Consider the following 55,772-nt stretch of genomic DNA (forward strand, 5'->3'; position numbering starts at 1 on the left):
GGACGTCAGCACCCTGCTCAGCGACCTCAACGGCGAGGGCCGGACCATCGTGGTGGTCACGCACGACCTGGCACTGGCCCGGTCCTGCACGGACCGAACGGTCCGGATCGCCGATGGCCGGATCACCGAGGACAGCCGGTCCCGGGCCGTCGCTCAGCAGACCGCCGACTCGCCGACCGATGCGTCGCGGACCGCTGATACCCCGGCTGCTGATTCCCGGACCGCTGATTCCCGGACCGATGATTCCCGGACCTCTGATTCCCGGGCCGTCCGATGAGTGCGCTCGGCAAGGTGGTGCGCTCCGGTGTGGGACGGCGGCGGGTGCAGACGCTGGTGATCGGGCTCGCCACGATGATGGCGGTGGCCGCCTCCGTCCTGGGCGGATCGCTGCTCGTGATCTCCGGCGCACCCTTCGACGACGCGTTCGCCAAGCAGAACGGGGCGCATCTGTCCATGCAGTTCGACGCGGGAAAGGTGAGTGCCGGAGACCTGTCGAAGTCCCGGAACGCCGATGGGGTGAGCAGCGCGGCCGGGCCGTTCCGCACGGCGACGGTCATCCCCCGGTCGGAGGGCGCCGGCCCCGGGTGGCCGATGACCGTGGTCGGGCGGGGCGATCCGGGCCATGACGTGGACGCGGTGACGCTCCTCGACGGGCGATGGCCCGCACGCCCCGGCGAGATCACGCTGTCCTCGGACTCCTCGCTCTTCCCGGCCATGGGCATGAAGCTCACGTTCCCCGGTCTGCCCGGCGGTCCGGTCCTGACGGTGGTCGGTGTGGCCCGCTCGGTCACGCGGACCGCTGACGCCTGGGTGGTTCCGTCGCAGATGACGCCGCTCACCGCGCCCGGCACCGGTGGATACCAGATGCTCTTCCGCTTCACCGGGGCGGCCACCACCGCGCAGGTCGCCGCGGGCGGCAGGTCCGTGACGCGGTCACTGCCGCGGGGCGCGTCCGTCGGCGAACAGTCATGGCTGACGGTCAGGAAATCCGCCGAGCGCGACACCGCCCTCTACGTTCCGTTCCTGATCGCGTTCGGTGGTCTGGGCCTGGTCATGTCGGTGCTCATCGTCGGCAACGTCGTCGCGTCGGCCGTGGGTACGGCAACGCGGCGCATCGGCGTCCTCAAGGCAGTCGGCTTCACCCCGCACCAGGTCGTGCGGGCCTACGCCGGCCAGGCGCTGATCCCGGCCGCTGCCGGCACGGCCCTCGGCCTCGTCGCCGGCCACCTGCTCGCCGTCCCCGTGCTGGCCGAGACCGAAGAGCTCTACGGCACCTCGTCGACGGCCATCGCACCCTGGGTCGATCTGGCGGTGGTCCCCGCGGTGCTCGGCCTGGTGGCCGCGACCGCATGGGCGAGTGCCTGGCGGGCGGGCAGGCTGCGTACGGTCGATGCGCTCGCCGTCGGGCGTACCGCATCGGCGGGCCGCGGCCGGTGGGCGGCACGTGTGGCCGGCCGGCTGCCGCTGGCGCCATCTGTCGCTCTGGGCCTGACCCGGCCCTTCGCGCGGCCCGCCCGCGCCCTGGCCATGGGCGCGGCGATCCTGTTCGGCACCGTCGCCGTCACATTCACCGTGGGGATGGGTGCTTCGCTCGGCCAGGTGATGGAGGCCAAGGCCCACGACGTCGCTGATGCCGTCGTGCCCCCGCCCCCGCCGGACTTCGGCCCCCGCGGTCCCGGGAGCGCCGGGCCGGAGAAGCAGCCCAAGGCGGATCCCACCGCGGTCGCCGCGGCCATCAAGTCCGCCGCCGGAACCGGGAACCACTACAGCGCCGCGACGGTACGGGCGACCGTGTCCGGCCTGTCCGGCACCATCGACGTGGTCGCCTTCACCGGCGACGCCTCCTGGGGCGGCTACACGATGGTCTCGGGCCGCTGGATCGACCGGCCCGGTGAGGCAGCGGTCCCGACCCCCTTCCTGGCCGCCACCGGCGCCCGCGTCGGGGACACTCTCACCCTTGACGGCCTGGACGAGCCGGTCACGGTCCGGATCGTCGGAGAGGTGCTCGATCCACGCAACGACGGCATGCAGGTCTTCACCGATGCCTCGTCCCTCACGGCCGCACATCCCGATCTGACGGAAACGAGCCATCACATCGCGGTCACGCCCGGTACCGATGTGGCCGCCTACGTCGAGGCGCTGAACAGGAATCTGGTACCGCTGGGGGCCACCGCCCGGGCCGGCGGGCTCGACGCGGGCGGTGACATGGTCCTCACGCTCAACGCGCTGTCCGCGATCCTCACGCTGATGCTCGTCGCCGTCGCCGCGCTCGGCGTGCTCAACGGCGTACTCCTCGACACCCGCGAGCGCGTCCGGGAACTGGGTGTCCACAAGGCGCTCGGCATGACGCCCCGGCAGACCGTCACCATGGTTCTCGCCTCGGTCGCCGTGACCGGCCTGCTCGCCGGGGCACTGGGCGTTCCGCTCGGCGTGGCCCTGCACGGCTGGATCCTCCCCGCCATGGGCGACAGCGTGGGACTCCGACTTCCCGATTCCGTCCTCGCCGTCTACCACGGGGCTCAGTTGCTCCCGCTCGCGCTCGGGGGCCTGCTCATCGCCGCCCTGGGCGCACTCCTGCCGGCCGGCTGGGCCGCCAGGTCCCGGACGGCCACGGCCCTGCGGACCGAGTAGGAGGCCGGGTCCCGAGGCCGTGCCCTCCGTCGCCGGCGAGTGCCGGGTGCGGAGGGCACGGCAGGGGGCGCCATACGGCATCGGGCGAGGAGGCGAACCGGTCTCCGCCGCATACCGCACGGAGAAGGCGCTCCATCGATGTGCTGAGCGCCAACCGGGCCGGCTACGCCTCCCCGCCCTCCCGGTCGGCCGCGCAGTTGGCGCGGTCGATCTCGGCCATGTGCTCCTCCGCCCAGGTCCGCAGCCCCGCAAGCACGGCCTCCAGGGTCAGTCCGAGCCCGGTGAGGCGGTAGAAGACCCGCGGCGGCACGGTCGGTTCGACCCGGCGCGACACCAGACCGTCGCGGGTCAGGCTTCGCAGCGTCACGGACAGCATCTTCTGCGAGACACCGGGCATCCGGCGTCTCAGCTCCGCGAAGCGCACTTCGTCCGGTGCGGCATCGGCCAGCGACTTGACGGCCATGGACGTCCATTTCGTGCCCAGACGGTCCAGCAACTGCCGTGTCGGGCACTGGGGATCGAAGAGATCGCCGTGTTCCCCACGACGGGCGGCCCGGGGCCCCGGAGAGGTCACCTCTGGCTCACCACCTTCCCTGCAAGTGCCCTCTGGGCAACGGTGGGACAGTTACCTATCGTTCTGTGGTCACCAATAGTAACCACCACAGAGGATCTGCCATGCCCGTCATCACCGCACACCACCTGCGCCGCGTCACGACGAACGGCGTCCGGCTCAACGTCGCGATCGCCGGGGACGGGCCCGCGGTCCTCCTGCTGCACGGCTTTCCGCACACCTGGCAACTGTGGAGCGGCGTCATGGAGCGACTGGCCGGGCGGTACCGGGTCATCGCCCCCGACCTGCGGGGCCTGGGTGCCAGCGAACGTGCCGTCGACGGATACGACGCGGGTACCCTCGCCGCCGACGCCGAAGGGCTGCTCGACACACTCGGCGAGACCTCGGCAGCCGTGGTCGGCATCGATGCGGGCGCCGCCCCCGCCGTGATGCTCGCGCTGCGCCGGCCCGGCCTCGTCCGGCGCCTGGTCGTGATGGAGGCACTGCTCGGCGGCCTGCCCGGAGCGGAGAACGCGCTCGCGGGCGGCGCCCCGTGGTGGTTCGGCTTCCACGACGTCCCCGGACTCGCCGAGACCGTCCTGGCGGGCAACGAAGCCCCGTACATCGAATGGTTCCTCGACACGGGCACGCTCGGGCGGGGCGTGCCCGACGAGATTCGGGCGGCCTTCGTCCACGCGTACACCGGGAGCGAGGCCCTGCGGTGCGCGTTCTCCTATTACCGAGCCCTGCCCACCAGCGCGCGGCAGTTCCGGGAGGCCGTCGCGACAGCCCGGCTGACCATGCCCACGATGGCCGTCGGCGCTCACCCCGTCGGCACCGCGCTCGAACACCAGCTCCGTCCCATCGCCGACGACCTGGTCGGGCACCGTCTCCGGGACTGCGGCCACATCGTCCCCCTCGACCGCCCTCACGACCTGCTCGCGCTCCTTGCCCCCTTCCTCTCCGCCGGTCTGCCCGAGTGACCGGAACGGAGCCGAAGGGCCGGGGTCTGCGGTGCGGGGGACCGTCCCGGCGGTGCGGTGTCCGGGGCAGCCGGCCGTGGTGGCCCGGCCGCCCCGGCCCTTCAGCGGTCGGCAGCGGTCAGTTCGCGGAAGCGGCCCAGCCGTTCGCCTCGATGCGCCGGCCGTCGGACGGCCGGCTCTCGTCGAAGACCGTACGTCCGCCGTCCTCGACCTTGATGGCGTCCACGTACACCCCGCGGCCGACGTACAGCTGATCCGTGGCGTACCGCCAGCGCAGCCGCAGCTCCGCGCCGCCCCACTGCGCGAGATCCGCCTCCAGCCGGTGCCAGACCCGGCCCGACCAGCCGGACACCGAGCCCGTCGGATGCGGCTCGGGCTGCTGCCGCCCCTCCGGCGACGCCGGACCGGTGGTGAACGGGACCGGCTGCCAGGTGGTCCCGTCGTCCGTGGAGGCTTCCAGGAAGAGGAAGTCGGAAGCGGGCTCGGTGTCCCACCACAGCGCGCAGCTCAGCCGGGCCTGCGACGCCTTCAGGGTGAGCGCCGGGAGAGCCAGGGTGGCCGACGAGGCGCTCGCCAGGCCGGAGAACCATGCCGTACGGCCCCGGGCGGGCCGGACCGCGACCGCCCGGGCCATCTGGTTGGCGGTGGCCACACGCGGCGCGCTGCCGGAGCGCCAGCTGCGTACCGGATGGACCGAGTTGCCCAGCACGATCAGGAACGAGTCCGTGCTCGGGTCGAGCACCAGGCTGGTGCCCGTGAAACCGGTGTGGCCCGCCGTGCGCGGGGTCGCCATCGCGCCCATGTACCAGTGCTGGTAGAGCTCGAAGCCGAGGCCGTGCGCGTCACCGGGGAACGCGGTGTTGAAGTCCGTGAACAGCAGGTCGACCGAGGCCGCGGAAAGGATCCTCGCGCGGCCGTAGACCCCGCCGTTGAGCAGGGTACGGGCGAGGATCGCCAGGTCCCAGGCGCAGGAGAACACTCCGGCGTGGCCCGCGACACCGTCCAGGCTGTACGCGTTCTCGTCGTGCACCTCGCCCCAGACCAGTCCGCGCTCCAGTCCCGACCAGGGCAGCCGGGCGTCCTCGGTCGCGGCGATCCTGGGCTTCCAGGAGGCGGGCGGGTTGTACCGAGTGCGGTGCATCCCGAGCGGAGCGGTGATCTGCTCGCGGAGCAGCACATCCTCGGTCAGTCCGGTGATCTTCTCCAGTACCAGCTGGAGCGAGATCAGGTTGAGGTCGGAGTAGAGGTACGCCGTGCCGGGCGGGTTCGCCGGTACCTCGTTCCAGATCAGCTGGAGCTTTCCTTCGCGGGTGGGTGCCTTGTAGAGCGGGATCCAGGCGCGGAAACCCGAGGTGTGCGTGAGCAGCTGACGGATGGTGACGTCCTGCTTGCCGCCGCCGGCGAAGTCGGGGAGGTAGGAGGCGACCGTCGCCTCCAGCTCCAGCCTGCCGCGTTCGATCTGCTGCACGGCCAGGATCGACGTGAACAGCTTCGACACCGACGCCAGGTCGAAGACGGTGTCCTCGGCCATGGCGATCTGCTGGTCGGCCGGGAACTCCACACCGGTGTCGGTCTTCTCGTCGTACGCCGCATAGCGCACCGCCTTGCCTATCGGCCGGTGCAGTGCCACCGTTCCGCCCCGCCCCGCGAGCAGGACGGCGCCTGCGTACCAGGGGTGCTTGGGGGAGTCGGCGAGGTATCTCTCCGCCTCGGTGACGAGTAGGTCGAGCGGTTCCTGGAGCAGTCCCGCACGGGCGGCGGACCCGCGCCGCAGCGTCGGCCTGCTCCGACCCGACGGCGTCCCTGCCGCAGTTCCTCTGCTCATGTCCGACGACCCCGCCCCCGACTCCGTGGCAGACGCCGCCGTCGCGAACGGGATGGGCGCCAGGGCGAGTGCGCCGCCCAGGGCCAGCATCCCACTGCCCAGCCTCCGTCGGCTGATGCCCTCGCCCGCCGTGTCCTCGGTCATCCGGAACCCCTTCCGCACGCTGTGAAAGTAATTTTCGAAATCTCTTCCGAGTCTGAAACTTCCTGCCGAAGCAGAGAGTACTGTCGCCGCCCGCCGTCCCGTAGGCCCCGGGATCACAAAGAATCTGACACTGCATCAGAAAATCTCTTCCCTCGTCTGTCGGACTGCGGCATCCTGCCGCCCATGGAGACGGAGCTGAGTCAAAAACTGGGGATCGAGCACGCCATCTTCGGCTTCACGCCGTTCCCGGCGGTGGCCGCGGCCATCACCCGGGCCGGTGGATTCGGCGTACTCGGCGCGGTCCGCTACACCGCCCCCGACGACCTCGCACGCGACCTCGACTGGATGCAGGACCACACCGACGGCAAGCCCTACGGTCTCGACGTCGTCATGCCCGCGAAGAAGGTGGAGGGCGTGAGCGAGGCCGATGTGGAGGCGATGATCCCGCCGGGCCACCGGCAGTTCGTCCAGGAGACCCTCGCCAAGCACGGTGTCCCCGAACTCGCCGAGGGTGAGGCATCGGGCTGGCGCATCACGGGCTGGATGGAGGAAGTCGCCCGCAACCAGCTGGATGTGGCGTTCGACTACCCCATCAGGCTTCTCGCCAACGCGCTGGGCTCACCGCCCGCCGACGTCGTCGCCCGCGCCCACGAGCAGGACGTCCTCGTCGCCGCGCTCGCCGGAAGCGCCCGGCACGCCCGCCACCACGCGGACGCGGGCATCGACATCGTCGTCGCGCAGGGATACGAGGCGGGCGGCCATACCGGCGAGATCGCCTCCATGGTCCTCGTCCCGGACGTGGTCGACGCCGTGGGACCGCTCCCGGTCCTCGCCGCGGGAGGCATCGGCAGCGGTGAACAGATCGCCGCGGGGCTCGCCCTGGGCGCCCAGGGCGTCTGGCTTGGCTCGCTCTGGCTCACCACGGAGGAGGCCGACATGCACTCCCGGGCCCTGACCGCCAAGCTCCTGGCCGCGGGCTCCGGCGACACCGTGCGCTCGCGCGCCCTCACCGGCAAACCCGCGCGCCAGCTCCGCACCGAATGGACCGACGCCTGGGACGACCCGTCCGGTCCCGGCACCCTGCCCATGCCGCTGCAGGGACTCCTGGTCGCCGAGGCCGTCTCCCGTATCCAGAAGTACGAGACGGGAGCCCTGCTCGGCACACCCGTCGGCCAGATCGTCGGCCGGATGAACACCGAACGCAGCGTGCAGGCCGTCTTCGACGACCTGACCAGCGGCTTCGAACGAGCCATCGACCGGATCAACCGCATCGCCGGACGGAGCGCCTCATGAACCAGCCGCCCAACGGCTTCTGGGCCCAGGCCGCCGCCGACCCCGACCGCACGGTCCTGATCGCGCCCGACGGCGGGACGTGGACGGCGGGGCGGCTGCACGCCGAGGCCAATCGCATGGTCCACGGACTGCGCGCCGCCGGACTCGAGGAGGGCGACGCCTTCGCGGTCGTCCTGCCCAACGGCGTCGAGTTCCTCACCGCGTACCTCGCCGCCTCGCAGGCCGGCTTCTACCTCGTCCCCGTCAACCACCATCTCGTCGGACCGGAGATCGCCTGGATCGTCTCCGACTCCGGCGCCAAGGTGCTCATCGCCCACGAACGCTTCGCCGAGGCCGCGACCGCCGCCGCCGACGAGGCGAAACTGCCCGCGAGCCACCGCTACGGCGTGGGTGCGGTCGACGGCTTCCGCCCGTATGCCGAACTGCTGGAGAACCGGCCGGTGTCGCCCCCGGAGGGCCGCACGCTGGGCTGGGTCATGAACTACACCTCCGGTACCACCGGCCGGCCGCGCGGCATCCGCCGCCCGCTGCCCGGCAAGCTTCCCGAGGAGAGTTACCTCGGCGGCTTCCTCGGCATCTTCGGCATCAAGCCGTTCGACGGCAACGTCCACCTGGTCTGCTCGCCGCTCTACCACACCGCCGTACTCCAGTTCGCGGGCGCCGCCCTGCACATCGGCCACCCGCTCGTCCTGATGGACAAGTGGTCGCCCGAGGAGATGCTGCGGGCGATGGACGCCCACCGCTGCACCCACACCCACATGGTCCCCACCCAGTTCCACCGCCTGCTCGCCCTCCCCGAGGAGGTCAGGCAGCGCTACGACGTCTCGGCGATGCGCCACGCCATCCACGGCGCCGCCCCCTGCCCCGACCACGTCAAACGGGCCATGATCGAATGGTGGGGCCGGTGCGTCGAGGAGTACTACGCGGCCAGCGAGGGAGGCGGCGCCTTCGCCACCGCCGACGACTGGCTGAAGAAGCCGGGCACCGTCGGCCGGGCCTGGCCGATCAGCGAACTCGCGGTCTTCGACGACGACGGGAACCGGCTCGGCCCGGGCGAGCTGGGCACCGTCTACATGAAGATGAGCACCGGCGGCTTCAGCTACCACAAGGACGAGGGCAAGACGAGGAAGAACCGCATCGGAGACTTCTTCACCGTCGGCGACCTCGGCGTCCTGGACGAGGACGGCTATCTCTTCCTCCGCGACCGGAAGATCGACATGATCATCTCCGGTGGGGTGAACATCTACCCCGCGGAGATCGAGAGCGCCCTGCTCAGCCACCCCGCGGTCGCCGACGCCGCCGTCTTCGGCATCCCGCACGCCGACTGGGGCGAGGAGGTCAGAGCCGTCGTCGAAGCCGCCGAGGGACACGAGGCGGGCGACGAGCTCGCCGCCGAGATCCTCGGCCACTGCGACGGGCTGCTCGCCGGCTACAAACGTCCCAAGACCCTCGGCTTCATCACGACGATGCCCCGCGACCCCAACGGCAAGCTGTACAAACGACGGCTGCGCGAGCCGTACTGGGAGGGGCACAGCTGACGGCCCGGTGCGCGACAGGGAGTGGCACGGGCGGCGGCAGGCCGCAGAGCCCGCTCCGGGCGAACCTCCCGCGGCGCGGGCACCGGCCCGCTTCGGCCGTGGTGGTGGGTGCGTCCCGGGCGTAGTTGGTCGCGCTGGCTGTCGGAGCCGTGGCGCGCCAACCCGCCGCGCGGGCACCGGCCCGTTTCGGCCGTGGCGGTGGCCAGCGCGACCGGGCGTACCGGGTCGCGTTGACCGTCGGAGTCCTGGCGCGCCGTCCTGCCGCGCGGGCACCGGCCCGTTTCGGCCGTGGTGGTGGGCGCGTCACCGGGCGTACCGGGTCGCGCCGGCCGTCGGAGCCCCGGCGCGCCACCCTGCCCCGAGGCGGTGTACGCCCGCCGGCTTCGCCCCCTGAGTTGCCCCGTCGCGCCACCCTGCCCCGCCTCGGCGTCGGCCTGCCGGTCTTCGCGCCCCTGGTCCTCCTCGCCATCAGCCCTGACCGCAGCGGCGGGCAGGCGCCACGGCGGCGGCGGGATCCAGGCCCTTGACCTCGCGGCCCCCGCCGCACAGGATCACGCCATGACCGGTGTACGCAGCAGCACAGTCGACGGCGTCGTGACCCGCAGCGCACGGCGCACCCCCGAGCGGACCGCCCTGCGGTACGCCGACCGGGCCTGGACCTACCGCGGGCTCGACGAGGCGGTCGGCACCGCGGCCGCCGTCCTCATGGACGGCCGCGGACTGCGCCCGGGGGACCGGGTCGCCTCGTACGCCCACAACTCCGACGCGTACCTGATCGCGTACCTCGCCTGCGCACGGGCCGGACTCGTCCATGTGCCGGTCAACCAGAACCTGACCGGTGAGGACCTCGCGTACATCCTGAGCCAGTCCGGCAGCTCCCTGGTGCTCACCGACCCGGACCTCGCCGGGCGCGTCCCGCCGGGTTATGCCGTGCGGCCGCTGCGCGACGCCCCCGGCTCGCTCCTGGCCGAGACCGACAACCCGCGCCCCTTCACCTCCGCGCACGAACCGGCCGCGGACGACCTCGTCCAGCTGCTGTACACCTCCGGCACGACCGCCCTGCCCAAGGGCGCGATGATGACGCACGGCGCCCTCGTCCACGAGTACGTCAGCGCCGTCACCGCCCTCGATCTGCGCGCCGCCGACCGCCCGGTGCACGCCCTGCCGCTCTATCACTCCGCGCAGATGCACGTGTTCCTGCTGCCCTACCTCGCGGTCGGCGCCGAGAACACCGTCCTCGACGCGCCGGACGCGGGCCGGATCTTCGACCTCGTCGAATCGGGGCAGGCCGACAGCCTCTTCGCCCCGCCGACCGTCTGGATCGGTCTCGCCAACCACCCGGACTTCGCCGTCCGCGACCTCGGAGGTCTGCGCAAGGCGTACTACGGGGCGTCGATCATGCCCGTCCCGGTGCTGGAACGCCTGCGCGCCCGCCTGCCGGACCTCGCCTTCTACAACTGCTTCGGCCAGAGCGAGATCGGCCCGCTCGCCACGGTCCTGGGACCGGACGAGCACGAGGGCCGGATGGACTCCTGCGGCCGGCCCGTCCTGTTCGTCGAGGCGAAGGTCGTCGACGAGAACGGCAAGGACGTCCCCGACGGCACCGCGGGCGAGGTGGTCTACCGTTCGCCCCAGCTCTGCAGCGGCTACTGGGACAAGCCGCAGGAGAGCGCCGAGGCGTTCCGCGACGGCTGGTTCCACTCGGGCGACCTCGCCGTCCGTGACGCGGAGGGCTACTTCACCGTCGTCGACCGGGTGAAGGACGTCATCAACTCCGGCGGCGTCCTCGTCGCGTCCCGCCAGGTCGAGGACGCGCTCTACACCCACCCCGCCGTCGCCGAGGCGGCCGTCGTCGGACTGCCCGACGAGCGCTGGATCGAAGCCGTCACCGCCGTCGTCGTGCTGCGCGGGGAGGCGACCGAGGCCGAACTGATCGACCACGCCCGGGAGAAGCTCGCCCACTTCAAGGCCCCGAAACGGATCGTGTTCGTGGACGGACTCCCGCGCAACGCCAGCGGAAAGATCCTCAAGCGGGAGCTCCGCGACCGCTTCGCCTGAGCGAGCGGGGCCCGGGACCCGCCGCGGACGACGGCTGCCCGAGAAGGGGAAGCCGCCGATGGCGTACCCGCTCCCCGGGACAGCCGTGCCCGGGGGTTCCACCGAAGGGCCGCGGCCGGGCCCGTGACCGACCGGTTCGAGCCCGTCGAGGAACCGGGCGACCGCCCGCCCGGTCCGGCAGCGCGGGGCGATGACCAGGGACCGGTCAGGGGCGGCGCGATGCCGCTCGGCCGGTACTCGTCGGCCCTGTCCTGCTCGCCGGAGAGGAGATCCTGGACGACGTGCGAGAACCACGGGCGCCCCCGGTCAGTTGTGCCCGCGGCTGCCGGGCCCGGCACCGACGTCAACTGCCCCGCTGTTCCCGCTCGTCCACGATCCTCCTGAACTTGCCGACGGACCTCTCCAGCGTCTCCGGATCGAGGATCTCGACCCCGACCGAGACCCCGATCCCGTCCTTGACCGCCGCAGCGACCGACGCGGCGGCCGCCTCCCGCTGCTCCGGCGTCGCTCCGGCCCGGGCCTCGGCCCGCACCGTCAGCACGTCCAGCCGCCCTTCGCGGGTCAGCCGCAGCTGGAAGTGCGGCGACACTCCCGGCGTACGGAGCACGATCTCCTCGATCTGCGTCGGGAAGAGGTTCACCCCGCGCAGGATCACCAGATCGTCGCTGCGCCCGGTGACCTTCTCCATACGCCGGAAGACCCGGGCCGTGCCGGGCAGCAGCCGGGTCAGGTCGCGGGTCCGGTAGCGGATCACCGGCATGGCCTCCTTGGTGAGCGAGGTGAACACCAGCTCGCCCTCCGCCCCTTCGGGCAGCACCTCGCCCGTGAACGGGTCGACCACCTCGGGATAGAAGTGGTCCTCCCAGATGTGCAGTCCGTCCTTCGTCTCCACGCACTCCTGCGCCACACCCGGGCCCATCACCTCGGAGAGCCCGTATATGTCGACCGCGTCGATCGCGAACCGTTCCTCGATCTCGTGGCGCATCTCCTGCGTCCACGGCTCGGCCCCGAAGATCCCCACCTTCAGCGACGTCGTCCGCGGATCGACACCCTGCCGCTCGAACTCGTCCAGGAGCGTCAGCATGTAGGACGGTGTCACCATGATGACCTCGGGCCGGAAGTCCTGGATCAGCTGGACCTGCCGGGCCGTCATGCCGCCCGAGGCCGGAATGACCGTGCAGCCGAGCCGCTCCGCGCCGTAGTGCGCGCCGAGCCCGCCGGTGAACAGCCCGTAGCCGTAAGCGACATGGACCTTCTGCCCGGGCCGCCCGCCGGCTGCCCTGATCGAGCGGGCGACCACGTCGGCCCAGGTGTCCAGGTCCTTCTCCGTGTAGCCGACGACCGTCGGCCGGCCGGTCGTCCCGCTGGAGGCATGGATCCGCCGCACCTGCTCCTCGGGTACCGCGAACATCCCGAACGGGTAGTTGTCGCGCAGATCGGCCTTCGTGGTGAACGGGAACCGGGCCAGATCGGCCAGCGAGCGGCAGTCGTCCGGATGCAGCCCCGCCCGGTCGAACGCCTGCCGGTAGTGCCCGACCCGGTCGTACGCATGACGCAGGGTCGCCCGCAGCCGCTCCAGCTGCAGCGCCGCCAGCTCCTCGCGGCCCATCCGCTCCGCCGCGTCCAGCAGAACCGCCATGCCGATCTCCCTCTTCCGAGCACCGTGCAGACGACCGATCATTCGGTCGATCCTTCCGGGAGCAGTAATTCAGGATCTTCCCCGATGTGGCAAGAGGCGCGGCGGATCCGGTCCGTGCCACGGATACGCCCGTTCCGAACACGGCTGCGTCACCCGGTCGGCCCTGTTTGGATGGGTCCATGCCGACTTTCGACACGTACGACGGGACCGAGCTCTCCTATCACGTCATGGGGGAGGGCGAGCCGCTGATCTGCCTGCCCGGCGGCGCGATGCGGGCCGGCGCCTACCTCGGGGACCTCGGCGGGCTCCGCTCCGTACGGCAGCTCATCGTGCTCGACCTGCGCGGGACCGGGGACTCCGGCGTACCGGAGGACACCGCCACCTACCGGTGCGACCGGCTCGTCGAGGATGTCGAGGCGCTGCGCCGGCATCTGGGCGTCGACCGTGCCGACCTGCTCGCCCACTCGGCGGCCGGCGACCTGGCCGCGCTCTACGCGGCGCGGTACCCGCAGGCGGTGCGGAAACTGATCCTCGTCGCGCCCACCACGCGGGCGGTCGGTTTCCCGTTCGCCGAGCGCGAGGCGCGGGAGGCCGCCGCGCTGCGCAGTGCGGAACCGTGGTACGCGCAGGCGCTCCCGGCCCTGGAGGAGATCTGGGCAGGGCGCATGACGGACGAACTGCGCGCGGCGGCAAGGCCGTTCCTGTACGGACGCTGGGACGCCGCAGCACAGTCCCACGCCGCTCTGTCCGCGCAGCAGATCAACTCGGAGGCGGCACGGACCTATTACGGCCAGGGGGCTTTCGACCCCGCCGCGACGGTTGCCGCTCTGCGGACCCTCCCGTCCCCCGTGCTCGTCCTCGCCGGTGAGTACGACGGCGTGACCACGCCCGACCGTGCCGCCGAACTGGCCGCGCTCTTCCCGGAATCGGAGTTCGCCGTGCAGCGCGGCGCCGGACACTTCCCCTGGCTCGACGACCCGGGCGCCTTCGTCCGGACCGTCACCGCCTTCCTGGACCCGGACGTGCACAGCGTCCAGGCCGGCGGGATCCGGCTGGCCCACCGCGTATGGGGCGATCCGTCCGCACCTCCCGTGGTCCTCGTCCACGGACGCTGCGGCTCCAGCACCACCTGGACCGCCGTCGCCGAACGGCTCGCCGCCCGGCACCGCGTGTACGCCTTCGACTTCCGCGGCCACGGACTCAGCGACTGGCCCGGCCGCTACTCCTTCGAGCTGTTCCGCGACGACCTGCACGCCTTCCTGGAAGTACGCAATCTCGCCGGCGCCACGGTCGTCGGACACTCCATGGGCGGCGTCGCGGCCTACCTGCTCGCCGAACGCCAGCCCGGGCTCATCGGCCGCCTCGTCATCGAGGAAGCGCCGCCGCCCTTCCCGCTCGACCCGCCCCGCGCAGCCGCCGAACGCCCCACGGGAGAGCTGGACTTCGACTGGCCCCTGGTGCCCGCCATCGACGCCCAGCTGGGCGAACCTGATCCGGCGGGCCGGGAACTCCTCGGCGAGATCACCGCGCCCACGCTCGTCATCGGAGGCGGGCCCAGGAGCCACATCGCCCAGGAGGGCCTCGCCTCGATGGCCCGGCAGATCCCCGGCGCGCACCACGTCACCATCGACGCGGGCCACCTCGTGCACACCGAACGACCGGAGGAGTTCCTCGCGGCCCTCCGGTCGTTCGGTGTGGGATGAACCCGTCAGCCGCCGGCGTCAGTCCCGCCGCAGCAGCGCCACCATGACCTCGTGCAGCGCCGTGTCGGCGTCCTCGACGCCCGACTCCGCGCGCCAGGCGACGAATCCGTCGGGGCGCACCACCACGGCGCCCTCGGCACTCGTCCCGTGCGCCTCGGCCCAGTCGGCACCGTCCTCCGGCTCCAGGTCCCCGCCGGGACCTGCGCCGATCCCGAACGCGTCGAGCCGCACCCCCAGCTGCTCGCCGACCCGGGCCGCCGCCCGCCGCCACGCCACGTCCGAGGCATCGGCCAGCAGCACGAACGACCGCTCGTACAGATCCAGCGTGGAGATCCGCTCACCGGCCCGGCGGACCCACAAGTGCGGTGCCCTGCTGCCCGGTTCACCCGCCAGCTGCACACCCTCGGGCACCACCGGCCACTCCGGTCCGACGCCCAGCACCGCGCCGTCCACATAGCGGTAGCCCAGTGCCACGTTCAGCATCCCGCCCCGCTTCCCGCCGCCCACGGTCGGCGGTGCCGCGTATCCCGGGTGGCTGTGCTCGCCGGAACGTGCCGAGGCCCGCTCGCTCGTCGCCCGGGCCACCGGCCGCCGCTCCGCCTCGTAGGTGTCCAGCAGACCCGGGCCCGCCTCGTCGCGCAGCACGGCCGCGAGCTTCCACGCCAGGTTGTGCGCGTCCTGGATGCCCGTGTTGGAGCCGAACGCCCCCGTGGGCGACATCTCGTGCGCCGAGTCGCCGGCCAGGAAGACGCGGCCCCGTGAGTACCGGTCGGCCACCCGCTCCGCCGCGTGCCACGGTGCCTTGCCCGTGATCTCGACGTCGATGTCCGGCGCCCCGACCGCCTTGCGGATGTGTGCCGCACACCGTTCGTCCGTGAAGTCCTCCAGCGTCTCGCCCCGGTCCGGCTGCCACGGCGCGTGGAACACCCACTCCCGCTCGTTGTCCACCGGCAGCAGCGCGCCGTCCGCCTCCGGATTGGTCAGGTAGCACACGATGAAGCGCCGGTCGCCCAGCACCTGGGCGAGCTGCCGGGACCGGAAGGTGATGCTGACGTTGTGGAACAGGTCACCGGCACCCGAACGGCCGATGCGCAACTGCTCCCGGACCGGGCTGCGCGGACCGTCGGCCGCGATCAGGTAGTCCGCCCGCACCGTGGTGTGTTCGCCCGTCTCCCGGTTCTTCAGGACGGCCCCGACCCCCGCCGCGTCCGGGTCGAACGAGAGCAGCTCGGTGGAGAACCGCAGATCACCACCCTGCTCCCGGGCCCGCTCGAGGAGCACCGGCTCCAGGTCGTTCTGGCTGCACAGGCACCAGCCGCTCGGGCTGAAACGGGCCAGTGCGCCACCCGGGTCGATCTCCTTGAACAGCCACTCCTGGTCGTCGCCGGTCAGTGAACCGGCTTGCAGAATGCCGTGGTTCTCGGCCAGGACGGACGCCGCCGCACGGATCTGCGGCTCCACCCCCGCCTTGCGGAAGATCTCCATCGTGCGGACGTTGTTGCCGCGGCCCCGCGGGTGGGTCGACGTGGCGGCGTGCTTCTCGACCAGCAGGTGCTCGACGCCGAGGCGGCCGAGGAAGAGGGACGCGGAAAGGCCCACCAGGGAGCCGCCCACGATGAGGACCGGTACATGGACGTCGACGTTCTCGTTCATCAGTTGCTCCAGCTCGGACGCCGTTCAGATGCAGTGTTCATGCCCTTGTCGGAGCCCTGTCGGAGCGGTTCGGACCCCCGCTCACCTGAACGGTTCATAAATCTCGCGTCAGCCGGACCAGCGTTTCACGATCGGTCACGGAGACGTCGCCCAGGGTCCGGGCTGACCGTGCGCATCCGCCGGGAGATTCCCCGCTCCGACCCCCGCTCGACGGTTCCCACCGGCCCGGCCGGTTCTCGCCTCGTCTCGAAGGAGTTCGCAAGATGACCACCACGCTCTCGGAACGGACCTCCCAGTCCGCCTTCGACGGATCAAGGCTGCGGGTCATCCTGCTGCTTGACCTGCACGACGGCGCCCAGAAGCAGTTCCTGGAGGCGTACGAGCACATGCGCAACCAGGTCGCCTCGATCCCCGGCCACATCAGCGACCAGCTGTGCCAGTCGATCGAGAACCCGTCGCAGTGGCTCATCACCAGCGAGTGGGAGAGCGCTCCGCCCTTCCTCGCCTGGGTCAACAGCGAGGACCACGTCGCCACGGTCCAGCCCCTGCACAGCTGCGTGCGCGACACCCGCTCGCTGCGCTTCAGCGTTCTGCGCGAGACCGGCGCGGCCTTCGAGGAGAGCTTCGAGCCCGTCAAGGGCGGCCTCCAGGCCGCTCCCCGCCTCGGGGACGGGGTGGTGCGCCACGCGCTGACGTTCACCGTCAAGCCGGGCACCGAGGAGATCGTCGCGAAGATCCTCGCCGACTACGACTCCCCGCAGGCCCGGGTGGACGAGCACACCCGACTGCGCCGCACCTCGCTGTTCATGCACGGCAACCGGGTGGTGCGCGCCGTCGAGGTCGAGGGCGACCTCCTCGCGGCCCTGCGCCACGTCTCCCGGCAGCCCGAGGTCCGGGCCGTGGAGGAGGCGATCAACCCGTACCTGGAGCAGGACCGCGACCTGGCCGACCCCGACTCCGCCAGGATGTTCTTCACCCGGGCGGCCCTGCCCACCGTCCACCACGTGACGACGGGCCGCCGCGCGGCCGGGGAGCGCAAGCGCCACGCGCTGTTCTACCAGGCCAAGGAGGGCTGCGGAATGGCGCTGGCCCGCCTCCTGGCCGAGCACGACGAGGAGGAGGCCGACCACCCCGGCAGCCCCATCGAGAGCAGCACGATCTTCCAGCGCGACGACATCGTGGTCCGTCTGCTGGAGGTGGACGGTCCGCTCGACGCGCACCCCGCCAAGGCCCTCGGCATCCAGGGGACCGGCAAGGCCGCCCGGCTCGCCCGCCTCCTCGACGGCGAGGCGAACGCCGTGCCGGCGAGCGACGCCGACGCCGCACGCTTCCTGGCCCGGTCCGGGATGAAGCTGATCACCGACCGGCGGGCCGCGGAGTCCTGAGCCGCGCAGCAGCACTCTGGGGGGTTCTCGCTCAACCCGTCGACACAACGCGCCATGCGCCAGGAGGAAAGCAGTCATGACCATGCACCGGCCACGCATCGTGGACCTCAGTGAGACCCAGCCCAACACCAGGCGCGGTGGTGACCTGCGCGCCCTTCTCACCCCGACGGCCGTGGGCGCCACCAGCGGCTTCATGGGGCTGGCCATCATTCAGCCCGGCGACCGCATCGCGGAGCACTACCACCCGTACTCCGAGGAATTCGTCTACGTCGTGGACGGGCTGCTCGAAGTGGACCTGGACGGCGAGCCGTACGCGATGCGGCCGGACCAGGGACTGCTGATCCCCCTGAACGTACGCCACCGTTTCCGCAACGTCGGTGACGTCGAGGCGCGCATGGTCTTCCACCTCGGCCCGCTCGCGCCCCGCCCGGAACTCGGCCACGTCGACACCGAGGTCACCGAGTCGGCCGAGCGGGGCGCGCCGCCAGAACGAACCGAGGCCGCCTCATGACCCGGCGCGTGGCCGTCACCGGCGTCGGCGTCGTCGCCCCGGGCGGCATCGGCACCCCGGCCTTCTGGGACCTCCTCTCCAACGGCCGCACCGCGACCCGGGGCATCACCCTCTTCGACCCGGCCGGCTTCCGGTCCCGGATCGCCGCCGAGTGCGACTTCGACCCGGCGGCGTACGGACTGGACGAGGAGGAGGTCGCCCGGGCGGACCGCTACGTGCAGTTCGCGATGGTGGCGGCCCGCGAGGCCCTCGCCGACGCGGGCCTCGACCCGGAGCGGACCGATCCCTGGCGCATGGGCGTCTCGCTCGGCACCGCGGTCGGCGGCACCACCCGGCTGGAGCACGACTACGTCGCCGTCAGCGGCAGCGGAGCACGCTGGGACGTCGACCACCGCCCGGCCGGGCCCCATCTGGAACGCGCCTTCTCACCCAGCTCGCTGGCCGCCGCGGTCGCCGAACAGGTCGGCGCGCACGGACCGGTGCAGACCGTCTCCACCGGCTGCACCTCCGGACTCGACGCGATCGGCTACGCCTTCCACTCCATCGAGGACGGCCGCGTCGACGTCTGCATCGCCGGGGCGTCGGACTCGCCGATCACCCCGATCACCGTCGCGTGCTTCGACGCGATCAAGGCGACCTCGGCCAACAACGAGGACCCGGAACACGCCTCCCGGCCCTTCGACTCCCGCCGCGACGGCTTCGTGATGGGTGAGGGCGGAGCCGTACTCGTCCTGGAGGAGCTGGAACACGCACGCGCCCGCGGCGCCACGGTGTACTGCGAGATCGCGGGCTACGCGACCTTCGGCAACGCCTACCACATGACCGGGCTGACCCCGGAGGGCCTGGAGATGGCCGAGGCCATCAACCGGGCGCTCGGGCACGCCGGGATCGCCGCCGCGGACATCGACTACGTCAACGCGCACGGTTCGGGCACCAAGCAGAACGACCGGCACGAGACCGCCGCCGTGAAGCGGGCGCTCGGTGCCCACGCACACGACGTTCCGATGAGTTCCATCAAGTCGATGGTGGGGCACTCGCTCGGGGCGATCGGCGCGATAGAGATCGCCGCCTGCGTACTCGCCCTGGTCCACCAGACCGTGCCGCCGACGGCGAACTACGAGTCCCCGGACCCCGAGTGCGACCTCGACTACGTGCCCCGCACCGCACGTCCACTGAAACTGCGCAGCGTCCTGTCGGTCGGCAGCGGATTCGGCGGATTCCAGTCCGCGGTGGCCCTGACCAGAAGCGGTGGGAGGACACCATGAGCAAGGCCCGGCGCACCGTCGTCACCGGCATCGGCGTCGTCGCCCCCAACGGCGCGACCACCGAGGCCTTCTGGAAGCGGACGCAGGAAGGCATGAGCGTCCTGGACCGGGTCACCCGTGAAGGGTGCGAGGAGCTGCCGCTGCACGTGGCCGGCGAGGTCCGGGGCTTCGACCCGGTCTCGCTGATCGAGGAGCGCTACCTCGTGCAGACCGACCGGTTCACGCACTTCGCGATGGCCGCGGCAGACATGGCGCTCGACGACGCCAAGCTGGGCCGCGCCGACTACGAGGACGCGCCCTACAGCGTGGGCGTGGTCACCGCCGCCGGTTCGGGCGGCGGCGAGTTCGGCCAGCGCGAACTGCAGCGGCTGTGGGGCCAGGGATCCAAGTACGTCGGCCCCTACCAGTCGATCGCCTGGTTCTACGCGGCCAGCACCGGCCAGATCTCCATCCGTGGCGGCTTCAAGGGCCCGTGCGCGGTGGTCGCCAGCGACGAGGCCGGCGGCCTCGACGCCCTGGCGCACGCCGGCCGGTCCGTCCGGCGCGGCACCGACGCGGTGGTGGTCGGCGCGGCGGAGGCCCCGCTCGCGCCCTACTCGGTCGTCTGCCAGCTCGGCTACCGCGACCTGAGCACCGCCGAGGACCCGACGCGGGCCTACCGCCCGTTCACCTCGGACGCCTGCGGATTCGTACCCGCCGAGGGCGGTGCGATGTTCGTGGTCGAGGAGGAGACGTCCGCCCGGGAGCGTGGCGCCCGGGTCCGGGCCGAGGTCGCCGGTCACGCGGCCACGTTCACCACCGCGATGCGCTGGGAGGAGTCCCGCGAGGGGCTCGCCCACGCCATCGAGGGTGCACTGCGCGAGGCCGGCTGCGCCCCCGAGGAGATCGACGTGGTCTTCGCGGACGCCCTCGGAGTCCCGGCGGCCGACCGGGCCGAGGCACTCGCGCTGGCCGACGCCCTCGGCGCGCACGGCCGGCGCGTCCCGGTGACCGCGCCCAAGACCGGTATCGGACGGGCCTACTGCGGAGCCCCCGTCCTGGACGCTGCCGCCGCCGTCCTGGCCATGGAGAACGGCCTGATTCCGCCCACGCCCAACGTCTTCGAGGTGTGCCACGACCTCGATGTCGTCATGGGCCGGGCCCGCCCCGCCGAACTGCGCACGGCCCTCGTGCTCAGCCGCGGCCTCATGGGCTCCAACGCGGCGATGGTGCTCCGGCGCCCCGCGTGAAGCAACCGACACCCCCTGACAAGGAGAAGCCCCTCATGACCGACCGACTGACGTACGAAGAGCTCGCGTCCCTGATGAAGAAGGGCGCCGGACTGACCGTCGACCACCGCGAGATGGAGAACCGGTCCGACACGGCCTTCGACGAGTTCGGCCTCGACTCGCTGGGCCTCCTTGGCATCGTCGGCGTACTGGAGAACCGGCACGGACGGCCGCTGCCGACCGACGCCGACCGCTGCAAGACCCCCCGCGAGTTCCTCGACCTCGTCAACAACAGCCTCATGACAGGAGCCTGAAGTGTCCGGACACACCGAGAACGAGATCATCATCGCCGCCCCGCTGGACCTCGTCTGGGACATGACGAACGACCTGGACAACTGGCCCCGGCTGTTCAGCGAGTACGCCTCGGTCGAGGTCATCGAGCGCGACGGTGAGCGGACCACCTTCCGTCTGACCATGCACCCCGACGAGAACGACAAGGTGTGGAGCTGGGTCTCCGAGCGCACCACGGACCGCGTGGGACGCACCGTCCGTGCCCGCCGCGTCGAGCCCGGCCCGTTCCAGCACATGGACATCCACTGGGAGTACGCCGAGGCCCCTGGCGGCACGCGGATGCGATGGACGCAGGACTTCGCCATGCGCCCCGACGCCCCGGTGGACGACGCGTGGATGACCGACAACATCAACCGCAACTCCCGTGTCCAGATGGAACTCATCCGGGACAAGATCGAGCAGCGCGACCGCGAGCGCCGCGCGTCCGCCGTCCCGGCCAACTGACACCCCGTCCGCCGACGGCGGTCCGCCCGCCCGGCCTTCCCGGCCGGGCCCCGGACCGCGTACCAAGAAAGGTCCCACCGGATGCACCACGCTCTGATCGTCGCCCGGATGGCGCCGGAATCGGCGCCGGACATCGCCGAACTCTTCGCCGCCTCCGACAGCAGTGAGCTGCCGCACCTGGTGGGCGTCACACGGCGCAAGCTGTTCCAGTTCGGCGACGTCTATCTGCACCTGATCGAGTCCGAGCGCCCGCCGGGCCCGGAGATCGCCAAGGTGACGGACCATCCGGCGTTCAAGGACATCAGCGACCGGCTCACCTCCTTCATCAGCCCCTACGACCCGCAGACCTGGCGGGGGCCGAAGGACGCGATGGCGCAGGAGTTCTACCGCTGGGAGCGCGACTCCACCGCGTGACCGCATGACGGGGCCCCGGGCCCGGCCGCGAGGCCGGGCCCGGGGCCCCGTCATGTGAGGACGCGTCAGCCGGGGATCACGCACTCGAACGCGTGGAGGTACGGGTTGACCGGCCGGATCTCGCCGATGGCCAGCCCGGCGTCGGACAGCCGGTCGACCAGGCTCTGCCGGGTGTGCTTGGCACCGCCGACGTTCAGGAGCAGCAGCAGGTCCATGGCGGTGGTGAACCGCATCGACGGGGTGTCGTCGACGAGGTTCTCGATGACGACGACCCGGGCGCCGGGACGGGCGGCCGCGATGACCGCGCGCAGCGCCCGGCGGGTGCTGTCGTCGTCCCACTCCAGGATGTTCTTGATGATGTAGAGGTCGGCCGCCACCGGAATGCCCTCGCGGCAGTCACCGGCCACGATGGACGCCCGGCCGGCGAGCGAACCGCCGTCCCGCAGCCGCTCGTCGGCCCGTGCCACGACACCCGGCAGGTCCATCAGGGTGCCGCTGGCCGACGGGTGCTTCTCCAGGAGACTCGCCAGCACGTGTCCCTGCCCGCCGCCGATGTCGGCGACGACCGACACCCCGGTGAGGTCGAGCAGCGCGGCGACATCCAGCGCGGACTGCATGCTGGACGTCGTCATGGCCCGGTTGAACACCTGGGCCGACTCGTGGGCGTCCTGATGGAGGTAGTCGAAGAACTCCTTGCCGAACACGTCCTCGAAGACGTTGCCGCCGGAGCGCACCGCGTCGTCCAGCCGGGGCCAGACCTCCCACGTCCACGGCTCCGTGCACCACAGCGAGATGTCCCGCAGGCTGTTCGGGTCGTCCTCCCGGAGCAGGCGCGACATATCGGTGTGGGTGAAGGTGCCGTCGGCGTTCTCGGCGAAGACGCCGTAGCAGGACAGGGCACGCAGCAGCCGCCGCAGCGGGCCCGGTTCGGTCTTGACCACCGCGGCGAGCTCGTCAGCGGTGGCCGGCGTCTCACCCAGCGCGTCCGCGACACGCAGCCGGGCCGCGGCGCGCACGGCCGCGGAGCGGGCCGCGCCGAACACGATCTCCCGCAGCCGCATGGCCGGCTGCGGGGTCGGGACCGGCTTGACGGGGGTGGTGGTGGGGGTGGTGCTCACGGTGGTCATGCCGTCTCGCTTCTCCTTGTGCGGGGGAACACCGGTCAGCACATTCCGGCCGGTGCGGAGGTGGTGCAGACATTGCCGGTGAAACGGTTGCCCCTGCCGGCGGTGTCCTGGTCGGCCAGGTCCGCCGGCTGGTTGCCCAGGACGGTGTTGTCGCTGATGGTGTTGTCGGTGTTCTTCGCTCCCACGAAGCTCTTGAACAGCACGACGCCGCCCGAGAGCGGGGTGGCACCCACGTTGTCGCGGATCACGTTGGACCGCACCTCGGTGGACTCGGTGCCGGTCAGGACGATTCCGGAACCCTGGATCGCGGGCAGCCGCTCGGTGGCGGCGCAGAACTTGTTGTTGCCGACGATCCGGTTCGACCGGACGGTCATGGCGCCGGCCTGCGGCGTTCCCTCGTCGCCCACGACGAACACACCGCTGCAGTTGGCGGTGAACGTGTTGTGCTTCACCACCAGGTTCCGTACGCGCCGTGCGGTGAACCCGATCCGGTTGTCGGTGAGGGTGTTGCCCCGGACCCGGGTCCCGCCGGTGTCGGTGGCTCCGCCTTCCTCGTCGACGCTGTTGGCGACGAAGATGCCCGCGTCCCCGTTGGAGCGGGCGGTGTTGTGCCGGAGGTCGGAGCGGGTGGACCGCTGCTGCGCGATGCCCCAGACCTTGTTGGACGCGGCGGTCACCGAACGGACCTCCAGCCCGTCCGTCCACGACGCCCAGATGCCGCTCCTGGCGAACCCGGACACGGTCAGGGACCTGATGGACACGTCGTCCACGGTGTCCTGCGCCGTGCCCAGGACGCAGATCCCGTTGCCGGCCTTCGCGCAGGCGTTCTCGGTCCGGTCCTCGCTCGCCCCGGGCTTGATGACCGTACGGTCCCCGGCGCCGCGCAGGGTCAGTCCGGGCGTGGTGATCAGCACGCTCTCCCGGTAGGTGCCGGGCCGGACGAAGATGGTGTCACCGGGCTGCGCGGCGTCCACCGCTGCCTGGATGGACTGGCCCGGACGCACCACGTGGCCGCCCGCGGCGGCGGCCGGGCCGGACGGGGCGATGACGCCCAGTCCGGCGGCCGCGGCGGCTGCGATGCTCACGAGGCTGGTGATGTGTCGTTTCCTCATGAGCCGAAGCTAGGGGCGATCACCCCCCGATGCCACGCAGGGTGCCCGGTTGGGCACGGGGCGTGCCCGAATGGCTTACGCCGTGGCGAAGGCCCCGCGTCCGTCGTGGACGCGGGGCCGGGCACTCGGGTGATTCGCCCCGGCTCAGTCGGCGGCCGGGCGGGGCGCGACGACCGTGCGGGCCCAGCGGTAGTCGGCCTTGCCGCTGGGGGAGCGCTGGATCTGCGGGGCGATGACCAGATGGCGCGGGATCTTGTAACCGGCCAGCCGGGTGCGGCAGTGCGCCTGCACGTCGTCGAGCGAGGGGGCCCGGGCGCCCTCGCGCAGCTGCACCACGGCAGCCACCCGATTGCCCCACCGCTCGTCGGGAGCGCCCGCGACCAGCGCGTCGTACACATCCGGATGGGACTTGAGCGCCTGCTCGACCTCTTCCGGATACACCTTCTCGCCACCGGTGTTGATGCACTGCGAACCCCGGCCGAGCACCGTCACGATGCCCTCGGCGTCCACCGTCGCCATGTCGCCCAGCAGCACCCACCGCTCGTCGCCCTTGCGGAAGAACGTCTCGGCGGTCTTGCCCGGGTCGTTGTAGTACCCGAGCGGGACGTGGCCCCGCTGGGCGATCCGCCCCGGCTCGCCCGGCACCACCGGCTCGTACGTCGCTGGGTCCACGACCGCCGTACGGGCGTTGACCCGGAGCCGGAAGCCGTTCTGCGGACCGGAGTCGGCCGTCGCCGTGCCGTTGAAGCCGGACTCGGAGGAGCCGAAGTTGTTCAGCAGCATCACGTGGGGCACCAGCGACTGGAACTCCGCCCGCACCGAGTCGGACATGATCGCGCCCGAGCTGGAGACGGAGAACAGCGCCGAACAGTCGGTGCCCTTCAGCGGACCCTTCAGTGCGTCGATCAGTGGCCGCAGCATCGCGTCGCCCACCAGCGACACGCTCGTGACCTTCTCCTTCTCGATGGTGCGCAGCACCTCGTGCGGCACGTACTTGCGATGGACCACGACCCGCTGCCCGAAGTTGAAGCCGATGAACGCGGTGAGCGTCGAGGTGCCGTGCATCAGCGGGGGAGTGGGGAAGAACGTGATGCCCTCCCCGCCGGCCGCCACCCGCTCGGACAGCTCCTCGGGGGTCTTCACCGGGTCGCCCGTCGGTGCGCCGCCGCCCAGGCCGGAGAAGAACAGGTCCTCCTGGCGCCACATCACGCCCTTCGGCATGCCCGTGGTGCCGCCCGTGTAGATGATGAACTGGTCGTCGGCCGAGCGGGCCGGGAAGCCGCGCCCGGCGTCCCCGGCCGCCTCCGCGTCGGCGAACGCGACCGCGCCGGGCCCCGTGGTGCCGTCCGCCGATGTCCCCACCCGCACCAGATGGCGGAGCTTCGGGGCCTGCGGCGCGGCGGCGGCGACGCGCTCGTCGAACTCCGCGTCGAAGACGAGTGCCACCAGATCCGCGTCACGGTAGAGGTAGACCAACTCCTCTTCCACGTAGCGGTAGTTGACGTTGACGGGGACGATGCGTGCCTTCATGCAGGCCAGTACGGTCTGGAGGTACTCGATGCCGTTGTAGAGGTGCAGCCCGAGATGCTCGCCGGGACCGATGCCCGCCTCGATGAGGTGGTGGGCGATGCGGTTGGCCGCGGTGTCGAGCTCCGCGTACGTGAGCCTGCGTTCGGCACCCGTTCCGGGATGGTCGAGGTAGACGAGCGCCTCACGTTCCGGGACAGCGTCGACGACCGATTCGAACAGGTCGGCAAGGTTGTACTCCACCGTTCCTCCTGACCCCGGTTGCTGAGTGGCTCGGCGGTCATTAGAGCGCCGACCGGCACAAGTGGGAAGGGGGCCCGGGAAGAAATCTGACTGGCTGTCAGAAAACTATTGAACTGCTTCCCCGCTTACTGCAACCTGTTCTAGCCTTGAGACGGGAGACAGACCATGGGCGGTACGGAACACCTCACCGTGCAGCGCGAAGGCGCCACACTGGTGCTCACCTTGAACCGGCCCGAGAGCAAGAACGCGCTCTCGCTGCCGATGCTGGTCGGCCTGTACGACGGCTGGCTGGCCGCGGACGAGGACGAGGAGGTCCGCTCCGTCGTCCTCACCGGAGCCGGCGGCTGCTTCTGCGCCGGCATGGACCTCAAGGCCCTCGCCGGCAAGGGAATGGAGGGCGAGCAGTACCGGGAGCGGATGACCGCCGACCCCGATCTGCACTGGAAGGCCATGCTGCGCCACCACCGCCCCCGCAAGCCGGTCATCGCCGCCGTCGAGGGCCACTGCGTGGCCGGCGGGACGGAGATCCTGCAGGGCACCGACATCCGTGTCGCCGGCGAAAGCGCCACCTTCGGACTCTTCGAGGTCCGCCGCGGCCTCTTCCCCATCGGTGGTTCCACCGTGCGGCTGCCGCGCCAGATCGCCCGCACCCACGCGCTCGAAATGCTGCTCACCGGCCGCCCCTACTCGGCGGACGAAGCGGCCCGGATCGGGCTGATCGGCCGGGTCGTGCCCGACGGCACCGCACTGGAAGCGGCCCTCGCCGTCGCCGAGCAGATCAACGCCTGCGGGCCGCTCGCCGTCGAGGAGGTCAAGGCCTCGGTGTACGAGACGGCGGAGATGACCGAGACCGACGGTCTCGCCGCCGAACTCAAGCGCGGCTGGCCCGTCTTCGCCACCGCCGACGCCAAGGAGGGCGCACGCGCCTTCGCCGAGAAGCGCCCGCCCGTGTACCGGCGGGCCTGACCCATAGGAGCACCCGTGCCCGAAGTCCTCAGCGCACCGCTGGTGGTCGAATTCCCCTTCACCCGCTCCCTCGGCCCGGTCCAGAGTGCCTTCCTCACCGGACTGCGCGAACGCACCGTGCTCGGCGTCCGGACCGCGGACGGCAAGGTCTTGGTCCCGCCCGTCGAGTACGACCCCGTCACCGCCGAGGAGATCCGGGACCTGGCCGAGGTCGCGGCCACCGGAACGGTCACCACCTGGGCCTGGAACCCGCACCCCCGACGCGACCAGCCGCTCGACACCCCCTTCGCCTGGGTGCTCGTCCGCCTGGACGGCGCCGACACCGCGCTCCTGCACGTCCTGGACGCACCCGGGCCCGATGCCGTCCGCACCGGCATGCGCGTCCGTGTCCGCTGGGCGGAGGACCGCACCGGCGCCATCACGGACATCGCCTGCTTCGAACCGTACGAGGGTGAACCCGGCGGATCCGCCCCGCACGACGGTGAGTTCGCGGATCCGGTCACCGGAATCGTCACCCCCGCCCGCCTCGACTACACCTACTCGCCGGGCCGTGCGCAGAGCGCGTACCTCGAAGCGCTCGCGGACCGGCGCGTCGTCGGGGAACGCTGCCCGTCCTGCCGCAAGGTGTACGTCCCGCCGCGCGGCGCCTGCCCCACCTGCGGCGTCGCCACCGACGAACGGGTCGAGGTCGGGCCCCGAGGCACGGTCACCACCTTCTGCGTCGTCAACATCAAGGCGAAGAACCTCGACATCGAGGTGCCCTACGTCTACGCCCACATCGCCCTGGACGGCGCGGACCTCGCCCTGCACGCCCGGATCGGCGGCATCCCGTACGACCAGGTGCGGATGGGACTGAGGGTCGAACCCGTCTGGTCGGAGGGAAACCGTCACCCCGACCACTACCGGCCCACCGGCGAGCCCGACGCCGACTACGACGCGTACAAGGAGCTGGTCTAGATGCGAGACGTAGCGATCGTCGCCTTCGCGCAGACCGGCCATCTGCGGCGCACCGACGAACTCTCCGAAGTCGAGATGCTGATGCCCGTCCTGCACGAGGTCCTCGACGCGACGGGACTGAGGACCAGCGACATCGGCTTCACCTGCTCCGGCTCCAGCGACTACCTCGCCGGCCGCGCCTTCTCCTTCACCATGGCGCTCGACGGTGTGGGCGCCCATCCGCCCATCTCCGAGTCCCATGTCGAGATGGACGGCGCCTGGGCCCTGTACGAGGCCTGGGTGAAGATCCAGACCGGCGAGGCGGACACCGCGCTCGTCTACTCGTACGGGAAGTCCTCGCCCGGCCAGGTGCGCGACGTCCTCACCCGGCAGCTCGACCCGTACTACACCGCTCCGCTGTGGCCGGACTCCGTCGCCCTCGCCGCCCTCCAGGCGCAGGCGCTGATCGACGCGGGCGACACCGACGAGGCCGCGCTCGCCGCCGTCGCCGCGCGCAGCCGTGCGGACGCCTCGGACAACCCGCACGCGCAGCTCAGCGGGCCGGTCCCGGCCGGTGACTACCTCGTCCGGCCGCTGCGGACCGGCGACTGCCCGCCCATCGGCGACGGCGCCGCCGCCGTGATCCTGGCCGCGGGGGACACCGCACGGGCCCTGTGCCCGCGGCCCGCCTGGATCCGCGGCATCGACCACCGCATCGAGGCGCACGCCCTCGGCGTGCGCGAGCTCACCGAATCGCCCTCGACCCGGCTCGCCGCCGAACGCGCCGGGGCCTTCGAACGCCCCGTCGACACCGCCGAGTTGCACGCCCCGTTCAGCTCCCAGGAAGTGGTCCTGCGCAAGGCGCTCGGCCTGGGCGACGAGGTCAGGGTCAACCCGTCCGGCGGCGCGCTGGCCGCCAACCCGGTGATGGCCGCCGGGCTGATCCGCCTGGGCGAGGCCGCCGCCCGCATCCACCGCGGCGAGTCCGACCGGGCGCTCGCCCATGCCACGTCCGGCCCGTGCCTCCAGCAGAACCTGGTCGCCGTCCTCGAAGGGGAGAGTGCTCATGCCTAAGGAGCCCGTGGCCGTCGTAGGCGTCGGCCAGACCAAGCACGTCGCTGCCCGCCGCGACGTCTCCCTCGCCGGCCTTGTCCGCGAAGCCGCCGTGGCCGCCCTCCAGGACGCCGGGCTGACCTGGGCGGACATCGACGCGGTCGTCATCGGCAAGGCCCCCGACTTCTTCGAGGGCGTGATGATGCCGGAGCTCTACCTCGCCGACGCCCTCGGAGCGGTCGGCAAGCCCATGCTCCGGGTCCACACCGCGGGCTCGGTCGGCGGTTCGACCGCGCTCGTCGCCGCGAACCTCGTCGCGGCCCGCGTGCACCGGACCGTCCTCACGCTCGCCTTCGAGAAGCAGTCGGAGTCCAACGCCATGTGGGGCCTCTCGCTCCCCATCCCGTTCCAGCAGCCGCTGCTGGCCGGCGCGGGCGGCTTCTTCGCCCCCCATGTGCGGGCCTACATGCGGCGGACCGGGGCGCCGGACACCGTCGGCTCGCTCGTCGCGTACAAGGACCGGCGCAACGCGCTCAAGAACCCGTACGCGCACATCCATGACGCCGGCATCACCCTGGAGAAGGTCCAGGCCGCGCCCATGCTCTGGGACCCCATCCGCTACTCGGAGACCTGCCCGTCCTCCGACGGGTCCTGCGCGATGATCCTCACCGACCGTGCGGGCGCCGACCGGTCACCGCATCCGCCCGCCTGGGTGCACGGCGGCGCGATGCGCAGCGAACCGACCCTCTTCGCCGGCAAGGACTTCGTCTCGCCGCAGGCCGGGAAGGACTGCGCCGCCGATGTGTACCGGCAGGCCGGGATCAGCGACCCGCGCCGGGAGATCGACGCCGTCGAGATGTACGTGCCCTTCTCCTGGTACGAACCGATGTGGCTGGAGAACCTCGGCTTCGCGGGCGAGGGCGAGGGCTGGAAGCTCACCGAGGCCGGAGTCACCGAACTCGACGGCGACCTGCCGGTGAACCCCTCGGGCGGCGTGCTCTCCACCAATCCCATCGGCGCCTCCGGGATGATCCGCTTCGCCGAGGCCGCGCTCCAGGTACGGGGACGGGCGGGCGAGCACCAGGTGGACGGGGCGCGCCGCGCGCTCGGCCACGCCTACGGCGGCGGGGCGCAGTTCTTCTCGATGTGGCTCGTCGGCGCCGAACCGCCCACGGGCTGACCCGGGCCCTCCCGGACAGGCCGCACCCGCCGCGCACCGCGGCCTGTCCGGGAACGCCCACGCTGGTGGTGCCGTGGCAGGCAACGTCTGCCCCGTCGTGACGCCCGGCACGCACGCCCGCCGCACCGGACGGAAGCCCGAGTGCGTCCCGTACGAGGGCTCCCGGCCGGCAGGCCGCGAGCACGCACCGGACGCCGCTCCGATACGGGCCAACGCTGCCCACAGCGGCACTAGGCTCTCTCCCGGCCGCAAGGACGAGCGGGAGGAGCCGACATGGCAACCAGGACGACGCCCCAGGAGCACTTCGCCCGCTGGGGCAAGCCGGAACTCGACCTCGGCAACGCCCGGTGGCGTTCCGGCAGTCAGGGCATCGGAGACGTCCAGATCGCCTTCGTCGAGGGATTCATCGCGATGCGCAACGCCGGGCGCACCGGCAGCCCGCCGCTGGTCTTCACTCCCGCGCAATGGCGCACCTTCGTCGTGAACGCCCGGCACGGCGGGTTCGACCCGCGGTGACCGGCCCCGGAACGAGCGCATCCGGTCCTTCGGCCCCCGTGGGGCAGACCGTGCGCACCGGCCCGCGCCCGCACGAGCAGCGGCGCGCACACCTTGGGTAGCGTGGTGGGTGTGACCGGTGAAAGCGATCTTCGCGTCCTGCTGAGCGACCTGCGCCCTGAGCTGCATCCCGGGCGCTACGTCTACGCGACCGTGCCCCACGGAGGCGTACCCGACGGTGTCGCTCCCGTCGTCACGGTCGGTGAGGCCGAAGGCCTCACCCTGGTACTCCCCGAAGCCGAAGCCCTGGCGGCGGGGCTGCCGTACTCCTACGTGACCGGCTGGATCACTCTCCGTGTGCACTCGGCCCTGGAGGCCGTCGGTCTGACCGCCGCCGTCTCGCTGGCCCTCACCGACGCGGGAATCAGCTGCAACGTGGTGGCCGGGTTCCATCACGACCACCTCTTCGTCCCGTACGAGCGGTCCGCCGAGGCCGTCGCCGTGCTGGAGGCACTGGCCTCGGAGTCGGGCAGGGCGTGACGATGGTGCTGCCGGAGGCCCGGGCAGCACAGGCCCGCCCGGGCCCGGCTCGGCGAGGCGGCCCCGGACACGTAACATGTCTCCATGTCCTTCCTCCGCCGCCGTAGCGCCGCCACACCCGCGGGCCCCGACTTCGACGTCCTGGCCATGGACCCGGGCGACTGGCCCGGAAACCTCGGCGCCGGCCTGCTGCCCGCTCCCGACGGCAGCTGTCAGGGTGTGTTCCTGCGCTACGACCTCTTCGGCGGCCGCGGCCCCGCGATGATCATCGGCAATCTCCCGGAGGGCTCGCCCGCCCGTGAGACGGAGGAGGGCCAGGTCCCCTTCGAGGTCGCCCAGCTGCTGCTCGCGCTGGAGAACGACGAGCCGGTCGAGGTCACCGGCACCGAGGACATGCCCGTGATGCAGGGCGACAACCTGCTGATCGTCCGCCGGGTCAAGCTCTCCGAGAGCCGTATCTCCTGTGTGCAGTTCGACCGCAGCGACGGTGTCCTCGTCACCATCGCCAGCTGGGACCGGCCGATCACCGATGATCTGTACACCCTCCTGAAGCCGCTGCCCGCGGAGCTCTTCCAGCAGGGCTGAGCCGGCCCGGGGGTCTTCCGGGCACGTCATTTCCGTCCAAGTACACGCGGCCTCTGTCCAAGGGGCCGCTTTGTCATGTGTCTTGTCGGGTCAGTCGTCGGACCTCTAGCGTCATTCGGCATGACATCCGGGATGACGCGACGTACCACAGTGAAGACGGCGATCGGTGTAACTGGGTCTCTGGCATGGGGAGTTCCCGCCCTTTCCGGAACGGCAGCCGCCTCCGTTACCTCCGATGAATCGGTGACTGCTGGGTGGCAGGCGGAGCTGCCGAACCCGGTGCTCCACTACCGCGCGCCCGCCGCCGACTGGGAGCGCGAGTCGCTGCCCATCGGAGGCGGGGCCCTGGGCGCGAGCGTGCACGGAACGCTCGCCTCCGAACTCCTCACCCTCAACGAGAAGACGCTCTGGACCGGCGGACCGGGCTCGGCCCAGGGATACGACTTCGGCAACTGGACCGCCCCCAGGCCCGGCGCCCTCGCCGGAGTGCAGGAGCGCCTCGACCGCGAGGGATCGCTCGGCCCCGACGCCGTGGCCGCCGAACTCGGACAGCCGCGCCGGGGCTACGGCGCCTACCAGGTCCTGGGTGAACTGCACCTCGACGTACCGGACGCGCCTGCCGCTCCCGACGCCTCCTACCGGCGCGCCCTGGACCTGCGCACTGCCCTGGCGTCCGTGGCCTACACACACGAAGGGGTGGCCCACACCAGGGAGTTCTTCGTCTCCCACCCGGCCTCCGTCATCGCCGGCCGGCTGACGGCGGACAGCCCGGGGCACGTGACCTTCACCCTGCGCTACACCTCGCCGCGCGGCGACTGCACCGCCACCGCCGCCGGAGACCGGCTCACCGTCCGCGGCGCGCTCCAGGACAACGGCCTGCGCTTCGAGGCCCAGATCCGTGTCCGCACCTCGGGCGGCGAGGTCACCGCCGGGGCCGACGGCAGTCTCACCGTCACCGGCGCCGACCACGCGTGGTTCTGCCTCGCCGCGGGTACCGACTACGCGGACACCTACCCCGCCTACCGGGGCGAGGACCCGCACCGGAAGGTCACGGCAGCCGTCGACACCGCCGCGGGCGCCTCGTACGAGAGCCTGCGCGCCGCCCACGTGGACGACCACCGGACCCTCTTCGACCGGGTCGCCCTCGACATCGGCCAGGACCTCCCCGACCTGCCCACCGACCAGCTGCTGAGTGCCTACACCGGCCGAGCGGGCGCCGCGGACCGGGCCCTGGAGGCGCTCTTCTTCCAGTACGGCCGCTACCTGCTCATCGCCTCCTCGCGGGCCGGCTCGCTGCCCGCCAACCTCCAGGGCGTGTGGAACAACGCGACCAGCCCGCCCTGGTCCGCCGACTACCACACCAACATCAACCTCCAGATGAACTACTGGCTCGCCGAGGTCACCAACCTGGCCGAGACCACCGCCCCCTACGACCGCTACATCGAGGCCATGCGCGAGCCCGGCCGCAGGACGGCGAAGGAGATGTTCGGCACCGCGGGCTGGGTCGTGCACAACGAGACCAACCCGTACGGCTTCACCGGTGTCCACGACTGGTCCACCGCCTTCTGGTTCCCCGAGGCCGCCGCCTGGCTCACCCAGCAGATGTACGAGCACTACCGCTTCAGCGGCTCCACCCGCTACCTGCGCTCCACCGCCTACCCGGCGATGAAGGAGGCCGCCGAATTCTGGCTCGCCAACCTGCGAACGGACCCGCGCGACGGGCTCCTGGTCGTCACCCCGAGCTACTCGCCCGAGCACGGGGACTTCACCGCCGGCGCGGCGATGTCCCAGCAGATCGTCCACGACCTCCTCACCAGCACGCTGGAGGCCGCCCGGACCCTCGGCGACGCCCCCGCCTTCCGCGACCGTGTCCAAGCGGCACTCGACCGCCTGGATCCCGGCCTGCGCACCGGGTCCTGGGGGCAGCTCCAGGAGTGGAAGGCCGACCGCGACGATCCGGCCGACACCCACCGCCACGTCTCGCACCTCTTCGGCCTCCACCCCGGCCGGCAGATCGAGGCGGGGAGCGCCTGGGCCGAGGCCGCCGCAGTGTCCCTGAGCGCCCGCGGTGACGGAGGCACCGGCTGGTCCAAGGCCTGGAAGATCAACTTCTGGGCGAGGCTGCGGGACGGCAGCCACGCCCACAGGGTGCTCGCGGAACAACTGAAGAGCTCCACCCTGCCCAACCTCTGGGACACCCACCCGCCGTTCCAGATCGACGGGAACTTCGGTGCCGCCTCCGGCATCGCGGAGATGCTGCTGCAGAGCCAGCACGACACCGTCGAGATCCTCCCCGCACTGCCCGCCGCCTGGCCCGACGGCTCCGTGCGCGGGCTGCGCGCCCGCGGAGGGTTCACCGTCGACATCGAATGGGCCGCCGGGAAGGCCCGCCGTGCGGTGATCACGGCGGGCCGCACCCGGGAGGTGACCGTACGCAGCACGCTGTTCACGAGCGGCGAGAAGGTCATCAGGGCCCGGGCGGGACGCCGTTACACGCTGACCCCCGAGAGCTGAGCGAACAACGCGGTCACCTGCGCCGCCGAGGTGCCGGGCCCCGTGGGACCGCTCAGGTGCCACGGGGCCGCGGTGCCCCGGCGCAGATCCTCCTCGCGGTAGCGCCTGCAGTCCCGGTGCCAGATCAGGATGCCCGCGATCCAGTGCTTCAGCTCCTGGACGTAACCGGCCAGGATCTCCCTCGCCTCGGCGTCGAGGCCGAAGTCGTCGTACAGGACGGGGAGTTCGTTCTCGGCGACGTGCAGGAACTGTCGCAGCCGCGACTTCATCAGGTCGTACAGGACCGCCACGCCGGTCGGATAGTCCACCCCGAAGAAGTTCTGCACGACCAGGACGCCGTTGTGCACCTCACCCTCGTACTCGATCTCCTTCTGGTACGAGAACAGGTCGTTGAGCAGTGCGGCGTAGTCGGCCGCCGCGTTCTCCAGGGAGCGCAGCGGGCCGCTCTCATAGATCTCCGGAGGCACCTTCCTGCCGTGGCCCAGCCGGCACAGGCTCATCGTCAGGTCCGAGCCGAAGGTCATGCGGCGCATCTCGACGTAGTCCACCGGGTCGGGAATCCGGTTCTGCGCCTGGTTCGCCAGCTCCCAGAGCCAACTGGCCGTCATGTCCTCGACGGTCTTGCGGAACGCGCGCCTGCTGCTGTCGTCCATCGGCGCGGCGGTGAGCTCCCAGAGATCGCCGAGACCGCGCTCCAGCGCATTGACGGGCTCGGGGACCGAGCCGGCGTCCAGCGGCATGAAGAGTGACAGGCGCTCGTTGGCCAGCCGGGCCCCCGCCAGGTCGCGGGTCCGCCCGTGCACCACCGGGAACCAGTCGTCGCCGTAGGTCCCCCACGCCAGCCACCGCGAGGACAGGTCCAGCTCGTCCGGGGTGGCGTCCGGGTGGATGCCGGCCGCGCAGAGCGGCAGGTCGATCGCCCGCAACCGTTCCTCGTCCCAGATGTGCGAACCCGGTACCCCGGGCTGGGCCCGGAGGATGCCCATCCGGTCCGACCATTCGACCAGCCGCTCCCGGGCCCCGTTCAGATGCGGACTGAGGGTCGTGCCGAAGGGAAGATCGAAGTCGGGCAGCAGGGACGGGCCGACATGCTGATACGGCAGATGGGTGTGACTGCGGAGCCTGGCGGATTCCGACCGGGGGGTGAGGCGGAGCGACGCGGCGGCCATCCCGAATCCCGGCGTGGCCGCTCCGGCCCCGCCGTCGTTCATGTAGCGGCTGGAGCGCATGTGCCACTCATGACCGCCGGACTGCCAGTCCTGCAGTCCCTTGACGTACGCGAGCACCGCCGCCGTCTGCGCCGGGTCGAGGCCCTTCGTCGCGCAGAGCGGGCCCAGTTCCGTCAGTGCCGTGTTCTCGAACTGCTGAAGCCGGGACGTCAGCAGATCGTTGACCGCCTCGGCGGCCTCCTGCGTCGAGCAGCCGAGGAAGCGCTCAAGGACCAGAACGCCGTTGCTGTTCTCGCCCTCCTCCTCGACCTCCCGCTGGTACGAGAACAGGTCGTTGCGCAGATGGACGCCGTCGGAGAACGCGTCGCGCAGGACACGCAGGGCCCGTTCGCCGGCGACCGCCTCGGGTACCTCCGCACCCGCCGCGTACTCCACCAGCCCCGCCGACCAGGGGGCGCCTCCCACCTTTCGGCGCATCTCGATGTACTCGACGGGGTTCGCGATGCGGCCCTCGTTGATGTTGGCGAGCTCCCACAGCGACTCGTTCAGCAGATTCTTCGTCGCCTCCGCGAACCGCACCCGCCACGCGTCCGACATCCCCGGCACCGTCCGCGCCCACAGGTCCGCCAGCCCCGCCTCCACCGGGTTCTCCGGCTCGGGCGTCGGCGCGCCCCGCTCCATCGGCATGAACGCGGGCAGCCGGTCCAGGTAGCGCTTGCCCCCCTCCCGGTCCGGGGTGCGCTTGAACAGCTCCAGGAAGTGGTCGTCGAAGAAGAAGACCCACACGTACCAGTCGGTGACCAGGGACAGCGCCTCGGCCGAGCAGTCGGGGTGGGTGTAGGCGCACAGCAGCGCGTAGTCGTGGGAGTCGAGGTCCTTCTCCTCCCAGATGCCGGAACCCTCCAGCATCCCTATGGCCCGCGCCCACGTCTTCGTGTGCTGCCGTGCCTCCTCGACGTGCGGGTTGAGGCGCGCCGGATACGGAACATAGAAGTCCGGCAGGGTGAAGGGCTGTGCCATGTGCGTCCGGCCTTTCGCTGAGCCTCCGCGTGAGCGTCACGCGGATCGTTCGTGTCCGCGCCAGCACTACCCTTCGGCCGTTCGAGGCACGCACAGCCGCCATTAGTCACACAAGAAGTGCGCTCGTTCGAGGGAGGGGCGGGGGCGCGTCGACCGGCCGCCCGCTGCGTAAAACTCAGGTAACACGGCACCGCCAGAATCTCGTCGGCGCTTTCCCTTCGCAGGTCGGAGCACCTGCCAGTGGTCTGGTCCACTGGCTCGAACCGCGGCCCCCACCACACCCTTGACGTGCCATCACCTCAGGTCGGAGAGTGTGCGCGCACAGCGGAACGCAAGATCGGAACGCGAACACCTCTCGACACGCACGGCTCGGGAAACGCCCAGCTCCAAGAAGGGTTGTCATGACGTCCAAGCAGAGGACCGGACGCGCATTCGCGCTGACCACCGTCGGCGCACTGAGTCTCGCGCTGCTCAGTCCCGCGGCACACGCGGGCGCGGACGGGGTACGGCCCGAGTGCCCGCGCGGTCTCGACTGCGACTGGGTCCCGGCCGCCTACCAGCAGACCGGCGATCCGGCCGACAAGGAGACGTACGGCAACTACGACACCGCGGACCGGCCGCACAGCAACAAGATCAAGTTCATCGTTCTCCACGACACGGAGGAGGACTTCGACACCACCCTGAAGATCTTCCAGAACCCGCTGAAGCAGACCTCGGCCCACTATGTCGTGCGCTCCGGCGACGGCCATGTCACACAGATGGTGAAGAACAAGGACGTCGCCTGGCAGGCCGGGAACTGGTACGTCAACAGCCACTCGATCGGCATCGAGCAGGAGGGTGTCGCCACCGAGGGCGCGAAGTGGTACACCCCCGAGATGTACCGCTCGACGGCAGCGCTCGTGCGCTACCTCGCCGCCAAGTACGACATCCCCCTCGACCGCCAGCACATCATCGGCCACGACGGGGTGCCGCCCACCAGCGCCGCCGGCACCAAGAACATGCACTGGGACCCGGGCACCTACTGGGACTGGAACCGCTTCATGGCGCTCCTCGGCAAGCCCACCGTGCCGACCGCCCGCAAGGGCAGCGAACTCGTCACCGTCAGCCCGCGGTTCAAGGACAACCAACAGGCCTTCCGCGACTGCGAGAAGGGCATCGACCTCCCCGTACAGGGCTCCAGCGCCGTGCCGCTGCACACGGAACCCTCCGCGGACGCGCCGCTCTTCTCCGACCCGGGCCTGCACACGGACGGCTCGCCCGGCACCAACTGCGCCGCCGACTGGGGCAGCAAGATCAGCGCCACCCAGCAGGCGGTCGTCGCCGACCACGCACCCGGCTGGACGGCGATCTGGTGGTACGGCAAGAAGGCCTGGTTCAGCACCCCGGCCCGTACCCGCACCACCACCCCCACAGCCGGCTACGTGGTCAAGCCGAAGGCCGGCAAGGCGGAGGTGCCGGTGTACGGCGTCGCGTACCCGGAGAAGTCCGAGTACCCCGCCGGCTTCGCGGATCAGCGGGTGGGCACGGCCCTGCAGTACACCATCAAGGCCGGCCAGTCCTATCCCGGCGGCGGAGAGGCCCCCACCGGCTTCTTCTACGCACCGACGATCGACTCCTCCTACCCCCTGGACCACGCCTACTTCCGAGGCAAGGAGAAGTACGTGACGGTCCAGATAGGCCACCGCATCGCCTTCGTGAAGGCATCCGACGTGGACATCGTCCGCGTCCACTGAGCGGCTGCACCGCCCCAGCGAGCGGGCCGGCGCACAAGCGCGCTGCGGGCCCGGTGTGTCGGCACCGGACCCGCAGCGCGCATCCCCGTGGGACAGGTCAGCGAGTGCCGACCGCGGCTCGAACCGCACTCCGCGCCATGGCGCAGTCGTCGTGCAAGCGGCGCAGCAGCAGCCGCTGCTCCTCGCCCGAGGAGAGCACACCCGGACGGTCCTGCCCGGTCCGGGCCGGAGCGCTGGTGTCCCGCATGGCCCGCTGGAGGGCCGTCTCGTACGTACGGATCTCCCGTGTCAGCACGAGCATCAGATTGACCAGGAACGCGTCCCGCGCCGTGGGACCCGCGACCTGGGCCAGCTGACTGATCTGACGTCGCGCCACCGGCGCGTCACCCAGAACCGCCCAGAGCGTCGCCAGGTCGTAGCCCGGCAGGTACCAGCCCGCGTGCTCCCAGTCCACCAGTACCGGACCGGTGGGTGAAAGCAGGATGTTGGAGAGCAGCGCGTCACCGTGACAGAACTGGCCCATGCCCTGACGGCCCCCGGCGTGAGCGAGGCCGTGCAGCAGCTTCTGCAGGTCGCCCAGATCGCGGTCGGTGAACAGACCGAGCTCGTGATAGCGCGCGATCCGTGCCGCGTAGTCCAGCGGGGCGTCGAACAGACCGGGCGGCGGACGCCAGGCGTTGACCCGGCTGACCGCGCCGAGCACCGCACGCAGATCCGCCCTCGGCGGGGCCTCGGACGGGTGCCTCGTCAGCGCCGCCACCCGTCCGGGCATCCGCTCGATGACCAGGGTGCAGTTCTCCGGATCCGCTGCGATGAGCCGGGGTACCCGGACCGGAGGGCGGTGCCGGACGAACGCCCGGTATGCCGCTATTTCGTGGCGGAACCGCTCCGACCACGCGGGGGAGTGGTCCAGTAAACACTTGGCGACCGCCGTCGCGCGGCCGGTGGACCCGACGAGGAGCACCGAACGGCCGCTGCGTCGCAGTACCTGCACCGGGTTGAACTCCGGGCAGATCCGGTGCACCGAGGCGATCGCCATCCTCAGCTGAGCACCCTGCGGACCGGACAGGTCCAGTCTTCCGCTGAGCGAGGGGGCACCCGGCCCTGCCACGCGCCGTGTCCGGACGATGCCGGGCGCGGGGACGGCGGCGCGGGGGTCGAGATACGGTCCGCCACCCGCTCCCAGGGGACGCAGCGGCCGGGGCGGGGCGGACACGGAGGACGATGCTGTGTACATGGGCGAGACAGATCCCTTCGTGCGCCGACAAGTTGCGTGCGCCGCCCCGGCCGGCGGCCGTTCGGCACCCTGGGGAGTACCTAGGGCTGCCGGGCGGGGTGGCGCACTCCTACCTGACACCTGTCTGCCCATGGCAGAGAACGTGGCGCCCCCTGGCGAAGGCTGGCGAATAGTCGCAGGGCATCTGACAGCGGGCTACTGTCAACACAGCCGAGAACCTGGGGGCTTGACGTGACCGGAGAACCCAACACCCGCCTTTCCGACCTGTTCGGCCTTGCCGGCTGGTCCAAGGGCGAACTCGCGAGAATGGTGAACAGGCAGGCGGCGGCCATGGGCCACCCCCAACTGGCCACCGACACCTCGCGCGTGAGGCGATGGATCGACATGGGGGAGTCCCCGCGCGATCCGGTGCCCAAAGTGCTGGCAGCCCTGTTCACCGAGCGGCTCGGTCGTGTCGTGACCATCGAGGACCTCGGGTTCGGCCGGCGCGGGCGTGTGGGGAAACGGCGAGAGGCCGGGACGGCAGACAATCCCGACCAGCTCCCGTGGGCGCCCGAGCGGACGGCAGCGGTCCTCACCGAATTCACGGGAATGGACCTCATGCTCAACCGACGCGGCTTGGTGAGCGCGGGCGCCGCGCTTGCCGCCGGCTCCACGATCGCCGGCCCCATGCACGACTGGCTGCACACCGACCCCGTACTGGCGGCCGACGCCCCACGCATCGACGACCCCGTGCACGCGGACCCGGCCGGCTTCGACCGGTACGAGGCCGCGCCCATCGGCTCGGAGGAGATCGAGGCGCTGGAACGCTCCGTGGAGGTGTTCCGCGCCTGGGACGCCTCCCGCGGCGGAGGTCTCCAGCGCAAGGCAGTGGTGGGCCAGCTGAACGAGGTGGGCGGCATGCTCGCCTACCGCCACCCCGACCACCTGCAGCGGCGCCTCTGGGGTGTCGCCGCCAACCTCGCGGTGCTCGCGGGCTGGATGTCCCACGACATCGGCCTCGAACCCACCGCCCAGAAGTACTTCGTCATCGCCGCACACGCCGCGCGTGAGGGCGGGGACCGCCCACGGGCGGGCGAGGCGCTCTCCCGGGCAGCCCGGCAGATGCTCCACCTGGGCCGCCCCGACGACGCACTCGACCTCATGAAACTCGCCAAGTCGGGCTCGGGCGACATGGTCCTGCCGCGCACCCAGGCGATGCTGCACACCATCGAGGCCTGGGCGCAGGCGTCGATGGGCCGGGGACAGGCCATGCGGCGCACCCTGGGCAGGGCGGAGGAGCTCTTCATCTCCGACAAGGGCGATGTACCACCGCCCAGTTGGATGCAGATGTTCGACGAGGCCGATCTGCACGGCATGCAGGCCCTGGCGTTCCGCACGCTGGCCGAGCACGACCCCTCGGCCGCCGTTCCGGCTCAGCGCCACGCGAAGCAGGCGCTGGAACTGCGGGTCAACGGACGCCAGCGGTCGAAGATCTTCGACTACATCTCGCTCGCCTCGGCCTGCTTCATCGCCGACGACCCCGAGCAGGCCGACCGCTACGCGCGACTGGCCCTGGTGACGATGGGGGAGACCTCCTCGCACCGCACCTGGGACCGGCTGCGCGAAATGTACCGGCTGACGGGCCAGTTCGCGGGCTACGCGAAGATCGAGGACCTGCGTGAGGAGATCCAGCTCTCGTTGCCGCAGAGCTCCATCATCAAGAGGCGCAGGAGCACTGAGATCTGATCTGCCGATGCCAGAAGGACGAGGCGCTGTCGAGAAGAGGCGCTCCGTGGGAATGCCGTCGTCCCCTTCAGCGCGCGTGCTTCCCCGCGGGTGCGGTTACGCGCCGATCCGGGCGATCAGCACGCACGCGTCGTCCAGTCGCTCGGTGCCACCGAACTCCTCGGCGACGGTACGTACGCATTCCTGCGCCGTACGGGCTCCGGTGAAGCGCGGCGCGAGTCCGAGCAGTGTTTCGGTGCCCGGACGGAGACCGTTGTGCGTGCTGCCGGTGCCCCGGGCCAGCCCATCGGTGTGGAGCAGCAGCACATCACCGGGCAGCAGGTGTACTTCGTCCTGCTCGTACGCGACCCCGGACGCCGCTCCGAGGAGCACCCCGTCCGGCGGGGGAACCGGGCGCCCGACGCCGTTCCGGAAGAGCAGGGGCGCCGGGTGTCCGGCCTGCGCCCAGTCCAGCCTGCGGGTGGCGGGGTCGAACCGGCAGCACACCGCGCTCCCCAGCGCGGGCTGGATCGATGTCTCCAGTAACTGGTTGAGGTGCCCCATCAGGGCTCCGGGCTCGATCCCGGCCACCGCCATGCCGCGCAGCGCTCCCAGGATCATCGCCATGGTGGAGGTCGCCTGGATGCCGTGACCGGTCAGATCGCCGACCGTGAGCAGCGTACGACCGTCCGGCAGCTGCATCGCGTCGTACCAGCCGCCGCCGATCAGGGCGCTGGAGTCCGACGGCAGGTAGTGGGCGGCGATGTCCAGCGAACCCTGCCCCTGGCCGGGAAGGGTCAGTGAACCCCGCCACGGGGGAAGCACGGCCTCCTGCAGTTCCACGGCCATCCGGCGCTCGGTCCTGGCGATGTGCTGCTGGCGCTGGAGCGAGTCCTGGGTGCGGTGGACCACCTGCTGGCTGCGCCGCAGCGCGCTGACATCGCGCAGCACCGCCCACATGGATGCCGTGCAGCCGTCCGTGTCCAGGACGGGCTCGCCCATCATGTGCAGGGTCCGCATCTGCCCGTCCTTGCGCAGGATGCGGAACTCGCCGTCTATCGGCTTGCCGTCGACCAGGCAGTCGGTCACCAGGGCCGTGAGCAGGGGCTGGTCCTCGGGCAGGAGCACCGCGGGCAGGTCGTCCAGGGAGAGAGGCCCCGCCTCGGGCGTGCGGCCGAAGATCTGGAGCAGTTCGTCCGACCAGCTGACCTCGTCGGTCAGCAGATTCCATTCGGCGCTGCCCACCCGGCCGATCAGCGAACCCGGCTGCTCGCCGGGGGCGGGCGCCTGGCCGGCGGACTGCGCCGCCCCGGCCGCGACCTGCTTCGCAGCCCCGGAGGGCAGTCCCAGTCTGAGCTGACCCAGATGTGCGCCGAGATCGTCGAGCTGATGGACCGCCAGATCGCACAGTGCACGCTGCCAGCGCAGCTGCGGGTCGTCCTCGTCGATGAGGACGGTGTCACGCCGCACCGCGTCCACGTCTCCGCGCAGCCGGTGCGTCCGGTTGATCAACGCGTCGACGGCATCACGTTCGGACGGCTGGGAGGCGGAGCGCTCCGCGGGCGGGTGGGGTGGCATGTCGTACTCCGATACAGGCGCGGTACAACCAGGTCTGAGGATGGACCGGATACGACTGTGGCACAGCCGACACGAGCCCGTAAGTGCTTTGGCAACACTCGGCGCGTTCTTGCATCCGGCATATGTCAGCGGCTGATCGGAACCCGATTCCATCGAACACCCTTGCTGTTCGCGGGTGTTGATGCAAGTCACCCGGCGCTCGACGGCTGGGGTGCGCCCGTGCGCGCCGTGCTCGCGCGGTGCGCACGGCGCGCGTACGGGCATATGCGGGCCGGAGCCCCCGCCCGGGCGGGGGCTCCGGAAGCGATGAGCGGCTCCGTGGTGTCAGCAGAGGGCGATGCGGCCGTAGGAGCCCATCTTCCACTTCCACTCGAGGGTCTCGCCGGGCGAGGTGGTCCAGCAGCTCCTGTCGGGGCCATTGTTGATCACCAACTGGATGTGCATGTTCCGGCCGCAGTTGTTGGTCGTCCAGGCCGTCTTGTTCTGCTTGATGACGTCGCGCGCCACACAGGCGGGCGCGGTGTCGCCGGCGGCGGCCGCCGGGCCTGCGGCGGTCAGGCAGGAGGCTGTGATCATCGCGGTGGCCGCGAGGGTGGTCAGGGTGTTCTTCAGGCGCATGGCTCACGTTCCTCGGGAGGTCGGCTGAAGTGCCGGGCACAGCGGTCAACGAGCGCCGAGGCCCCGCGTGACGGCCGTGAAGGGGCGCTCGGCCGCCCGGTGGAAGGTGATGGGCGGTCCGGGAATGCGCCGGGGTGCGCCTGCGTTGCACGAGCGGAACGAAAACGAATCCCGTTACCAACAAGGCGCGGGATCGGTACAGGAGCCCGGAGGTGCCCATGGCCCGCAGTGAGACCCGTCCCGTCGTCACCCTCCGCTCGACCGCCGGAACAGGTCAGAGCTATGTGACGCGCAAGAACCGCCGCAACAACCCCGACCGTCTGGTGCTGCGCAAATACGACCCCGCGGCCGGCCGGCACGTTCAGTTCCGCGAGGAACGCTGACCAGATCCCCGCTGACCGCCGCCGTACGGCCCCCGCCGTCCGTCCGATCCCGTACCAGGGAGGGAATGCCCATGAAGTCCCGAATCCACCCCGTCTCCCGTCCGGTGGTCTTCCGCGACCGCGCCGCGGGAGCGGCCTTCCTCACCCGTTCCACCGCGGACTCCGATCAGCGGGTGACGTGGGAGGACGGCCGGAGCTATCCCGTCATCGACGTGGAGACCTCGTCGGCGAGCCACCCGTTCTACACGGGGACCCGGCAGGTACTGGACACGGCCGGCCGGATCGAGCAGTTCAACCGCCGTTACGGCAATGGAGTGCCCGCTGCCGGTGAGTGATGCCGTGGTCCGCGTGGCCGTGAGTCAAGCCGCGGCCTCGTGACCGGGAGCCCGTGCCCTGGATCACAGTCCGGGCCGCGGATTCCCGGGAACACGGCCAGATGATTTATCGTTCACCTATACGTGGATGACGCGCTGAGCGCCCACACCGAGACCGCCCCGGCTGGAATCCCCCGATCCGGCCGGGGCTTCCCCTTGTCCGGGCGCCCTACGTCCGGGCGGATGCCCGCAAGGCCCGCCGCCCGGCGGCTTCGACGAGGAGCGCCGCGCCCGCCAGACCCGCCGGAGCCACGGCACCGGACGCCGGCCACAGCCGCACCATCAGCGCGGCCAGCGCCGCGCCCGCCACGACGGCGAGCAGCCGTCCGGCCACCCAGCTGTCACCCGGACGCCATGCCCTCCGGGCCACTCGTCCGACCAGGGACGTCAGCGTTCCGGTGAAGTAGTTCGTGGGCGTCGCCCGGACGCGGCCCTGGATACCCATCGCGAGCCCCATGACGACCAGGAGGCCCAGCCGGTCCGCGTCCGACGTGATCAGGCCGCACGCCCACAGCACGGCGCCGGCCGTGAGCAGCACCACCTCGGCCAGCAGCATGACGGGCAGCCGCCACCACATCCGCTCACCCGCCACCGCGCCCCAGGCCACCCCGCATCCGTACGAGACCAGCGCGGTGACCACACGCAGCGCGACACCCTCCTCGCCGGCCCCCGCGGCCGAGGCGCCCAGCAGGACCAGGTTGCCCGTCATCACACCGGCGAAGACCTGGCCGACACAGATGAAGACGAAGGCGTCCGCCGCCCCGGAGGCCGCCGACAGCAGCAACAGCGCCGCGTGGGCGCGGGGACCGTCCGCGGTGTCGCGGGCGGCCGGTTCGGTGGACGCTGGGGGAGTCGGCACGAGAGCATCCTCGCCGCCGTCCGTCCGGCCGGCCGGCGTTGCCTCCGGCGCGGCGCGGCGGATACGGCACCGGCCACGGCGCTCAGTCCAGCCCCCGCGCCCGCCTGAAGCGGGCCAGCCCGTCCGCAAGCTCCACCATCGGCGCCGGGTAGCCGGACAGGTCGTGCGCCGGCCCCCGTAGCTTCCACGGTTCGTGCACGGCGGCCCCGGACACCGCGGCCAGCTCCGGCACCCAGCGGCGGACGTAGCCGCCGTCCGGGTCGTACCGCTTGCCCTGGGTGACGGGGTTGAGCACCCGGTTGGGCCGGCTGTCGGTCCCGGTCCCGGCCATCCACTGCCAGTTCAGCTGGTTGTTGGCGACATCGCCGTCGACCAGCAGCTCCAGGAAGTGCTGTGCGCCGACGCGCCAGTCCACGTACAGGGTCTTGGTCAGGAAACCCGCGGTGAGCAGCCGCCCGCGGTTGTGCATCCAGCCCTCGTGGCGCAGCTGGCGCATCGCGGCGTCGACCACGGGATAGCCGGTGCGCCCCTGCCGCCAGGCCTCGATGTCCTTCGCCGCGTCCGCCTCGGAGCGCCAGTGATCGTGCCGGGTGCGGTAGTCCTGGCGGGATGCGGCGGGCCGGGCCGCGAGGACCTGGTGATGGAACTCGCGCCAGCACAGCTGCCGGACGAAGGCCTCCGCCCCCGCACCCCCGGCGGAGCGGGCCCGGTGAATGAGCTCGACGGGGGACAGGGTGCCGAAGTGGAGATGCGGCGAGAGCCGGGACGTCGCGTCACCGGACAGGTCGTCGTGACCCTCCTCGTACCCGTCGAGCCCGTGGCGCCGCCATGCGGTCAGCTGCTTGCGGGCCTGCCGCTCACCGCCCTCGGCCAGGCCCTTCGACACCCCGGACACCGCGCTGCGGGCCGGAACCTTCTCGGACGCCGGACCGTCCGGGACCCGCACGGTGCGCGGCGCGGCGAAGGCATCCCGTACCCGCTGCGCCGACCAGTGCCTGAAGTACGGAGTGAACACGGCGAAGTGGTCGGAGGCCGCAGGCGTCACGGCACCTGGCGCGACGGCGGTCACCACGCCGTCGTGGACGTGGAGCCGCCGGCCGTCGGACTCCAGGGCCTTGCGCAGCCGTTCCTCACGACGGCGGGCGTAGGCGCTGACACCGGCCGCGAGATGCACGTCCGCCGCACCGGTCTCCGAGACGATCCGGCCCACTTCCTCGACGACGTCGCCCGAGCGGATCACCAGCCTGCCGCCCCGCTCACGCAGCCCGGCGTCCAGATCCCGGAGACAGTCGGCAAGGAAGGCCAGACGGTTCGGAGCGGCGAATCCGGCTTTCCCGATCCCGCTGTCGCGGACGAACAGCGGCACGACCTCGTCCGAGGAGGCAAGGGCAGCCCGTAGGGGTGGGTGGTCGTGCAGCCGGAGGTCGGCAGTGAACAGGACGACCGCTACGGTCATGGCGCAACTCCTGGGGAGGCCGGGGACCTGCCATGCTGCCTTCCCCGGGTACACCCGTCAGGGCGACACCGCCGCACTCGCCGGTTCGGGTGACACGGTGCCCGCTGCCGTGCGGGCTATGTTGCGGGCCATTCCGCCGAAGACGAGGGAGTGGAAGGGCCACACACTCCACCAGTACGCGTGACCGAGCAGCCCGCGCGGATGGAACAGGGCCCGCTGACGGTACCGCGCCCCGTCCCGGCCGTCGGGTTCCACGGACATCTCCAGCCACGCCAGGCCCGGCAGTCGCATCTCCGCCCGCAGCCTCAGCAGGCGGCCCGGCTGGATCTCCTCGACCCGCCAGAAGTCCAGTGAGTCACCCACCCGCAGCCGGTCGGTGTCCCGTCGTCCGCGTCGCAGCCCCACCCCTCCCACCAGCCGGTCCAGCCACCCGCGTACCGCCCAGGCGAGCGGGAACGAATACCAGCCGTGCTCGCCGCCGATCCCCTCGACGACCCGCCACAGTGCCTCCGGGGACGCGTCGACGTCGCACCGGCGGACATCCGTGTACAGGCTGCCGCCGGACCAGTCCGGGTCGGTGGGCAGCGGGTCGCTCGGCACCCCGGGAACCGACGCGGACGACCACCTGGTGGTGACCCGGGCCTCCCTGACCCGTTGCAGCGCCAGCCGCAGCGCCTTGTCGAGGTCGAACGGCTGCCCGGGGCCGTCGGGAACGTACGTGGCGATGTCGTGCTCGCGGCACACGACCTCGTACCGCAACGACTCGGCGAGCGGGCGTGCGATCGCCCGCGGCACGGGTGTGACCAGTCCGATCCAGTGACTGGACAGCCGGGGCGTCAGCATCGGCACGGGCAGGATCAGCCGGTGCGGAAGGTCGGCGACCTCGGCGTACCGCTGCATCATCTCGCGGTACGTGACGATGTCGGGCCCGCCGATGTCGAAGGTGCGGTTCACCTCACGCGGCATCCGGGCACTGCCCACCAGAACCCGCAGCACGTCGCGGACCGCGACCGGCTGGATCCGTGTGGACACCCAGCTCGGCGTCACCATGACGGGCAGCCGCTCCGTCAGATAGCGCAGCATCTCGAAGGAGGCCGAGCCGGATCCGATGATGACGGCGGCCCGCAGCGCGGTGGTCGGGACGCCGGATGCCAGCAGGATCCTGCCCACCTCGGCCCGCGACCGCAGATGGGGTGACAGTTCCTGTTCGGGTACGCCGGACGGAGTGAGACCGCCGAGGTAGACGATGCGGCCGACCCGCGCGTCCCGCGCCTGTTCGCCGAAGACCGTGGCTGCCCTGCGGTCCGTCTCCTCGAAACCACCGCCGGACGTCAGAGCGTGCACCAGGTAATAGGCCACGTCGATGTCCCGCATGGCGGGGGCGAGCGAGCCCGCGTCGGTGACGTCGCCGCGGACGATCTCCACCTCACCCGCCCACGGGTAGTCCCGCAGCTTCTCCGGGCTGCGTGCCAGGCAGCGCACCCGGTACCCCGCCGCGAGCAGTTCCGGGACCAGCCGCCCACCGATGTAACCGGTGGCGCCGGTGACCAGACAGTGCAGAGGCTGATTCCCGCTGTCGCTCGTCATGAGATCTCCGGATCGGTTCGTCCCGCCGTGTCCGCCGGGCCGTTCGCGTACCCACACGCTCCGACCAGTCTGGCCCGTGCCCGCCCGCGCCGCACCACGCCGGTTCGGGCGGCCGGTGCGCGGCTGCCAGGTGTGGTGCCGCCGGTCGGGGGCATCTGTCGCCCATGGACGCAGAGGCGGGAAGAGACGCGCGCAACGACACACGGCACAGGGCATGGAGTCATGTGCTGCTTCAGGCCGCCATTCTGGCGGCCGCCCTCCTGGCCCTGGTCGGGTTCTCCGTCGTGCTGGCGAAGGTGACACTCACACCGTCACCCGCCTCAGAGGATCTCGTTACGTCGAACCTCCGCCCGGGGCGCTCGCTGCGGCAGTACGCCGAGGACTACACCTTCCTCGCCGCGTGCAAGCAGGCAGGCGGAAACCTCGTGCTGGGCATGCCGTTCGGTGTGCTGCTGCCGGTGCTCGTGCCGCGACGGCTGCGCATGATCCGCATGGTCCTGCTGACCGTCATGGTCATCGTCGTCGTCGAACTGGTGCAGGGAGCGCTGGTCGCGGGGCGGGCCTTCGACATCGACGACGTCATTCTGAACACGGCGGGCGCTCTGCTCGGGTATCTGGTGCTGGGGCGGCGTCTGAGCCACCGCTATCACGTGCTGGCGGCCGAACCGTGGCGCGAGGCAGTCCCGGTCCCGGCCCGGCGGAACAAGCCCGCCCGCCCGAGCACCGGGAAGCCGGCCGGCCGGCGGACCGGACGGGCGGCCACGTCCTGGACGAGGATGCGACGGGGAGCCCGCGCGCGTCTCACCCGCGGGCGCGCCAGTAAAAGCTGACCCGGCAGCGGCGGCGGGCCGGTCGGCACTCGATCGGCCCGCCGCCGATTGCAGGCCGCCCCGGCTGGTCCCAGCGTGAGATGACGCCGCATCGTCCCGCAGGCGTACGGATCACCCGCCGAAGGGGAGCGACATGGCCGACGCGCAGTGGAGTCCGGGGCGCAGGGCAGGAGACGTCGACGAGTTCCTGCCGGTCCTGGACATCATCGAACCGGCCCGCCAGCGCCGCCTCACCGTGCTGGTCCGTCTGCTGCTGCTGATCCCGCACTTCATCGTGCTGTTCTTCCTGGAGATCGCGGCGTTCTTCACCGTCGTGTTCGGCTGGTTCGCCGCCCTCGTCCTGGGACGGCTGCCCGAACCGGCCTTCCGTTTCCTCGCGGCGACCCTCGCCTACCGGACCCGGGTCGCCGCGAGCAGCATGCTCCTCGTCGACAGCTACCCGCCTTTCACGCTGACCCAGCCGTCGGACCATCCGGTCCGGATCGAGGTACGCCCGACCCGGCTCAACCGGCTGGCCGTCTTCTTCCGGCTGATCCTGGTGATTCCCGCCGCCATCGTGCAGAGCCTCGCCACGTACGGGTGGTGGGCGCTGGGGGTCGTGTGGTGGGTCATCACCCTGGTCCTCGGACGCATGCCCCGCCCGCTCTTCGAAGCCACGGCGGCCACCCTCCGCTACGAGATGCGCGTGTCCGCCTACGTGACGATGCTCAGCCCCGCCTACCCCAAGGGCTTCTTCGGCGAGGACGCGCTCTCCGTCCCGGAACAGCAGGGACGTTCCGCGACCAGGCCCCTGGTCATGAGCACCGCGGGAAAGGCGCTGCTGGTCCTCTTCCTGGTCCTCGGGCTCGCCGGCAGCATCACGACCTCGGTGACCGGCTCGTCGTCGGACGACACGGACTACGGGATGCGGGCGTAAAGCACTCGTGCGAACCACAGGTCGACCGGCATGATCGTCGGATGACATGGACAGCACCTGAAGCCACCCGTACCGATGGTTCGCTCGTCGCCGCCGAGCGGGAGATGCTCACCGGGTACCTGGGATGGTTCCGCGCCACCCTTCTCCAGAAATGCGCCGGCCTGACCGGCGAACAGCTCGCCCGGCGGACCACTCCGCCGTCGAACCTCTCCCTGCTCGGACTGCTGCGCCACATGGCGAAGGTCGAACGCACGTGGTTCCGGCAGCGGTTCGCCGGCCAGGACCTCGACCCGATGTACGACCCGGAGAAGGGCAAGGACGCGGACTTCGAGGACCTCGATCCGGCCAGGGCCGCCGAGGACCACGCCCGGCTGGTCGAGGAGTGCCGCCTGGCGGACGAGATCGTCGCCGGTGCGTCGTTCGACGACACGTTCGTCCACAACGGCGAGGTTTTCTCGCTGCGCCTGGTGCACGTCCACATGATCGGCGAGTACGCACGCCACATCGGCCACGCCGATCTCGTGCGCGAGCGCCTGGACGGAGTGACCGGGGACTGAGGCCGGCCAGGACGCCGGCGCCGACGGAACGAACCGTCCACGGGCCGCACCTGCACGCAAGGAGCCGGGCCGGACCGCTCGCGCGGACCGACACGTCGGGGGAGCGGGATTCTCCGGCGGCCGGAGGTGTGGAAGCGATGATGAGGGGACGCGGCCGATGGGCGCCGCGACCGCACGCCGACGACGGGACAACTGCCATGCCGCTCCAGGGCGAGTACGAACCGAGCCCCACCCCCCACGTCCGTGACCAGGTCGAGCAGTACGAGAGTTCGGGCGGGACGAAGGGGACGACCATGCGGGGAATGCCGGTCATCGTCCTGACGACGCTCGGCGCGAGGAGCGGAAAGATCCGCAAGACCCCCCTGATGCGCGTCGAGCACAACGGCACGTACGCCGTGGTCGCCTCACTGGGCGGTGCCCCGCGCCACCCGGTCTGGTACCACAACCTCACCGCCGACCCGCGTGCCGAACTGCAGGACGGCCCGGTGCGCCAGGACATGACCGCCCGTGAGGTGACCGGCGACGAGAAGGCACTCTGGTGGGAGCGCGCCGTCGAGGCGTACCCCGACTACGCCGACTACCAGGAGAAGACCGGCCGGCAGATCCCCGTCCTCGTACTGGAACCCGTGGACGCCGGCCACTGAAACACCGAGAACACGTGCGAGGCGGCCGGGCGCGCCACATGACAAGCGTGCGGCCGGCCCCGGACATCCGCCTGGTCGTACGGTGCGGTCCCGCCCCGGGCGGACGGGCCACGCATGAGCGCGAGGGCGACGGGATACGCTCCGGCACGGCTCCTCAGGCGTGGGGCCGAGCGAGAGGATGCACCATCAGATGACAGACAACTCCGAGCTGGTCGCGTTCGTCCGGGCGCGCCTCGACGAGGAAGAAGAGGCCGCACGTGCGGCCGGCGGCCAGGGCTGGCGCTGCCCGGCCGAGGTGCCGGGCGAGATCCACGACCGGACCGGTGCCATCGCGTTCACCCTGAGGACGCACGGCTACGACCGCCACATCGCTCTGCAGGACCCCGCGCGCACCCTCCAGCGCATCGAGACCGACAGGGTGCTCCTGGACGAGTACGCGGAGGTCGCCGCCCTGGACGTCGACCGCCCGCAGCGGGACTTCGCCTCGGGCCGGGCCTTCGGCCTGGGGTTCGCGGTCCGGCAGATGGCCGCGGAACACGCCGGGCACCCCGGCTACCAGGTCAAGTGGCTGCCCCGGTTCACGCAGTAGACGGGCCGTGCCGGGAGGCCGTCCGGCTCTCCCGGCACGGCGAGGCGCCCGGTCCGTCCGCTGCGCTCACGAGCGGCCGTCGTCCGGTCAGAGCGGGTTCATGCCGCCTTCACCCTTGGTGGACACCTGATCGCTCCGTTCCTGGAGCCGGCGCGCCTTGTCCTCCAGGCGCCGGCGCTCCTGCGGATCGGAGACGCGCTCGGCCTCCTCCTTCATCTCCTGTGCCTTGGCGCGAATGCGTTCCGCGCGGCCGCCGGTTTCATCCGCAACACTCATGATCACTCCTGGGTCTCGGGGGAGAGCCGACCCCACCAGCGAATCAGCGCGCCCCCATACCTGCATCTCGAACGGTCACGCGTCGCTACGGAATGCGATGCGGCCCGCTCTGCCGGACAGTGGTGTCCATCGACGACGGCACGGGAGTGGCACCATGAACGCTCGCTTGAACCTGTTCGCCAACGCGGCCGGGGCCAAGTTCTTCAAGTACATCAACTCGGCGGACAAGGTGATCGTGGGCTCGACGCTGCCCGCGGCCACGCAGGAGCTGGTGAAACTCCGCGCGAGTCAGATCAACGGCTGCGGCTTCTGTACCGACATGCACACCAAGGACGCCGCGCACGCCGGGGAGACCGCGATCCGTCTGCACATGGTCGCCGCCTGGCGGGAGGCGACGGTGTTCACCGACGCCGAGCGCGCCGCGCTGGAGCTGGCGGAGCAGGGCACCCGCATCGCGGACGCGGCGGGAGGTGTCACGGACGAGGCCTGGGCGAACGCCGCCGCGCACTACGACGAGGACCAGCTCGCAGCCCTGGCGATGCTCATCGCCCTCATCAACGCCTACAACCGTGTCAACGTGATCGTCCAGCAGCCCGGAGGCGACTACCGGCCGGGCCAGTTCGGGTAGCCCGGCACCGGTGGCCACGGCACGGACGGGGTCCTGATTCCGCCGGCCCTGGGGCATCATGGGGTCAGTGATCACCATTCATCTGAAGTACGAGATCGACCCCGACCGCATCGAGGACTTCGAGGAGTACGGCCGGAGATGGGTCGCTCTCGTGAACCGGTTCGGCGGCACCCACCACGGCTACTTCCTGCCCAGCGAGGGTGACAGCGACATCGCGTACGCGCTCTTCTCGTTCCCCGGCTTCGCCGCGTACGAGCGGTACCGAACGGACAGTGCCACCGATGCCGAATGCCAGGCCGCGTTCGAGCTGGCGCGCCGCACCGGATGCATCCGACGGTACGAACGCCGGTTCCTGCGCCCCCTGGACACCGGGACGACGGAAGCGCCGCAGCCCTCCGGTTCCGCGTGACGGCACGGCTGCCCCCTGCGTGGGCAGGGCGTGCGTGCCGGATGTCGCCGGGCAGGCGGGACCTTCGGAACAAGTCCCAGGACGGGGGACTCCCGGAACAAGCCATCCAGGACGCGGGTGGGGTGGCGGGCCGGTTCCGCGCTACTTGCCGAGCTCTTCGGCCCGTGCCGCTCGCCGGGCGAACAACTCGTCCTTGGACGCGGCCATCTCGCGGAGGGCCGCCTTCCGATCCCGCTGGGCGAGCCGGTCCAGATACAGCCGGCCGCGAAGGTGATCGGTCTCGTGCTGAAGGCACCGCGCGAAGTAACCCCGGCCCTCGATCACCAGCGGCTCACCGTTCCTGTCCCGGCCGTGTACGACGGCACGGTCGAGGCGGGGCACCATCCGGTAGGGCCCCGGAACGGACAGGCACCCTTCCGACTCCTCGACCAGGCGGCGCTGCCCGGCCGGAACCTCCGCCAGGACCGGGTTGGCGATGTGCCCGACGTGCCGCACCCCCCACTCGTCCGTGATGTCCCACACGAACAACTGCAGGTCCACATCGACCTGGTTGGCGGCGAGGCCCGCGCCCTCCGCCACCTGATTCGTGGCGAACATGTCGTCGATCAGGCGCGACAGCTCCGGCGTGCCGAACCGGGTGACCTCCTGGCAGGGCCGCCGCAGGATCTCCTCACCGACGACGGTGATACGGCGTACCGAACCCCGCACGGCCTCCGGGACGACCCTCGGATACGCGTCCACCGGCTCTCCCAGCAGACGTACCCGGCGGTCCTGCGCAGTGTGGTCGAACCGAGCCGTCATGGAGCATCGACACCTTCCGTGCATGCCTCGGACGGCCGGAGCCCGGGCCCGGCCCGGTCCGTGGCGCCACTTGACCGAATGCTTTGCAAAGTAGCACCCTTTGCAAAATGAGCGAAGAGAACCGCCAAGTCCCCTGTGTGGATCCCCTGCTGCACCGCGCCCGCCCGCGGCTGCCCGACCATCCGGTGCGCGTGGCTCTCCTGGACCTGCTCGCGGAGGTCGGCACGGTCACGTCAACCCAGGCGGCCGCCCGGCTCGGCCACAGCTCCGGGCTGTGCTCCTTCCACCTGCGGCAGCTGGCCCGGCACGGCCTCATCGAGGAGGCGCCGCACAGCGGTGGCCGCGTGCGGCCGTGGCGGCTTCGCTGGGCACCCGCCGAGGAGGGGCCCGAGGAGTTCGCCGTGACGGCACGCGGACTGGAGGACGAGAGTGACGAGCACTGGCTGGCTCACCGGGACGAGGCACCGGGCGAGTGGCGGCAGGACGACGCCTTCAGCGCCGTGGTCCACCTCACCCCGGCGGAGACGGCCGAACTCGCGGCCTCGATCCGCCGCCTGCTGGCCGGCTACCGCGACCGGGACGAGGACCCGTCGGCCCGGCCCGCAGGCACGGTGCCCGTCGCCGCGATCACCCGGCTGTTCCCTCTCCTGGGCCACTGAGCCCGCGCGCGGACGCGCGGCGCCGCACGTGCGGCGTGCGGGGGCATGAGCGCCGGCGTCTCAGGCCGCGCCCAGATCGGCGCTGAGCCAGTGCTCGGGCCGCATGTGGATGACCACCTGCTCACCGTGGGCCCGCCACGCGAAGTCGACGTAGCCGTCGACCTTCTCCGGAGGCAGATAGCGGGACGACATCTCCACCAGCTGCTCGCGGGTGGCGTCGCGGGTCGTGAGGACGCCGCCTTCGACGGAGACGTATCGAACGGTCGGCGTGACCCGTTCGACCAGCAGGGAGAACCGGCCGGCCGCGGCGATCGCCAGCCCCTTCCGGGAGTCGCGCCCGGTCATGATCCACAGGTCGCCACCGGGTTCGTACGCGTACCAGATCGGTACGAGCAGAGGCGCCCGGCCCTCCTCGGCCGAGGCCACGGCCAGTGCCGCCACATGCGGCTCGGCCAGGAACTGCTCACGCTCTTCACGGGTCAGAGGCACGGGGAACTCCTTCGGGTTCGTACCGATTCCTGTCCGGCTCCGCGAGAGCATCGCCTGCCGCCGTCTCGATGACGTCGTCCAGGACCTCGCGGGAACGGAGGAGGTCGTCGATCATGCGGTCGATCCGGTTCCGCTCGGTGGTGAGCTCGTCGACCAGGGCGGGGGTGGCCCGCAGGGAGGGGCCGCCGTCCTCGTCGCGCATGCAGGGCAGGATCCGCGCGATCTTCGAACTGTGCAGGCCGGCTGCGTAGAGTTCCTGGATGCGGATGACCCGGTCGACGGCCCTCTCGGGGTAGTCGCGGTGACCGCCGGGCGTCCGGTCGGCTGCCAGCAGCCGCTGTTCCTCGTAGTAGCGCAGCGAACGCTCCCCGACACCGGTACGAGCCGCCAGTTCCCCGATACGCATACGCACCCCAGGACTTGAATCTCACATCAGTGTCAGGTTCTACGTTACCGGCATGACGCACACACGGCAGGACTCCTTGGCATCCCGGCTCTTCGAACCCGCCCGGCTCGGTGGCATCGGACTGGCGAACCGCCTGGTCATGGCTCCGCTGACACGCAATCGCGCCGGCTCCGACGGCGTCCCCGGTGAGCTGATGACCACCCACTACGCGCAACGCGCCTCGGCCGGTCTCATCATCGCCGAAGGCACGACCCCGAACGCCGTCGGGCAGACCTACCCACACATCCCAGGAATCCACAGTCCCGCACAGATCGCCGGATGGCGCCGCGTCACCGACGCGGTGCGTGCGGCTGAAGGCGGGAGCCCGATGTTCCTCCAACTACAGCACGGCGGCAGGGTCGGTCACCCCGACACGAGCGGTCACATCCCGCTCGCACCGTCCGCCGTGCGCTTCCCGGAGACACTGCAGACACCGGGCGGGCTCCGAAACGCCGTCGCGCCCCGCGAGATGTCGGCGCGGGACATCGGATCCACCATCGCCGATTTCGCCACCGCGGCCCGCAACGCCGTCGAAGCAGGATTCGCCGGCGTGGAGGTGCACTCGGCCAACGGCCATCTGCTGCACCAGTTCCTGGCCGGGAACACCAACCGCCGCACCGACGCGTGGGGTGGCCCGGCGGCGAACCGCGTCCGCTTCACCGTCGAGGTGACGCGGGCCGTCGCGGAGGCCATCGGTCCGGAGCGGGTCGGCGTGCGCATCTCACCCGGAGAAGGCGTCAACAGCATCGAGGAAGGCGACACCGAGGACATCTACGCCGCGCTCCTGCCCGCACTCGCGCGCATCGCCCCGGTCTATCTGCACCTGGTCCACGCCGACCCGGACCAGCCGCTCTTCTCCCGGATCCGCAACGCCTGGCCGGGCACACTGATCGCCAACCCGGTGCTGTCGCGCGAGGAGACGGCGGCTGACGGCG

53 protein-coding genes (2 of these 53 only partly in view) are annotated in these 55,772 nt (G+C 71.3%); 35 read left to right on the top strand and 18 right to left on the bottom strand.

Going from position 1 to position 55,772, the window contains the following annotated elements; all coding sequences use genetic code 11:
* Positions 1-277, top strand: the 3' end of a protein-coding gene (locus tag ACIQMX_RS12325; RefSeq protein WP_402477078.1) for an ABC transporter ATP-binding protein. 536 nt of this gene lie to the left of the window's left edge; 277 of the gene's 813 nt are visible here — the last part of the coding sequence; its start codon lies off the left edge, out of view; the stop codon is at positions 275-277.
* The gene (locus ACIQMX_RS12330; RefSeq protein ID WP_402477081.1) at positions 274-2,631 is read left to right on the top strand and encodes an ABC transporter permease; all 2,358 of its coding nucleotides are present in this window, start codon (positions 274-276) and stop codon (positions 2,629-2,631) included. Before ACIQMX_RS12325 ends, ACIQMX_RS12330 begins: the two co-directional genes overlap by 4 nt.
* A 163-nt stretch (positions 2,632-2,794) precedes the next feature.
* Here the strand turns inward: ACIQMX_RS12330 and ACIQMX_RS12335 are convergent, their stop codons facing one another.
* On the bottom strand, positions 2,795-3,205 hold the full coding sequence (locus ACIQMX_RS12335; RefSeq protein WP_363069279.1) for a helix-turn-helix domain-containing protein: 411 nt from the start codon (positions 3,203-3,205) through the stop codon (positions 2,795-2,797).
* Positions 3,206-3,306: 101 nt separating this feature from the next.
* Between ACIQMX_RS12335 and ACIQMX_RS12340 the strand changes: the two genes are divergently transcribed.
* Positions 3,307-4,164 carry an alpha/beta fold hydrolase gene (locus ACIQMX_RS12340; protein WP_402477085.1) on the top strand — a complete coding sequence of 286 codons (858 nt, stop codon included), beginning with the start codon at positions 3,307-3,309 and terminating at the stop codon, positions 4,162-4,164.
* A gap of 118 nt (positions 4,165-4,282) precedes the next feature.
* Here ACIQMX_RS12340 and ACIQMX_RS12345 read toward each other — a convergent pair whose 3' ends face one another.
* Positions 4,283-6,133 carry a serine hydrolase gene (locus ACIQMX_RS12345; protein ID WP_363069283.1) on the bottom strand — a complete coding sequence of 617 codons (1,851 nt, stop codon included), beginning with the start codon at positions 6,131-6,133 and terminating at the stop codon, positions 4,283-4,285.
* A 183-nt stretch (positions 6,134-6,316) separates the two neighbouring features.
* Here ACIQMX_RS12345 and ACIQMX_RS12350 point away from each other — a divergent pair, with 183 nt between their 5' ends.
* The 3 genes from ACIQMX_RS12350 (at position 6,317) to ACIQMX_RS12360 (ending at position 11,022) form a co-directional block, all read left to right on the top strand.
* A complete protein-coding gene (locus tag ACIQMX_RS12350) occupies positions 6,317-7,426 on the top strand; it encodes an NAD(P)H-dependent flavin oxidoreductase (RefSeq protein WP_402477088.1) in 1,110 nt (369 codons plus the stop codon).
* Positions 7,423-8,964: an acyl-CoA synthetase gene (locus ACIQMX_RS12355; protein ID WP_402477091.1), complete on the top strand. Its 1,542-nt coding sequence runs from the start codon at positions 7,423-7,425 to the stop codon at positions 8,962-8,964. The genes ACIQMX_RS12350 and ACIQMX_RS12355 overlap by 4 nt, the downstream gene beginning before the upstream one ends.
* A 558-nt stretch (positions 8,965-9,522) precedes the next feature.
* Complete coding sequence (locus tag ACIQMX_RS12360; RefSeq protein WP_402477094.1) at positions 9,523-11,022, top strand: acyl-CoA synthetase; 1,500 nt, start codon at positions 9,523-9,525, stop codon at positions 11,020-11,022.
* Between the two features lie 343 nt (positions 11,023-11,365).
* On the opposite strand, the gene paaK is transcribed toward ACIQMX_RS12360, so the two are convergent.
* Positions 11,366-12,661 (bottom strand): phenylacetate--CoA ligase PaaK, encoded by a 1,296-nt coding sequence (gene paaK / locus ACIQMX_RS12365; RefSeq protein ID WP_402477098.1) that lies wholly within the window; start codon positions 12,659-12,661, stop codon positions 11,366-11,368.
* 179 nt (positions 12,662-12,840) lie between these two features.
* Here paaK and ACIQMX_RS12370 point away from each other — a divergent pair, with 179 nt between their 5' ends.
* Positions 12,841-14,364 (top strand): alpha/beta fold hydrolase, encoded by a 1,524-nt coding sequence (locus ACIQMX_RS12370; protein ID WP_402477101.1) that lies wholly within the window; start codon positions 12,841-12,843, stop codon positions 14,362-14,364.
* Between the two features lie 18 nt (positions 14,365-14,382).
* On the opposite strand, the gene ACIQMX_RS12375 is transcribed toward ACIQMX_RS12370, so the two are convergent.
* The gene (locus tag ACIQMX_RS12375) at positions 14,383-16,017 is read right to left on the bottom strand and encodes an FAD-dependent oxidoreductase (protein ID WP_402477103.1); all 1,635 of its coding nucleotides are present in this window, start codon (positions 16,015-16,017) and stop codon (positions 14,383-14,385) included.
* A gap of 263 nt (positions 16,018-16,280) precedes the next feature.
* Here ACIQMX_RS12375 and ACIQMX_RS12380 point away from each other — a divergent pair, with 263 nt between their 5' ends.
* The 7 genes from ACIQMX_RS12380 to ACIQMX_RS12410 all read left to right on the top strand — a co-directional run bounded on the left by ACIQMX_RS12380 (position 16,281) and on the right by ACIQMX_RS12410 (position 21,595).
* Positions 16,281-17,402 carry a SchA/CurD-like domain-containing protein gene (locus ACIQMX_RS12380; RefSeq protein WP_363069297.1) on the top strand — a complete coding sequence of 374 codons (1,122 nt, stop codon included), beginning with the start codon at positions 16,281-16,283 and terminating at the stop codon, positions 17,400-17,402.
* Positions 17,403-17,478: 76 nt separating this feature from the next.
* On the top strand, positions 17,479-17,913 hold the full coding sequence (locus ACIQMX_RS12385) for a cupin domain-containing protein (protein WP_326734226.1): 435 nt from the start codon (positions 17,479-17,481) through the stop codon (positions 17,911-17,913).
* A complete protein-coding gene (locus tag ACIQMX_RS12390; RefSeq protein ID WP_363069300.1) occupies positions 17,910-19,178 on the top strand; it encodes a beta-ketoacyl-[acyl-carrier-protein] synthase family protein in 1,269 nt (422 codons plus the stop codon). Before ACIQMX_RS12385 ends, ACIQMX_RS12390 begins: the two co-directional genes overlap by 4 nt.
* A complete protein-coding gene (locus tag ACIQMX_RS12395) occupies positions 19,175-20,407 on the top strand; it encodes a beta-ketoacyl synthase N-terminal-like domain-containing protein (protein WP_363069302.1) in 1,233 nt (410 codons plus the stop codon). The genes ACIQMX_RS12390 and ACIQMX_RS12395 overlap by 4 nt, the downstream gene beginning before the upstream one ends.
* A gap of 35 nt (positions 20,408-20,442) precedes the next feature.
* Positions 20,443-20,700, top strand: a complete 258-nt coding sequence (locus ACIQMX_RS12400) for an acyl carrier protein (RefSeq protein WP_363069304.1) — start codon at positions 20,443-20,445, stop codon at positions 20,698-20,700.
* A 1-nt stretch (position 20,701) separates the two neighbouring features.
* Positions 20,702-21,181 carry an SRPBCC family protein gene (locus tag ACIQMX_RS12405; RefSeq protein ID WP_363069306.1) on the top strand — a complete coding sequence of 160 codons (480 nt, stop codon included), beginning with the start codon at positions 20,702-20,704 and terminating at the stop codon, positions 21,179-21,181.
* An 81-nt stretch (positions 21,182-21,262) separates the two neighbouring features.
* Complete coding sequence (locus tag ACIQMX_RS12410) at positions 21,263-21,595, top strand: TcmI family type II polyketide cyclase (protein ID WP_363069308.1); 333 nt, start codon at positions 21,263-21,265, stop codon at positions 21,593-21,595.
* Positions 21,596-21,660: 65 nt separating this feature from the next.
* Here the strand turns inward: ACIQMX_RS12410 and ACIQMX_RS12415 are convergent, their stop codons facing one another.
* The 3 genes from ACIQMX_RS12415 to ACIQMX_RS12425 all read right to left on the bottom strand — a co-directional run bounded on the left by ACIQMX_RS12415 (position 21,661) and on the right by ACIQMX_RS12425 (position 25,604).
* Positions 21,661-22,722 (bottom strand): methyltransferase, encoded by a 1,062-nt coding sequence (locus tag ACIQMX_RS12415; RefSeq protein WP_363069310.1) that lies wholly within the window; start codon positions 22,720-22,722, stop codon positions 21,661-21,663.
* Between the two features lie 35 nt (positions 22,723-22,757).
* Positions 22,758-23,834 (bottom strand): nitrous oxide reductase family maturation protein NosD, encoded by a 1,077-nt coding sequence (locus tag ACIQMX_RS12420; RefSeq protein WP_402477109.1) that lies wholly within the window; start codon positions 23,832-23,834, stop codon positions 22,758-22,760.
* A 144-nt stretch (positions 23,835-23,978) separates the two neighbouring features.
* Positions 23,979-25,604, bottom strand: coding sequence for an acyl-CoA synthetase (locus tag ACIQMX_RS12425; RefSeq protein WP_402477111.1), 1,626 nt, complete (start codon positions 25,602-25,604; stop codon positions 23,979-23,981).
* Positions 25,605-25,769: 165 nt separating this feature from the next.
* On the opposite strand from ACIQMX_RS12425, the gene ACIQMX_RS12430 reads away from it, so the two are divergent.
* From ACIQMX_RS12430 to ACIQMX_RS12465, 8 genes are all read left to right on the top strand, one after another.
* A complete protein-coding gene (locus ACIQMX_RS12430; protein ID WP_363069316.1) occupies positions 25,770-26,570 on the top strand; it encodes a crotonase/enoyl-CoA hydratase family protein in 801 nt (266 codons plus the stop codon).
* A 15-nt stretch (positions 26,571-26,585) separates the two neighbouring features.
* Positions 26,586-27,527: an OB-fold domain-containing protein gene (locus ACIQMX_RS12435; RefSeq protein WP_363069318.1), complete on the top strand. Its 942-nt coding sequence runs from the start codon at positions 26,586-26,588 to the stop codon at positions 27,525-27,527.
* Positions 27,528-28,580 (top strand): thiolase domain-containing protein, encoded by a 1,053-nt coding sequence (locus ACIQMX_RS12440; protein WP_363069320.1) that lies wholly within the window; start codon positions 27,528-27,530, stop codon positions 28,578-28,580.
* Positions 28,573-29,739: a thiolase domain-containing protein gene (locus tag ACIQMX_RS12445; protein ID WP_402477114.1), complete on the top strand. Its 1,167-nt coding sequence runs from the start codon at positions 28,573-28,575 to the stop codon at positions 29,737-29,739. The genes ACIQMX_RS12440 and ACIQMX_RS12445 overlap by 8 nt, the downstream gene beginning before the upstream one ends.
* A gap of 273 nt (positions 29,740-30,012) precedes the next feature.
* Positions 30,013-30,255 carry a DUF397 domain-containing protein gene (locus tag ACIQMX_RS12450; RefSeq protein ID WP_363069324.1) on the top strand — a complete coding sequence of 81 codons (243 nt, stop codon included), beginning with the start codon at positions 30,013-30,015 and terminating at the stop codon, positions 30,253-30,255.
* Between the two features lie 111 nt (positions 30,256-30,366).
* Entirely contained in the window at positions 30,367-30,774 is a 408-nt protein-coding gene (locus tag ACIQMX_RS12455; RefSeq protein WP_363069326.1) for an ACT domain-containing protein, read from the top strand.
* An 84-nt stretch (positions 30,775-30,858) separates the two neighbouring features.
* Positions 30,859-31,359, top strand: coding sequence for a hypothetical protein (locus tag ACIQMX_RS12460; RefSeq protein ID WP_018550733.1), 501 nt, complete (start codon positions 30,859-30,861; stop codon positions 31,357-31,359).
* 279 nt (positions 31,360-31,638) lie between these two features.
* Positions 31,639-33,873 (top strand): glycosyl hydrolase family 95 catalytic domain-containing protein, encoded by a 2,235-nt coding sequence (locus ACIQMX_RS12465; protein WP_402477498.1) that lies wholly within the window; start codon positions 31,639-31,641, stop codon positions 33,871-33,873.
* Here the strand turns inward: ACIQMX_RS12465 and ACIQMX_RS12470 are convergent.
* A complete protein-coding gene (locus tag ACIQMX_RS12470) occupies positions 33,849-36,062 on the bottom strand; it encodes a germacradienol/geosmin synthase (protein ID WP_402477117.1) in 2,214 nt (737 codons plus the stop codon). The genes ACIQMX_RS12465 and ACIQMX_RS12470 overlap by 25 nt on opposite strands.
* Positions 36,063-36,463: 401 nt before the next feature.
* Between ACIQMX_RS12470 and ACIQMX_RS12475 the strand changes: the two genes are divergently transcribed.
* Positions 36,464-37,795 (top strand): peptidoglycan recognition family protein, encoded by a 1,332-nt coding sequence (locus tag ACIQMX_RS12475; protein WP_363069330.1) that lies wholly within the window; start codon positions 36,464-36,466, stop codon positions 37,793-37,795.
* A 97-nt stretch (positions 37,796-37,892) separates the two neighbouring features.
* Here ACIQMX_RS12475 and ACIQMX_RS12480 read toward each other — a convergent pair whose 3' ends face one another.
* Positions 37,893-39,032, bottom strand: a complete 1,140-nt coding sequence (locus ACIQMX_RS12480; RefSeq protein WP_363069332.1) for an aminoglycoside phosphotransferase family protein — start codon at positions 39,030-39,032, stop codon at positions 37,893-37,895.
* A gap of 231 nt (positions 39,033-39,263) precedes the next feature.
* Between ACIQMX_RS12480 and ACIQMX_RS12485 the strand changes: the two genes are divergently transcribed.
* A complete protein-coding gene (locus tag ACIQMX_RS12485; protein ID WP_363069334.1) occupies positions 39,264-40,760 on the top strand; it encodes a hypothetical protein in 1,497 nt (498 codons plus the stop codon).
* Positions 40,761-40,856: 96 nt separating this feature from the next.
* On the opposite strand, the gene ACIQMX_RS12490 is transcribed toward ACIQMX_RS12485, so the two are convergent.
* Together ACIQMX_RS12490 and ACIQMX_RS12495 are read right to left on the bottom strand one after the other, a co-directional pair.
* Positions 40,857-42,317 (bottom strand): PP2C family protein-serine/threonine phosphatase, encoded by a 1,461-nt coding sequence (locus ACIQMX_RS12490; protein WP_402477121.1) that lies wholly within the window; start codon positions 42,315-42,317, stop codon positions 40,857-40,859.
* Positions 42,318-42,641: 324 nt separating this feature from the next.
* Positions 42,642-42,935: a hypothetical protein gene (locus ACIQMX_RS12495; RefSeq protein WP_363069338.1), complete on the bottom strand. Its 294-nt coding sequence runs from the start codon at positions 42,933-42,935 to the stop codon at positions 42,642-42,644.
* Between the two features lie 218 nt (positions 42,936-43,153).
* On the opposite strand from ACIQMX_RS12495, the gene rpmG reads away from it, so the two are divergent.
* Both rpmG and ACIQMX_RS12505 read left to right on the top strand, forming a co-directional pair.
* On the top strand, positions 43,154-43,318 hold the full coding sequence (gene rpmG, locus ACIQMX_RS12500; RefSeq protein WP_363069340.1) for a 50S ribosomal protein L33: 165 nt from the start codon (positions 43,154-43,156) through the stop codon (positions 43,316-43,318).
* A gap of 71 nt (positions 43,319-43,389) precedes the next feature.
* On the top strand, positions 43,390-43,653 hold the full coding sequence (locus ACIQMX_RS12505) for a type B 50S ribosomal protein L31 (RefSeq protein ID WP_363069342.1): 264 nt from the start codon (positions 43,390-43,392) through the stop codon (positions 43,651-43,653).
* A 208-nt stretch (positions 43,654-43,861) separates the two neighbouring features.
* Here the strand turns inward: ACIQMX_RS12505 and ACIQMX_RS12510 are convergent, their stop codons facing one another.
* The 3 genes from ACIQMX_RS12510 to ACIQMX_RS12520 form a co-directional block, all read right to left on the bottom strand.
* Complete coding sequence (locus ACIQMX_RS12510) at positions 43,862-44,551, bottom strand: YoaK family protein (RefSeq protein ID WP_402477125.1); 690 nt, start codon at positions 44,549-44,551, stop codon at positions 43,862-43,864.
* An 82-nt stretch (positions 44,552-44,633) separates the two neighbouring features.
* Positions 44,634-46,007 (bottom strand): cryptochrome/photolyase family protein, encoded by a 1,374-nt coding sequence (locus ACIQMX_RS12515; RefSeq protein ID WP_402477127.1) that lies wholly within the window; start codon positions 46,005-46,007, stop codon positions 44,634-44,636.
* A 57-nt stretch (positions 46,008-46,064) separates the two neighbouring features.
* Positions 46,065-47,594 carry an SDR family oxidoreductase gene (locus ACIQMX_RS12520; protein WP_363069346.1) on the bottom strand — a complete coding sequence of 510 codons (1,530 nt, stop codon included), beginning with the start codon at positions 47,592-47,594 and terminating at the stop codon, positions 46,065-46,067.
* 224 nt (positions 47,595-47,818) lie between these two features.
* Here ACIQMX_RS12520 and ACIQMX_RS12525 point away from each other — a divergent pair, with 224 nt between their 5' ends.
* From ACIQMX_RS12525 to ACIQMX_RS12545, 5 genes are all read left to right on the top strand, one after another.
* The gene (locus ACIQMX_RS12525; protein WP_402477130.1) at positions 47,819-48,424 is read left to right on the top strand and encodes a VanZ family protein; all 606 of its coding nucleotides are present in this window, start codon (positions 47,819-47,821) and stop codon (positions 48,422-48,424) included.
* Between the two features lie 133 nt (positions 48,425-48,557).
* Positions 48,558-49,340, top strand: a complete 783-nt coding sequence (locus ACIQMX_RS12530) for a DUF4389 domain-containing protein (RefSeq protein ID WP_402477133.1) — start codon at positions 48,558-48,560, stop codon at positions 49,338-49,340.
* Positions 49,341-49,381: 41 nt separating this feature from the next.
* Positions 49,382-49,897, top strand: coding sequence for a DinB family protein (locus ACIQMX_RS12535; RefSeq protein ID WP_363069352.1), 516 nt, complete (start codon positions 49,382-49,384; stop codon positions 49,895-49,897).
* A gap of 197 nt (positions 49,898-50,094) precedes the next feature.
* Positions 50,095-50,541, top strand: a complete 447-nt coding sequence (locus tag ACIQMX_RS12540; protein WP_402477500.1) for a nitroreductase family deazaflavin-dependent oxidoreductase — start codon at positions 50,095-50,097, stop codon at positions 50,539-50,541.
* 190 nt (positions 50,542-50,731) lie between these two features.
* The gene (locus tag ACIQMX_RS12545) at positions 50,732-51,130 is read left to right on the top strand and encodes a DUF6221 family protein (RefSeq protein WP_363069356.1); all 399 of its coding nucleotides are present in this window, start codon (positions 50,732-50,734) and stop codon (positions 51,128-51,130) included.
* An 87-nt stretch (positions 51,131-51,217) separates the two neighbouring features.
* On the opposite strand, the gene ACIQMX_RS12550 is transcribed toward ACIQMX_RS12545, so the two are convergent.
* The gene (locus ACIQMX_RS12550) at positions 51,218-51,406 is read right to left on the bottom strand and encodes a DUF6381 family protein (RefSeq protein ID WP_363069358.1); all 189 of its coding nucleotides are present in this window, start codon (positions 51,404-51,406) and stop codon (positions 51,218-51,220) included.
* A 154-nt stretch (positions 51,407-51,560) separates the two neighbouring features.
* Between ACIQMX_RS12550 and ACIQMX_RS12555 the strand changes: the two genes are divergently transcribed.
* Together ACIQMX_RS12555 and ACIQMX_RS12560 are read left to right on the top strand one after the other, a co-directional pair.
* Positions 51,561-52,034, top strand: a complete 474-nt coding sequence (locus ACIQMX_RS12555) for a carboxymuconolactone decarboxylase family protein (protein ID WP_402477137.1) — start codon at positions 51,561-51,563, stop codon at positions 52,032-52,034.
* Positions 52,035-52,101: 67 nt separating this feature from the next.
* Complete coding sequence (locus ACIQMX_RS12560; protein WP_363069362.1) at positions 52,102-52,443, top strand: NIPSNAP family protein; 342 nt, start codon at positions 52,102-52,104, stop codon at positions 52,441-52,443.
* A 141-nt stretch (positions 52,444-52,584) separates the two neighbouring features.
* On the opposite strand, the gene def is transcribed toward ACIQMX_RS12560, so the two are convergent.
* Positions 52,585-53,244, bottom strand: a complete 660-nt coding sequence (gene def / locus ACIQMX_RS12565) for a peptide deformylase (protein WP_363069364.1) — start codon at positions 53,242-53,244, stop codon at positions 52,585-52,587.
* Positions 53,245-53,351: 107 nt separating this feature from the next.
* Here def and ACIQMX_RS12570 point away from each other — a divergent pair, with 107 nt between their 5' ends.
* Entirely contained in the window at positions 53,352-53,903 is a 552-nt protein-coding gene (locus ACIQMX_RS12570) for an ArsR/SmtB family transcription factor (protein WP_402477140.1), read from the top strand.
* A gap of 60 nt (positions 53,904-53,963) precedes the next feature.
* Here ACIQMX_RS12570 and ACIQMX_RS12575 read toward each other — a convergent pair whose 3' ends face one another.
* Positions 53,964-54,392: a pyridoxamine 5'-phosphate oxidase family protein gene (locus ACIQMX_RS12575; protein ID WP_402477143.1), complete on the bottom strand. Its 429-nt coding sequence runs from the start codon at positions 54,390-54,392 to the stop codon at positions 53,964-53,966.
* Complete coding sequence (locus ACIQMX_RS12580) at positions 54,376-54,798, bottom strand: MerR family transcriptional regulator (protein WP_402477146.1); 423 nt, start codon at positions 54,796-54,798, stop codon at positions 54,376-54,378. Before ACIQMX_RS12580 ends, ACIQMX_RS12575 begins: the two co-directional genes overlap by 17 nt.
* A 52-nt stretch (positions 54,799-54,850) precedes the next feature.
* On the opposite strand from ACIQMX_RS12580, the gene ACIQMX_RS12585 reads away from it, so the two are divergent.
* A protein-coding gene (locus ACIQMX_RS12585) for an alkene reductase (protein WP_402477149.1) crosses the window boundary here: on the top strand, positions 54,851-55,772 show its 5' portion. 194 nt of this gene lie beyond the right edge of the window; the window shows 922 of its 1,116 coding nt (coding positions 1-922); its start codon is at positions 54,851-54,853; its stop codon lies beyond the right edge, outside the window.

Source organism: Streptomyces sp. NPDC091416 (assembly GCF_044756845.1).
Classification (GTDB): Bacteria; Actinomycetota; Actinomycetes; order Streptomycetales; family Streptomycetaceae; genus Streptomyces.

What these genes read in the sequence shown, in the direction of transcription:
- ACIQMX_RS12330 (WP_402477081.1), top strand. Translation starts at nt 274, where the DNA reads ATGAGTGCGCTCGGCAAGGTGGTGCGCTCCGGTGTGGGACGGCGGCGG.
- ACIQMX_RS12340 (WP_402477085.1), top strand. Translation starts at nt 3,307, where the DNA reads ATGCCCGTCATCACCGCACACCACCTGCGCCGCGTCACGACGAACGGC.
- ACIQMX_RS12345 (WP_363069283.1), bottom strand. Translation starts at nt 6,133, where the DNA reads ATGACCGAGGACACGGCGGGCGAGGGCATCAGCCGACGGAGGCTGGGC.
- ACIQMX_RS12350 (WP_402477088.1), top strand. Translation starts at nt 6,317, where the DNA reads ATGGAGACGGAGCTGAGTCAAAAACTGGGGATCGAGCACGCCATCTTC.
- ACIQMX_RS12355 (WP_402477091.1), top strand. Translation starts at nt 7,423, where the DNA reads ATGAACCAGCCGCCCAACGGCTTCTGGGCCCAGGCCGCCGCCGACCCC.
- ACIQMX_RS12360 (WP_402477094.1), top strand. Translation starts at nt 9,523, where the DNA reads ATGACCGGTGTACGCAGCAGCACAGTCGACGGCGTCGTGACCCGCAGC.
- paaK (WP_402477098.1), bottom strand. Translation starts at nt 12,661, where the DNA reads ATGGCGGTTCTGCTGGACGCGGCGGAGCGGATGGGCCGCGAGGAGCTG.
- ACIQMX_RS12370 (WP_402477101.1), top strand. Translation starts at nt 12,841, where the DNA reads ATGCCGACTTTCGACACGTACGACGGGACCGAGCTCTCCTATCACGTC.
- ACIQMX_RS12375 (WP_402477103.1), bottom strand. Translation starts at nt 16,017, where the DNA reads ATGAACGAGAACGTCGACGTCCATGTACCGGTCCTCATCGTGGGCGGC.
- ACIQMX_RS12380 (WP_363069297.1), top strand. Translation starts at nt 16,281, where the DNA reads ATGACCACCACGCTCTCGGAACGGACCTCCCAGTCCGCCTTCGACGGA.
- ACIQMX_RS12385 (WP_326734226.1), top strand. Translation starts at nt 17,479, where the DNA reads ATGACCATGCACCGGCCACGCATCGTGGACCTCAGTGAGACCCAGCCC.
- ACIQMX_RS12390 (WP_363069300.1), top strand. Translation starts at nt 17,910, where the DNA reads ATGACCCGGCGCGTGGCCGTCACCGGCGTCGGCGTCGTCGCCCCGGGC.
- ACIQMX_RS12395 (WP_363069302.1), top strand. Translation starts at nt 19,175, where the DNA reads ATGAGCAAGGCCCGGCGCACCGTCGTCACCGGCATCGGCGTCGTCGCC.
- ACIQMX_RS12400 (WP_363069304.1), top strand. Translation starts at nt 20,443, where the DNA reads ATGACCGACCGACTGACGTACGAAGAGCTCGCGTCCCTGATGAAGAAG.
- ACIQMX_RS12410 (WP_363069308.1), top strand. Translation starts at nt 21,263, where the DNA reads ATGCACCACGCTCTGATCGTCGCCCGGATGGCGCCGGAATCGGCGCCG.
- ACIQMX_RS12415 (WP_363069310.1), bottom strand. Translation starts at nt 22,722, where the DNA reads ATGACCACCGTGAGCACCACCCCCACCACCACCCCCGTCAAGCCGGTC.
- ACIQMX_RS12420 (WP_402477109.1), bottom strand. Translation starts at nt 23,834, where the DNA reads ATGAGGAAACGACACATCACCAGCCTCGTGAGCATCGCAGCCGCCGCG.
- ACIQMX_RS12430 (WP_363069316.1), top strand. Translation starts at nt 25,770, where the DNA reads ATGGGCGGTACGGAACACCTCACCGTGCAGCGCGAAGGCGCCACACTG.
- ACIQMX_RS12440 (WP_363069320.1), top strand. Translation starts at nt 27,528, where the DNA reads ATGCGAGACGTAGCGATCGTCGCCTTCGCGCAGACCGGCCATCTGCGG.
- ACIQMX_RS12445 (WP_402477114.1), top strand. Translation starts at nt 28,573, where the DNA reads ATGCCTAAGGAGCCCGTGGCCGTCGTAGGCGTCGGCCAGACCAAGCAC.
- ACIQMX_RS12450 (WP_363069324.1), top strand. Translation starts at nt 30,013, where the DNA reads ATGGCAACCAGGACGACGCCCCAGGAGCACTTCGCCCGCTGGGGCAAG.
- ACIQMX_RS12460 (WP_018550733.1), top strand. Translation starts at nt 30,859, where the DNA reads ATGTCCTTCCTCCGCCGCCGTAGCGCCGCCACACCCGCGGGCCCCGAC.
- ACIQMX_RS12470 (WP_402477117.1), bottom strand. Translation starts at nt 36,062, where the DNA reads ATGGCACAGCCCTTCACCCTGCCGGACTTCTATGTTCCGTATCCGGCG.
- ACIQMX_RS12475 (WP_363069330.1), top strand. Translation starts at nt 36,464, where the DNA reads ATGACGTCCAAGCAGAGGACCGGACGCGCATTCGCGCTGACCACCGTC.
- ACIQMX_RS12480 (WP_363069332.1), bottom strand. Translation starts at nt 39,032, where the DNA reads ATGTACACAGCATCGTCCTCCGTGTCCGCCCCGCCCCGGCCGCTGCGT.
- ACIQMX_RS12490 (WP_402477121.1), bottom strand. Translation starts at nt 42,317, where the DNA reads ATGCCACCCCACCCGCCCGCGGAGCGCTCCGCCTCCCAGCCGTCCGAA.
- ACIQMX_RS12495 (WP_363069338.1), bottom strand. Translation starts at nt 42,935, where the DNA reads ATGCGCCTGAAGAACACCCTGACCACCCTCGCGGCCACCGCGATGATC.
- rpmG (WP_363069340.1), top strand. Translation starts at nt 43,154, where the DNA reads ATGGCCCGCAGTGAGACCCGTCCCGTCGTCACCCTCCGCTCGACCGCC.
- ACIQMX_RS12505 (WP_363069342.1), top strand. Translation starts at nt 43,390, where the DNA reads ATGAAGTCCCGAATCCACCCCGTCTCCCGTCCGGTGGTCTTCCGCGAC.
- ACIQMX_RS12515 (WP_402477127.1), bottom strand. Translation starts at nt 46,007, where the DNA reads ATGACCGTAGCGGTCGTCCTGTTCACTGCCGACCTCCGGCTGCACGAC.
- ACIQMX_RS12520 (WP_363069346.1), bottom strand. Translation starts at nt 47,594, where the DNA reads ATGACGAGCGACAGCGGGAATCAGCCTCTGCACTGTCTGGTCACCGGC.
- ACIQMX_RS12530 (WP_402477133.1), top strand. Translation starts at nt 48,558, where the DNA reads ATGGCCGACGCGCAGTGGAGTCCGGGGCGCAGGGCAGGAGACGTCGAC.
- ACIQMX_RS12535 (WP_363069352.1), top strand. Translation starts at nt 49,382, where the DNA reads ATGACATGGACAGCACCTGAAGCCACCCGTACCGATGGTTCGCTCGTC.
- ACIQMX_RS12540 (WP_402477500.1), top strand. Translation starts at nt 50,095, where the DNA reads ATGCCGCTCCAGGGCGAGTACGAACCGAGCCCCACCCCCCACGTCCGT.
- ACIQMX_RS12545 (WP_363069356.1), top strand. Translation starts at nt 50,732, where the DNA reads ATGACAGACAACTCCGAGCTGGTCGCGTTCGTCCGGGCGCGCCTCGAC.
- ACIQMX_RS12550 (WP_363069358.1), bottom strand. Translation starts at nt 51,406, where the DNA reads ATGAGTGTTGCGGATGAAACCGGCGGCCGCGCGGAACGCATTCGCGCC.
- ACIQMX_RS12555 (WP_402477137.1), top strand. Translation starts at nt 51,561, where the DNA reads ATGAACGCTCGCTTGAACCTGTTCGCCAACGCGGCCGGGGCCAAGTTC.
- def (WP_363069364.1), bottom strand. Translation starts at nt 53,244, where the DNA reads ATGACGGCTCGGTTCGACCACACTGCGCAGGACCGCCGGGTACGTCTG.
- ACIQMX_RS12570 (WP_402477140.1), top strand. Translation starts at nt 53,352, where the DNA reads ATGAGCGAAGAGAACCGCCAAGTCCCCTGTGTGGATCCCCTGCTGCAC.
- ACIQMX_RS12580 (WP_402477146.1), bottom strand. Translation starts at nt 54,798, where the DNA reads ATGCGTATCGGGGAACTGGCGGCTCGTACCGGTGTCGGGGAGCGTTCG.